Annotated in this window: 56 protein-coding genes and 2 pseudogenes (2 of these 58 only partly in view); 23 read left to right on the forward strand and 35 right to left on the reverse strand. The window is 50.7% G+C overall.

What is annotated here, in order from left to right; translation table 11 throughout:
* The 4 genes from PQG83_RS02300 to PQG83_RS02315 form a co-directional block, all read right to left on the reverse strand.
* Positions 1–354: the 5' portion of a phage holin family protein gene (locus tag PQG83_RS02300; protein ID WP_312746321.1), read on the reverse strand. 39 nt of this gene lie to the left of the window's left edge; only the first 354 of its 393 coding nucleotides appear in the window; the start codon lies at positions 352–354; the stop codon falls past the left edge of the window.
* Positions 355–395: 41 nt separating this feature from the next.
* Positions 396–911, reverse strand: a complete 516-nt coding sequence (locus tag PQG83_RS02305; RefSeq protein WP_312746323.1) for a hypothetical protein — start codon at positions 909–911, stop codon at positions 396–398.
* A gap of 386 nt (positions 912–1,297) precedes the next feature.
* Positions 1,298–2,446, reverse strand: a complete 1,149-nt coding sequence (locus PQG83_RS02310) for a baeRF7 domain-containing protein (RefSeq protein WP_312746326.1) — start codon at positions 2,444–2,446, stop codon at positions 1,298–1,300.
* A gap of 187 nt (positions 2,447–2,633) precedes the next feature.
* Positions 2,634–6,500, reverse strand: a complete 3,867-nt coding sequence (locus PQG83_RS02315; RefSeq protein WP_312746328.1) for an AsmA family protein — start codon at positions 6,498–6,500, stop codon at positions 2,634–2,636.
* A gap of 229 nt (positions 6,501–6,729) precedes the next feature.
* On the opposite strand from PQG83_RS02315, the gene PQG83_RS02320 reads away from it, so the two are divergent.
* A complete protein-coding gene (locus PQG83_RS02320) occupies positions 6,730–7,062 on the forward strand; it encodes a BON domain-containing protein (protein ID WP_312746331.1) in 333 nt (110 codons plus the stop codon).
* A 433-nt stretch (positions 7,063–7,495) separates the two neighbouring features.
* Here PQG83_RS02320 and PQG83_RS02325 read toward each other — a convergent pair whose 3' ends face one another.
* The 4 genes from PQG83_RS02325 to katE form a co-directional block, all read right to left on the reverse strand.
* Positions 7,496–8,365 carry a hypothetical protein gene (locus PQG83_RS02325; RefSeq protein ID WP_312746332.1) on the reverse strand — a complete coding sequence of 290 codons (870 nt, stop codon included), beginning with the start codon at positions 8,363–8,365 and terminating at the stop codon, positions 7,496–7,498.
* Between the two features lie 119 nt (positions 8,366–8,484).
* Positions 8,485–9,027 (reverse strand): hypothetical protein, encoded by a 543-nt coding sequence (locus tag PQG83_RS02330; RefSeq protein WP_312746335.1) that lies wholly within the window; start codon positions 9,025–9,027, stop codon positions 8,485–8,487.
* Positions 9,028–9,484: 457 nt separating this feature from the next.
* The gene (locus PQG83_RS02335; protein ID WP_312746338.1) at positions 9,485–11,245 is read right to left on the reverse strand and encodes an HAD hydrolase family protein; all 1,761 of its coding nucleotides are present in this window, start codon (positions 11,243–11,245) and stop codon (positions 9,485–9,487) included.
* A gap of 175 nt (positions 11,246–11,420) precedes the next feature.
* Positions 11,421–13,547 carry a catalase gene (katE, locus tag PQG83_RS02340; protein WP_312746341.1) on the reverse strand — a complete coding sequence of 709 codons (2,127 nt, stop codon included), beginning with the start codon at positions 13,545–13,547 and terminating at the stop codon, positions 11,421–11,423.
* 343 nt (positions 13,548–13,890) lie between these two features.
* Between katE and PQG83_RS02345 the strand changes: the two genes are divergently transcribed.
* Positions 13,891–14,433 (forward strand): peroxiredoxin, encoded by a 543-nt coding sequence (locus PQG83_RS02345; RefSeq protein ID WP_376753627.1) that lies wholly within the window; start codon positions 13,891–13,893, stop codon positions 14,431–14,433.
* A gap of 99 nt (positions 14,434–14,532) precedes the next feature.
* A pseudogene (locus PQG83_RS02350) lies at positions 14,533–14,910 on the forward strand (VOC family protein); the annotation flags it as partial.
* Between the two features lie 473 nt (positions 14,911–15,383).
* Here PQG83_RS02350 and PQG83_RS02355 read toward each other — a convergent pair.
* The 4 genes from PQG83_RS02355 to PQG83_RS02370 form a co-directional block, all read right to left on the reverse strand.
* Positions 15,384–17,039, reverse strand: coding sequence for an FG-GAP-like repeat-containing protein (locus PQG83_RS02355; RefSeq protein ID WP_312746351.1), 1,656 nt, complete (start codon positions 17,037–17,039; stop codon positions 15,384–15,386).
* 546 nt (positions 17,040–17,585) lie between these two features.
* Entirely contained in the window at positions 17,586–18,779 is a 1,194-nt protein-coding gene (locus PQG83_RS02360; protein WP_312746353.1) for a zinc-dependent alcohol dehydrogenase, read from the reverse strand.
* Between the two features lie 142 nt (positions 18,780–18,921).
* Positions 18,922–19,701, reverse strand: a complete 780-nt coding sequence (locus tag PQG83_RS02365) for an SRPBCC family protein (RefSeq protein ID WP_312746355.1) — start codon at positions 19,699–19,701, stop codon at positions 18,922–18,924.
* 176 nt (positions 19,702–19,877) lie between these two features.
* On the reverse strand, positions 19,878–21,467 hold the full coding sequence (locus tag PQG83_RS02370; RefSeq protein ID WP_312746358.1) for an alpha-amylase family glycosyl hydrolase: 1,590 nt from the start codon (positions 21,465–21,467) through the stop codon (positions 19,878–19,880).
* Between the two features lie 212 nt (positions 21,468–21,679).
* Between PQG83_RS02370 and PQG83_RS02375 the strand changes: the two genes are divergently transcribed.
* From PQG83_RS02375 to PQG83_RS02385, 3 genes are all read left to right on the forward strand, one after another.
* Complete coding sequence (locus PQG83_RS02375; protein WP_312746361.1) at positions 21,680–23,752, forward strand: amylo-alpha-1,6-glucosidase; 2,073 nt, start codon at positions 21,680–21,682, stop codon at positions 23,750–23,752.
* A gap of 298 nt (positions 23,753–24,050) precedes the next feature.
* Entirely contained in the window at positions 24,051–24,509 is a 459-nt protein-coding gene (locus tag PQG83_RS02380) for a DUF2231 domain-containing protein (protein ID WP_312746364.1), read from the forward strand.
* A 24-nt stretch (positions 24,510–24,533) separates the two neighbouring features.
* Positions 24,534–25,253, forward strand: a complete 720-nt coding sequence (locus tag PQG83_RS02385) for an SDR family NAD(P)-dependent oxidoreductase (protein ID WP_312746366.1) — start codon at positions 24,534–24,536, stop codon at positions 25,251–25,253.
* Positions 25,254–25,354: 101 nt separating this feature from the next.
* On the opposite strand, the gene PQG83_RS02390 is transcribed toward PQG83_RS02385, so the two are convergent.
* Complete coding sequence (locus PQG83_RS02390) at positions 25,355–26,278, reverse strand: SDR family oxidoreductase (protein WP_312746369.1); 924 nt, start codon at positions 26,276–26,278, stop codon at positions 25,355–25,357.
* A gap of 661 nt (positions 26,279–26,939) precedes the next feature.
* On the opposite strand from PQG83_RS02390, the gene PQG83_RS02395 reads away from it, so the two are divergent.
* Complete coding sequence (locus tag PQG83_RS02395) at positions 26,940–27,890, forward strand: NAD(P)/FAD-dependent oxidoreductase (RefSeq protein WP_312746371.1); 951 nt, start codon at positions 26,940–26,942, stop codon at positions 27,888–27,890.
* A 328-nt stretch (positions 27,891–28,218) separates the two neighbouring features.
* Positions 28,219–28,782: a hypothetical protein gene (locus tag PQG83_RS02400; RefSeq protein ID WP_312746373.1), complete on the forward strand. Its 564-nt coding sequence runs from the start codon at positions 28,219–28,221 to the stop codon at positions 28,780–28,782.
* Positions 28,783–28,975: 193 nt separating this feature from the next.
* Here PQG83_RS02400 and PQG83_RS02405 read toward each other — a convergent pair whose 3' ends face one another.
* Positions 28,976–29,302: a hypothetical protein gene (locus tag PQG83_RS02405; RefSeq protein WP_312746375.1), complete on the reverse strand. Its 327-nt coding sequence runs from the start codon at positions 29,300–29,302 to the stop codon at positions 28,976–28,978.
* Between the two features lie 399 nt (positions 29,303–29,701).
* On the opposite strand from PQG83_RS02405, the gene PQG83_RS02410 reads away from it, so the two are divergent.
* The 4 genes from PQG83_RS02410 to PQG83_RS02425 all read left to right on the forward strand — a co-directional run bounded on the left by PQG83_RS02410 (position 29,702) and on the right by PQG83_RS02425 (position 32,851).
* The gene (locus tag PQG83_RS02410) at positions 29,702–29,923 is read left to right on the forward strand and encodes a hypothetical protein (protein WP_312746378.1); all 222 of its coding nucleotides are present in this window, start codon (positions 29,702–29,704) and stop codon (positions 29,921–29,923) included.
* Positions 29,924–30,166: 243 nt separating this feature from the next.
* Positions 30,167–30,811 (forward strand): DUF2238 domain-containing protein, encoded by a 645-nt coding sequence (locus PQG83_RS02415; protein WP_312746381.1) that lies wholly within the window; start codon positions 30,167–30,169, stop codon positions 30,809–30,811.
* A complete protein-coding gene (locus PQG83_RS02420; protein ID WP_312746384.1) occupies positions 30,802–31,464 on the forward strand; it encodes a DUF2238 domain-containing protein in 663 nt (220 codons plus the stop codon). The genes PQG83_RS02415 and PQG83_RS02420 overlap by 10 nt, the downstream gene beginning before the upstream one ends.
* A gap of 151 nt (positions 31,465–31,615) precedes the next feature.
* The gene (locus tag PQG83_RS02425; RefSeq protein ID WP_312746387.1) at positions 31,616–32,851 is read left to right on the forward strand and encodes a hypothetical protein; all 1,236 of its coding nucleotides are present in this window, start codon (positions 31,616–31,618) and stop codon (positions 32,849–32,851) included.
* Between the two features lie 82 nt (positions 32,852–32,933).
* Here PQG83_RS02425 and PQG83_RS02430 read toward each other — a convergent pair whose 3' ends face one another.
* The 9 genes from PQG83_RS02430 to PQG83_RS02470 all read right to left on the reverse strand — a co-directional run bounded on the left by PQG83_RS02430 (position 32,934) and on the right by PQG83_RS02470 (position 39,013).
* Positions 32,934–33,137, reverse strand: a complete 204-nt coding sequence (locus tag PQG83_RS02430; RefSeq protein WP_312746390.1) for a hypothetical protein — start codon at positions 33,135–33,137, stop codon at positions 32,934–32,936.
* A 113-nt stretch (positions 33,138–33,250) separates the two neighbouring features.
* Positions 33,251–33,544 (reverse strand): hypothetical protein, encoded by a 294-nt coding sequence (locus PQG83_RS02435; RefSeq protein WP_312746393.1) that lies wholly within the window; start codon positions 33,542–33,544, stop codon positions 33,251–33,253.
* On the reverse strand, positions 33,525–33,671 hold the full coding sequence (locus PQG83_RS02440; RefSeq protein WP_312746396.1) for a hypothetical protein: 147 nt from the start codon (positions 33,669–33,671) through the stop codon (positions 33,525–33,527). Before PQG83_RS02440 ends, PQG83_RS02435 begins: the two co-directional genes overlap by 20 nt.
* A gap of 422 nt (positions 33,672–34,093) precedes the next feature.
* On the reverse strand, positions 34,094–35,845 hold the full coding sequence (locus PQG83_RS02445; protein WP_312746398.1) for a thiamine pyrophosphate-dependent enzyme: 1,752 nt from the start codon (positions 35,843–35,845) through the stop codon (positions 34,094–34,096).
* A 54-nt stretch (positions 35,846–35,899) separates the two neighbouring features.
* The gene (locus PQG83_RS02450; protein ID WP_312746401.1) at positions 35,900–36,280 is read right to left on the reverse strand and encodes a sensory rhodopsin transducer; all 381 of its coding nucleotides are present in this window, start codon (positions 36,278–36,280) and stop codon (positions 35,900–35,902) included.
* Positions 36,277–36,456 (reverse strand): hypothetical protein, encoded by a 180-nt coding sequence (locus PQG83_RS02455; protein WP_312746404.1) that lies wholly within the window; start codon positions 36,454–36,456, stop codon positions 36,277–36,279. The genes PQG83_RS02450 and PQG83_RS02455 overlap by 4 nt, the downstream gene beginning before the upstream one ends.
* 55 nt (positions 36,457–36,511) lie before the next feature.
* Positions 36,512–37,645 carry a Gfo/Idh/MocA family protein gene (locus tag PQG83_RS02460; RefSeq protein WP_312746407.1) on the reverse strand — a complete coding sequence of 378 codons (1,134 nt, stop codon included), beginning with the start codon at positions 37,643–37,645 and terminating at the stop codon, positions 36,512–36,514.
* A 240-nt stretch (positions 37,646–37,885) separates the two neighbouring features.
* Positions 37,886–38,686, reverse strand: coding sequence for a PRC-barrel domain-containing protein (locus PQG83_RS02465; RefSeq protein WP_312746409.1), 801 nt, complete (start codon positions 38,684–38,686; stop codon positions 37,886–37,888).
* A gap of 90 nt (positions 38,687–38,776) precedes the next feature.
* Positions 38,777–39,013 (reverse strand): hypothetical protein, encoded by a 237-nt coding sequence (locus PQG83_RS02470; protein ID WP_312746412.1) that lies wholly within the window; start codon positions 39,011–39,013, stop codon positions 38,777–38,779.
* 246 nt (positions 39,014–39,259) lie between these two features.
* Between PQG83_RS02470 and PQG83_RS02475 the strand changes: the two genes are divergently transcribed.
* Positions 39,260–39,634 carry a hypothetical protein gene (locus PQG83_RS02475; protein WP_312746414.1) on the forward strand — a complete coding sequence of 125 codons (375 nt, stop codon included), beginning with the start codon at positions 39,260–39,262 and terminating at the stop codon, positions 39,632–39,634.
* Between the two features lie 49 nt (positions 39,635–39,683).
* Here PQG83_RS02475 and PQG83_RS20850 read toward each other — a convergent pair whose 3' ends face one another.
* From PQG83_RS20850 to PQG83_RS02490, 4 genes are read right to left on the reverse strand one after another with little or no spacing between them, the layout of a single operon-like run.
* Positions 39,684–39,884, reverse strand: a complete 201-nt coding sequence (locus PQG83_RS20850) for a PfkB family carbohydrate kinase (RefSeq protein WP_376753548.1) — start codon at positions 39,882–39,884, stop codon at positions 39,684–39,686.
* Positions 39,811–40,482 carry a PfkB family carbohydrate kinase gene (locus tag PQG83_RS02480; RefSeq protein WP_312746416.1) on the reverse strand — a complete coding sequence of 224 codons (672 nt, stop codon included), beginning with the start codon at positions 40,480–40,482 and terminating at the stop codon, positions 39,811–39,813. The genes PQG83_RS20850 and PQG83_RS02480 overlap by 74 nt, the downstream gene beginning before the upstream one ends.
* Positions 40,483–41,337 (reverse strand): alpha/beta fold hydrolase, encoded by an 855-nt coding sequence (locus tag PQG83_RS02485; RefSeq protein WP_312746417.1) that lies wholly within the window; start codon positions 41,335–41,337, stop codon positions 40,483–40,485. It abuts the gene before it with no gap.
* Positions 41,334–42,230, reverse strand: coding sequence for a halocarboxylic acid dehydrogenase DehI family protein (locus PQG83_RS02490; protein WP_312746418.1), 897 nt, complete (start codon positions 42,228–42,230; stop codon positions 41,334–41,336). The genes PQG83_RS02485 and PQG83_RS02490 overlap by 4 nt, the downstream gene beginning before the upstream one ends.
* 249 nt (positions 42,231–42,479) lie before the next feature.
* Between PQG83_RS02490 and PQG83_RS02495 the strand changes: the two genes are divergently transcribed.
* The 5 genes from PQG83_RS02495 to PQG83_RS02515 all read left to right on the forward strand — a co-directional run bounded on the left by PQG83_RS02495 (position 42,480) and on the right by PQG83_RS02515 (position 45,760).
* On the forward strand, positions 42,480–42,968 hold the full coding sequence (locus tag PQG83_RS02495) for a hypothetical protein (RefSeq protein ID WP_312746421.1): 489 nt from the start codon (positions 42,480–42,482) through the stop codon (positions 42,966–42,968).
* Positions 42,969–43,010: 42 nt separating this feature from the next.
* Entirely contained in the window at positions 43,011–44,417 is a 1,407-nt protein-coding gene (locus PQG83_RS02500) for an MBL fold metallo-hydrolase (RefSeq protein ID WP_312746423.1), read from the forward strand.
* A gap of 190 nt (positions 44,418–44,607) precedes the next feature.
* Positions 44,608–44,745 carry a hypothetical protein gene (locus PQG83_RS02505; RefSeq protein WP_312746425.1) on the forward strand — a complete coding sequence of 46 codons (138 nt, stop codon included), beginning with the start codon at positions 44,608–44,610 and terminating at the stop codon, positions 44,743–44,745.
* A 42-nt stretch (positions 44,746–44,787) separates the two neighbouring features.
* The gene (locus tag PQG83_RS02510) at positions 44,788–45,318 is read left to right on the forward strand and encodes a YeeE/YedE thiosulfate transporter family protein (RefSeq protein WP_312746428.1); all 531 of its coding nucleotides are present in this window, start codon (positions 44,788–44,790) and stop codon (positions 45,316–45,318) included.
* Positions 45,311–45,760: a YeeE/YedE thiosulfate transporter family protein gene (locus PQG83_RS02515; RefSeq protein WP_312746431.1), complete on the forward strand. Its 450-nt coding sequence runs from the start codon at positions 45,311–45,313 to the stop codon at positions 45,758–45,760. Before PQG83_RS02510 ends, PQG83_RS02515 begins: the two co-directional genes overlap by 8 nt.
* Positions 45,761–46,427: 667 nt before the next feature.
* Here PQG83_RS02515 and PQG83_RS02520 read toward each other — a convergent pair.
* Positions 46,428–46,775, reverse strand: a complete 348-nt coding sequence (locus PQG83_RS02520) for a hypothetical protein (RefSeq protein WP_312746434.1) — start codon at positions 46,773–46,775, stop codon at positions 46,428–46,430.
* A gap of 90 nt (positions 46,776–46,865) precedes the next feature.
* Positions 46,866–48,305, reverse strand: a complete 1,440-nt coding sequence (locus PQG83_RS02525) for a hypothetical protein (RefSeq protein ID WP_312746436.1) — start codon at positions 48,303–48,305, stop codon at positions 46,866–46,868.
* A gap of 210 nt (positions 48,306–48,515) precedes the next feature.
* Here PQG83_RS02525 and PQG83_RS02530 point away from each other — a divergent pair, with 210 nt between their 5' ends.
* Entirely contained in the window at positions 48,516–48,875 is a 360-nt protein-coding gene (locus PQG83_RS02530; protein ID WP_312746438.1) for a PRC-barrel domain-containing protein, read from the forward strand.
* A 130-nt stretch (positions 48,876–49,005) separates the two neighbouring features.
* Here PQG83_RS02530 and hpnR read toward each other — a convergent pair.
* Positions 49,006–50,510: pseudogene (hpnR, locus tag PQG83_RS20855) on the reverse strand (hopanoid C-3 methylase HpnR).
* Between the two features lie 187 nt (positions 50,511–50,697).
* On the opposite strand from hpnR, the gene PQG83_RS02550 reads away from it, so the two are divergent.
* Entirely contained in the window at positions 50,698–51,048 is a 351-nt protein-coding gene (locus PQG83_RS02550) for a cupin domain-containing protein (protein WP_312746445.1), read from the forward strand.
* Positions 51,049–51,083: 35 nt separating this feature from the next.
* On the opposite strand, the gene PQG83_RS02555 is transcribed toward PQG83_RS02550, so the two are convergent.
* Positions 51,084–51,890, reverse strand: a complete 807-nt coding sequence (locus tag PQG83_RS02555) for a M48 family metallopeptidase (protein ID WP_312746448.1) — start codon at positions 51,888–51,890, stop codon at positions 51,084–51,086.
* Positions 51,891–52,246: 356 nt separating this feature from the next.
* Positions 52,247–52,531, reverse strand: coding sequence for a response regulator (locus PQG83_RS02560; protein ID WP_376753549.1), 285 nt, complete (start codon positions 52,529–52,531; stop codon positions 52,247–52,249).
* Positions 52,532–53,157: 626 nt separating this feature from the next.
* On the opposite strand from PQG83_RS02560, the gene PQG83_RS02565 reads away from it, so the two are divergent.
* From PQG83_RS02565 to PQG83_RS02575, 3 genes are all read left to right on the forward strand, one after another.
* Complete coding sequence (locus PQG83_RS02565) at positions 53,158–53,493, forward strand: hypothetical protein (protein ID WP_312746452.1); 336 nt, start codon at positions 53,158–53,160, stop codon at positions 53,491–53,493.
* A gap of 198 nt (positions 53,494–53,691) precedes the next feature.
* Entirely contained in the window at positions 53,692–54,372 is a 681-nt protein-coding gene (locus tag PQG83_RS02570) for a PRC-barrel domain-containing protein (RefSeq protein WP_312746453.1), read from the forward strand.
* A gap of 220 nt (positions 54,373–54,592) precedes the next feature.
* Positions 54,593–56,044: a glucose-6-phosphate dehydrogenase gene (locus PQG83_RS02575; protein WP_312746455.1), complete on the forward strand. Its 1,452-nt coding sequence runs from the start codon at positions 54,593–54,595 to the stop codon at positions 56,042–56,044.
* Here the strand turns inward: PQG83_RS02575 and PQG83_RS02580 are convergent.
* The 3 genes from PQG83_RS02580 to PQG83_RS02590 form a co-directional block, all read right to left on the reverse strand.
* Positions 56,041–56,508, reverse strand: a complete 468-nt coding sequence (locus PQG83_RS02580) for an MgtC/SapB family protein (RefSeq protein WP_312746456.1) — start codon at positions 56,506–56,508, stop codon at positions 56,041–56,043. The two genes, PQG83_RS02575 and PQG83_RS02580, sit on opposite strands and share 4 nt — an antisense overlap.
* Before the next feature lie 67 nt (positions 56,509–56,575).
* Positions 56,576–57,226: a mechanosensitive ion channel family protein gene (locus tag PQG83_RS02585; protein ID WP_312746458.1), complete on the reverse strand. Its 651-nt coding sequence runs from the start codon at positions 57,224–57,226 to the stop codon at positions 56,576–56,578.
* Between the two features lie 8 nt (positions 57,227–57,234).
* On the reverse strand, positions 57,235–57,347 hold the final stretch of the coding sequence (locus tag PQG83_RS02590; RefSeq protein WP_312746460.1) for a mechanosensitive ion channel family protein. Its footprint extends 118 nt past the window's final position; only the last 113 of its 231 coding nucleotides appear in the window; the start codon falls outside the window, past its right edge; the stop codon is at positions 57,235–57,237.

Genomic DNA, 57,347 nt, shown 5'->3' on the forward strand with positions numbered 1-57,347 from the left:
TATACTGTCAATGGTTTTTTGCGGGGCGGGGTTGATGTTTTTCAGGTCGCTGATGCCTTTCTGAATTAGGCCGTAACCAATCCCCACGACCACCAGACCGATGATCAGGGCTGATGCCCATCCGGGTATAACTAACGCCAGAGCAAGTGTGGCCGCTGCTAAAAGAACCAGCAATCCGGCATAGGCCAGCGCTCCGCCCACCGCTATAAAGCCCACATCCTTGCCTGCCTGTGTGGCTTTTTGGGACATTTCAAGCTTCAAAAGCTGGATTTCCTGTTGAATGAGTATTTTTGTCTCATTCATCAGGTCACGGAAGAGATCACTAAGTGGTCGTTCTTCCTGGTACAAACTCATAACTTCCTCCTTCTCTTCAATGTGAGTAATTGGATTTCCCGTTACATGGTTGGCGCGGCAGGTGTAGCTGTCGCCGTGGGTTCTTCCCTCCGGAACGATTCTTGCCGTCCATAGGAAGAAGATTCGTCTATCCTTCGATCTCTGGAACTTTTTAAAAATCTTCCAGCCACGAGGCCCATCATAAACGCCCCGCCTAAAAACGCTTCGGGATGACGCCGGGCAAACATTTCCGCTTCGTTCAGCAGTTCACCGACATCACGGGATTCGAAATATTGCGCCATCCGGTCCATTTGTTCCGCCGCCCGCTCGGCATAATGGGCGACGCCTTCATTCTGTTGCTCCCGCAGGGTGTGACTGGTTTGGCGCACGGCTTCCGCCAGCCCGCTGAGTTCCCCGACACCCTTTTGTTTCTGGCTTTCGAGTGTGCTCTTTACTTTGCCTTGTGCCTGGTTCGCCAGTTGAGTGGTCTGCTCACGTACCTGCTCTCCGACCTGACCGGCTTTTTCCTGCACCTGTTTGCCGATTTCTTTCGCTTTTTCCTTCATGTCATTTGCCATTCCTGTCTCCTTCCATTGATGAATGTCCTCAATAAGAAACCCCACGAGCGTCTTTCAGCAGGTGTACTACCTACTTGTAAGCCAAAGTGAGGGAGTCGTGAACTGTCAACAACCCTTAATTTTCGCGAAATATCGAGGGCACCCACTCCAGGGTATCAGAATGGATCATGCGTGCGGCTTTAAGGACTCTAAAAGGAGGATTTTCCAGGTCCCTGCCGTTTGCGCGAGAGCATGGCTGCAGGGCAAACCCTCCCAGATCACCCTCGTCGTATGTGTTTCAGGATACAGACTAACCGGCTAATACAGAAAACCCGGCTATTCTTTCCCGTGATAGACGCGGGCTCTGGGGGCGTGGCCCAAATGGAGAGTATGAAGCGGCGGATTCATTAATAACGAAAAATAGCGGACAACGAGGTACTGTCTGGCATCTCTTTCTGGGAGAGGGCATAAACCGTGCCTTTTTTAAGTAACGTCTGCACCACCGCAAAATCTAAGATTTCCACTGATTCGGCGGACTTTGTCGGTTTTGTTTCCACTCGGTTTTGCATGACGTCGATACGACCCCATTGTTGAATGTCCCGGGCGACGAATAGTGTATCGATTTTTCCCTCATGGGCTGCCAGAACCACGGTTTTCAGATCATGGGAAGCTTTGGACGTACCCAAAAACTCTTCACACTTGTTCTTGGCCTCTTCTATGCCGTGATCGGCATCTGCTTTCACGACCGGCCAGACTTGCCGGTGCAATTCATGAAGGCTTTTTTCATCAGCATTGCCTGTGACCCCTTCTTCCATAGTATGAGGGTAGGTATTGACGTCTTTGTAAATCGGAATCAAATATTCCACGCCCGTCAGATATAACGGTGCCTGCGCTTCGTGCAGGAACTCGTGAAGACCTTTTGCCACCTGATGAAAAAATTGGGAAATGCGGGATTTCGCTTCGTCATCCCCACCGCCCTGTCCATGAAACATGGCGGCCCGCTGGTCGCCTGCATTGGGGGCTTTGGTATGCCATTGCAAGGATTGCTCGCCGCCGGCCGTTTGATTGGCTTCCTCCATACTGAGGGGAATATCTGGTATGCGCAATTCCTGCAGGCCATCCTGTGAACCCTGAAAGAAACGGATATGGTTCTGACTGAGCGCGAGAAGATAAAACGTTCCTCCATACATGAACACGGGCAGGATGGGTTTCAGATAAAACCGGGATTCTACCATCGTGAGTTCGGGAAGACTGAGAGGCAGACGAAAGACCCGATGCCAATCCTTCGCGACGTACATGGCCAGCCCCTGATCCTGATACCGCCAGAATTGCTCATCCTCCAGGAGTTTCGAGAGAGGTTCCAGCCAGGTTCGAGCGTCTGCGCTCCTGATGCCCTGTTCCGTCAATTGCTGTTCCGTCTCTTTGAGAAGGTTTTTCAAGCGTATCGGGTCCTGTCGGATTTCCTGTCCTGCGGGATGGGTCGGCATGTATAAGGACACGCAGGGACTTTCCTTCTGTTCAAGGAGATCCTCTAGATCATTTCTTGTAATTGACATGTTGATCCTTTCGATGGCTCAGAAGTGGCGGCTGCACTATTTACTTTTCAACGTAACACGGAAAGATTGCTTAGAAACCTGTTAATTTCCCTGAAGTCTTTTCCCTTCATCACCTGACACTGAGGTGTATGTTTGGATTTCACTCTGTACTGGCACGTATGGCAACTGGTGAATAAAACGGAAGGAATCAATTTTTGTTTGCCAGTTGCTCCTTTCTGGCGTTCCGAAGCGCGTCCACCATACCCGTACAGCGGGCGCTATCATCAGCCATACCAAACTCAGGAGAGGGAAAAGTGGGTTCGACAGAAAATTCAGGATCCGAAAATGTGCCCGTGACGTGCAAGGGCCCGCGTGAACTCAGAATGGTAAAATCCTGGGGATAGGGTTCTACGGTCAGGTCCAATTTTTCTTGACGAAGATCAATCGACCCGTGACCTTTGAACTTGGTGTCTTTGGTATCCAGTAGGAAAGGGTGGATGGTCACGATACCACTGCGGGCCTGCAAGTCCGTATACCCACATTCTATCTTGACACGCGTATCTGTGCTCAGGAATATCGCCGCTGATTCAGTGAAGTCCAATCCGGCCAACTCCACGAGCAGGCCATTGATTTTCCCTCCCGTCATGGTTAAAAAAAGACCACCGTCCGCGGACCCGAACCAATCCGCCAACGACTGTCCCTGCATCCACAATTTCGCCCGCCCGCCGATGTCACCAAACGAATCATCAGCCACGTCGAAGCGTGCCAGCAATCGACTGAGGTTCACATGATCAACATCCGTATGCAGTTTCGCCCGGATGGGATCTTTGCGGGCATTCATCTCAAGTTGCATGGACACCGTTCCGGTGGCCACGCCGAAGTCCAATCTATCCATCTGTAGATGTCCGTCTTCTAGCGTCACATTCAGGGCAAAATCATTGAGAGGAAGGTCCGGTGCCAGCACGTCGGTCGCGGTATATTCCACTTCTGCATCCAATTTTCTAAGCTGGGTGAAATCCATGGGCTTAGTCGGCAACACCGTTTGACGATCTTCGGTTTTTTCGGCACGGGCTTCCTGTGCCTCCGAAGCGGTTTCTTCGGGATCCGGCGGTGCACCGATCAGACCGGCCAGATCATCGAAATCCAGTTTGCGTGAGTGCAGACGAGCCGAGACCATGGGACGTTCCCCGCCCGTCATCACATGCAGGATGCCGGTCACATCGCTGTCTCCCACGGCGCCGCTCAGGTTTTGAAGAGAGACCGTCTGTTGATCTTCCGGCCCTTGTTTCCGGTGTACCAGAGCTTCCAGCTGATAAGGGGGAAGATGCGGCAAGGGAATACCTAAGGCCTCACCTAAACGAGCCGGATCCGGTCCTTCTACCCACACTCGTCCCTTAAAGGCTGAGAGAGGCAACACATTTCCTATCGTGGCGTCCAGTCGGATGGTGGTGTCGTTTACGGAAACGATCGCTTCCACCGGCATCGACTGATAGTCACTCCAGACTTTCTGGATGGAACCCGTGGTCAGGCGCACATCAACAGGATGTTCACGATATTCCACGGTTCCATTTACCTGAATGCCGGAGGCGACGCTTTCCGCCCGGACCTGTAAATCCGACTTGGCCTGTAAGTCGGGATCATCATAGCGTATCCGCACTTCATCGATGCGCAAGCGATCAAGCAAGGCCTCGACCTCAAGCGGATTGTTCACGTTGGGCTCTGCAGAAGGAAGACTCAAGGCGAGGCGGCCGCTCACCGTTCCCAAGCTACCGGATTCTTTCCCCAGCGATTGCATGGCCTTATCCAGATCCACCCGTTCGATATCGGTCTGAAGACGGGAGGGCAGCGATGGATCGCGCAAGTCCAGCAGTGCCGATGTCGTTATCATGCCTTCACCAATTTCCACTGTCAGCGGGGAGATGCGAATCAGGCCATTCTCGATCTTTGTCACCATGGAAACATCCTCTAACGTGACGTTCGGGACCACCAGGTTCCCGACGGAAATCTCGAGGATGCCGCTCAGATGCGTCAGCCATTCAGGGGCCTGGATACCTCCTGTCTCCTGAGTTTCGGGTTGTCGTGTTGAAGATTCTTCTTTGCCGGAGGTGGGAACCAGCGAAACCAGATCCAATGTTTCAGAATGCACCGTTGCCGTAAAACGGGTCGTTTCACTCGTGTCAACGGTCGCCCTTGCGGAAAAATCGCTGTGGTCTACCACGCCCGACACGTTCTCCAGTTTCCAGGTCTGTGATCTCTTATGCAGCTTTCCCTTTATTGCGACCGGTCCCAACGTCGGCATTTCCATGTCAAACATGGACGCGATTTTGGACGGGGATTCGCTGTGAAGGGAAACAGACAAATCCATCCACATGAGCGGCCAGGCGGGCTCAACCATGGCAGAAAGCGAAGCCGTCGTGTCGAGTAGTTGTAGATCCGCAGAGAGAGGTGTGCGTGTGGCATGATCGGGAGAAGGCTCCAGTACAGTTTCAATGGTAGGACCCGACACTGTCAGGGTAAGCGGTTGGTCGCGTAAAATACCCTTGGCTTTGAGAACCAGGCCATCCGATGTGTTTTCATCCATGTGCGCCCGGATCTGGGTGTTCGTGGAAGGATTGGTATAGCGCATATCCAAATTTTCGATGTCCAGTGTGCTCAGCTCAACGGCATGGATCGGTTCATGGGGCTTGGATTCCACCGGGGAGCCTTTTTTTTGATCTGGTGGAGGTACCGTGTGTATGTTCATGGCAAGGTTCATTTCGAGATTGCCGGGAAGTCCTTGCGTCGCGTTCGTTCGAGCTGTTGATGCATTGGCGATCTTGGTCATGTTTGGAGCTTCTTTGTTTTCAGCTCGAAGGTGGACTCGACCTTTCGCCAGATTTTCTTCCACGGATACCTGCGTCTCGACGTTAAGCTGAATACCGGACACTTCCGCCGATAGGGGTTCTATGATGAGCCTCTGCTCTTCCAACCTCATGGCGATATCGGCATTGTGTACCGGCACCGTGCCTGTTTCAATCAGATCGGCTCGATAGGTAAGACTGGTTTGCCAGGCGGCCTGATGGATGCTATTCAAGATGTTGCCGACTTTCACTGCCAGTGGTTCCGGGTTTGGTTGTTGAGGTACATATTCCTGTAGTTGTGCCACATCCAGCCGCGTGGAAGAGAGGTGTCCTTCAATCCGGACAGGATTGGCCTCGGGAATAATTTTCAGTGTCCCTGTCACATCGCTATCCTTGACCATGGCTTTCAGGTCATTCACTGTCCATACGTGATCAGCCAGCATCAAATGTCCGGCCAATTGATATGTGGGAAATTCGGGGAGGGCGGTATCGATTATGTCATTCCATCGGAAGAGGTCTTTGCCTCCCACCCGGATTTGCAGGTCTGCCCTCTCAGGAGAGAGCAGTGCATCAATTTTTCCTTCAACCTGCAATCTCGTCTGAACGGCATTGATGAGTAACGCCAACTGAATAGGATTGTCGTGTGTACCTGTCGCCTGTGATGCAGGCTTTGCAGACAATTCAACCGTGACCGGTTCTCCGGCGAGGTGTCCACCCCCATTGGCCATCAGACCGATTGGAACCGTGCCGCCTTCTTTTCTCTCGGCATCGAACGACAGCGCAAGAAAGATATCCTTACGGGGATCAAGATACGTCATTCTTCCCCCTTTGACTGTCACGGATTTCACCCGAGGGAGATCAAGCGTCGCATTGTCCTGCTGCCGGTCGGTTTGCTGATTATCCGGAGAAGAATCCCCTTCATTCGTCTGAGCCCAATTGCCCTTGCCTTGACGAGACCACTCCAGATGAACGACTGGTGCGGTCGCTTGCAGGTCGGTGATGAGCAGATCACCTCTCAGAAGCTTCATGAGGTCGATCCCCGCCTCCAGAACATCCACGGACGCAAGATAAGGATCTGCCGCCCAGGACGGATTCGCGACCCATAACTTTTCGACTCGTAACCGGGCGATACGACCTACGTCTACCTCCAATGCGCCAATATTCACCTGTTGACCGAGAGATTCCGTCAGCTTGGATTCAGCAAAATGAAGAAACCATTGAGAGTTCAGCGCCATGATTCCTCCTGCAACAGTTATGGCAATTACGCAGGCCACAATGACAATCGAAATAAAAAGTCTGCCTCCCCACCTGGGCTGTCTCTCTTGGATCTTCATGACATATCACATGGTTTCATTTAGGTAATGTTGGGCAATGAAAAGAATGTGTTCTTAGGATTGCCATTCGTCACACAGAATCTGTTATGTTTTATATTCTTCATTGAAAATTATCTTTTAAAGGATTCATGTGAACCATTTCTCTTCCTATTCCTTTTCAGATGGGTGGCACCACATTCCCGCTTTGCTCATAATGGCCCTTGTATTCACGTCGTTCGGATGTGGCTCTCCGCTTGGCCATGATGCAGAGGTGTCGGATAGGAACGAATATATCGCCGGCAGGGTAAAAGTCGCTCTTATGCAGGAAGGGTTGGACGCCGCTCCCATTAACATCATAGTCAGAAATGGTGTGGTGACCTTGGGAGGATTCGTTGAAAAAGGTCCACAACGGCAGACGGCGGAAAAGGCCGCAAGCAATGTACCCGGAGTGGATTCCGTGATCAACGATATCCAAGTCAAATGACGTGTCTTTTCCCAAAACATCTTCCGCTGTTGACAATGTCTCATTCCCTCATGTGTTAAATTGAAAGCCACAGAGGTAGCTTGACGGTCGCGATGGGGAAAAGGAAGGGGAGGCTCCGCTAACGAGAGTGAATAGGTGAATCCCAGATCGGAGTGTGGTTTTCCATGATGTGGAAAGCCTCGTGGGATCATCCGGCTTTCTGAAACTTCGTCGTCAAGACCTCTTATCCCTTCGATTCCACTTTCTTTATCGACTCTGAGACGCCGCCCTCCCACGAGGGTATCGGCGTCCGTGGCTCAAGTTCGATCTGGAGGGAATACAGGTGGTTTTGCCCCATCGCGATAATTCCACTCAGAGAACATGGCTCTGGTGAGCGAGCCTCCAAATGCCCACTCCATGGCAAGGCTCACACTCACTTTCTATTTCTATGAGACTAATTCTCACTCGTAGGAACATAGGCAATATCGGCGATTTTATCATTCTGATCTACCAAGATGGTCACCGCCATGCCTTTGGAAAGTTCCGTCAACTCATTCTGTAAGTAATCCCAAACCGGTAATGTCAGGGATTCCTCATTTTTGGTTTGAATCGTCAAAGATTCCTTTTCCGGCTTTTCCTGGACGACTCCTTTAATATGACGATAAACATTGTATGCAGTGGAACGAGCCCAATCGTCCTCGGACATCACATCCTTGGTTAATGTGGCACTCGCAATTTTATTGGTTTCATCAATGAGAAACAGCCCCTCAGTGTCGAAAGGAATGGCTGCGACTTCACTCCTTGCAAGAGGACGGACGGCAAAGGATTGTTCTTTTCCCTCTTTCGTTTTGATGATGGCTTGTTCCTGTCCGACTTTCAGCGGTTGCGCAAGTCTGCCTTTGATGACTGTGTGGTGACTCTGGCCTTTTTCTTTCGAGAGGTGATAATCGACAACGTGATTCTTGGCGTTTACCACAATGGTGACCTTATCGCCCTGCTTCAGCGTGAATCCTTTTTCTTTCGCTCGTTCAAGGGAAAGATATCTGGGAGTAATTTCTCCGGTATCCCCGGAATTGACTTTAGCTTGATCCGCTGCCACTCCTTCCACAACGCCGGTGATAACCCGATGCCCGGGAAGCAATGTAAACTGGTGATGCTGATCACCATCCTTTTTTTCTTGTTGCGTTGTGGACTGGGGTGCAGATGTATCTGTAGAGGATTTTTCCCCTCCTGAGGCAGCCGTTATCCCCACAAAAAGAACCACACACGATCCAAGAAGCGAGGTGGTTTTCCAGCCTGGGGCGGATTTTATGAACAGTGACATAGGTTCTCCTTTCGAGTAGTACCGGTTGACAGGTACCGGTTGCCGGGCCACCCTTGAGATTGAGGGAAGCCCGACAACCAGCGACGGGTAAAAGCTTTCAAACCCAAGAACTGAAATTCTTAATGCCCCGGAGTCACAGGCATGCCCCGGTCAACAGCATCCAAAGCCGAACCACCTGAAATTGAACTCATGGCTCGATCACGTTCTTGCCGGAGATCGGACGTTTCCTTTTGAAGGGCATCTCGCTCTTTCAAGTATTGGTCTCGGTCCTGAATTAAACGGGCATTCTCTTGGTTTTCTGCTCCACTGCCATTCCGGGCACTACTTGTTTGTCCTTGAATGGATTTCATACCGGAGCCGGAATCGTCAGAGCCCTTGCCGGCCTGGAGTGCCAAATCGCGTTCTTGCTGAGCTTGGTCACGTTCCTGTTGAGCTTGATCACGACTCTGTTTTGCCTGATCCCGTTCACGTTGCAATTGGTCGCTCCATTGTGTGTCAGACCCTGACTCAAGTTGAGACTGCACCTCGGGGACGGAGTCTGAAGATCCGGATGTGGATCCCATGCCCTGGCCGGCTTGTCCCGCTACGGGCAGCAACAACATGCCTGCGGAAAATACCAGACCGAAAGTCTGGATAGTGAATTTTGATGCGAGTTTAATCATGATTTACCCTCCTACAATTAAGGTGAATGAGTTTTTCTTACTCTTTTCTTTAATGAAACCGAAAAGACGAAGAAAAACTCGTTTGCTGATTTGAACAAGAATGAATGACGCATTGCTGCTTGCCACCCACTGCTTTCTATCCTAACCAACCTTGATAAATATGGTGACGGACAAATTCCCAATGTCCTTTCCGGATATGTACGGGTGAAGAGGACCCAGACCTCCAGCCAAAAAATCCAGAGTCCCCTGTTGTAAGTGGAATCAAGATGAAGGATAAGGGGTTGAGGGTATAAAAGGACCCATGTCTATGTTTTGAATCAGAATCAGAATCGGAATACCCGTTTCCCGGTCAAGAGGAAAAAGAGACGAAGTTGTGGATATCCAACCTCGTCTCCTTCGTTTGGAATGCATATAGTCTTTTGACAGTTTCTCTTTTTATTTTTACTTAAATTGAAAGTTAAGTAGATATAGGGGCAGGAGGAGCGGATGGGGAAGGAGAAGAAGTAGGGTGAGGAAAAAGGACATACCGGGATTCAATGGCGGCTTTGATGCGAGCCAGACTTTGCCCATGTTCCAGCGATTCAGTGGATTCTATTTCCCGAATTTCGGCGCCCAGCGTTTTATCTTTAATACATTCGTGAGCCCAGGAAGAATAATCATGCCGCTTCAAATGATACATCCACGTTTCAGGATCCAGTCCTTCTGCCAGTTGAAGAAAAAGCATAAGATTTTGGGCGCGAAGGTTCAGCTTTCCTTCCGGACCTTGAAAGTAAAAACTGCGATCCGGTCCTAATTCTCCTTCCGCATACTTCCGACGATGACGCCTTCGTTCGCTCCTATTGGGATGTATCCGGAATCGAATCGGCAGAGCCCCTCCGTACCGTTTCCAGAATATCGCCTCCCCCGGTTGGACGTGATGATCCTCGAAGGAAGGCAGAGATTCCCCCACCGAATTGGTGAAAGCCTCCAATCGTTCGCCTGGAGATTTGCCGATCACCACGACACAATCAATAGCGGTAAGGGCGTCGGCAGCCATTTGATCGGGGTGTACGGTGATCATCAGCAGGGAATGTAGTGATGGGGTGAGCAAGGGGCAAGAGATATCCCATTCTGCCGGCATCAGATGATGAGTCTCATCCAGTACAATCCAGTGAGGGCGGCCCGTTCGTGCTCTGAAATCCTGAAGATCTTTAAAGATGTTGTTAAAAAAAGAAGGACGTTCTTGTATCGCCAGACCCACCAGATTGATGACCAGGTTCGTATCCGGGTTTTCCAGAATAGTGATGACCTCCTTTGAGTTGGGTGCGTGATTCACATCACCCAGGACCACAGACTGTTCTAACGATTCATAATCGCCTTCTGGATCGATAATACAACATTGATACTGTTTATCCGTGAGACGCTCAATGATGCCGGTTGAGAGCGTGGATTTTCCGCTTCCCGATGAGCCGGCCAGGAGAAGGTTCGGACCATAGGGACTGATTCGGACTTCCTGCTCCGTCTCTGTGGATCCCAGCACGACATAATGCCGGTGAAGGGACGGATCAATGGATTGTAAGTCGTCAGCCAGAAGATGCCGGATAAACTCCACGACCCCGTCTCCTTGCTCTCCTTCCATCACGATATCGGCGCGTTCCTTGATGGCCGGGAGGGCATTGCCGACGGCCGCGGAGCACTCCACCATTCCCAGAAAAGGGAGATCATTCTCGGCATCGCCAATTCCGGCGACATTGTGTGGTGATAGACCCATTTTGCGTAGCGCTTTCTCCAGTCCGGTCGCTTTACTGAATCCGGCGGGAAGCATCATGACGGCTTCTTTGTTAAAAATCAGTTGGATATCCAATCCGAGATCACGGACCACTTCCAATACGGCCGTTTCATGCGGGCGAACGGTGGAGACGATATTTCGTCCGACTGAAATGGGAATACCGCGGGAACGAAGCCGCATAATGAAATCTTCAGACGGCATATCCGCCAGGGTGATCGTTTCCTTGGAAGAAGGTTTGTACAATAAAAGCCCATTCTCCGCGACAATCCACTCAAATACATGAGGATGAGGAAATACTTTCAGTAGATCATCCAGTTCCCGGCCTGTGACCAGAAGGAGCTTTCGATTGGTGGTTAAGACTTTTTCCAGACCTCGAAGGGTCGATTCGTTGACACGCCCATGAAGGGCAAGAGTGCCGTCGTAATCGGTAGCCAGCGCTAAATATCTCATGTAATGTTCTTTGGTAAAAAAGGAACGACGTTTAGGTACACTCTGCGGTGCAGTTGAGAAGGCATATATTAATTTTTGCACCAACCCGATCGATACTCGTTCGGCATGATGTCCCGATTTCCCGGTCTCCTCACTGACCTGTTATTGTTACCGGTTCTGTGATCGAACCGCCCCGTTATGAAGCCGCGGTGCGGTCCCAGAATCGGAGATGACGGCACATTTCCAGGAATTTGGAGGTGCCTTTATTTCCGTCAAGAGCGATCATTCCCCCGTCCATATCTGTCAGCCCTGCCTTTGTAAAGAGGGGCGTCGCGGCTTCGACATATCCGATAAATTTCATATGCGCAAAGGCATCTGCCACAAAATCCCTCGCCGTCGGCTCTTTGGCTAAAGCCTGGCCTCCTTCCTCGGAAAGGAGGAGGGCTACTGCGTCATACAGAACAGAGGGGCCGCCATCGATTTTCTGGGCGGCTTCAATCCATGTCCCGTCGCTGGCTTCTACTCCGCCGACGCCGGGGGCCACAATCTCCATAATCGCCCCTTCCGATTTGACGGCGGCTTTGAGAGATTTAAATAATTTCATATCGACTCCGTCGGTGATGAGCACTCCAAGCTTTCGCCCTTTGAAGGTCTTGGGACTATTAAGAAGAATGCTGAGCGCCGGTGACCGTTGGAGATCCTCTTGGGTGGGTTTCGCCGCATCTGCGGGCGCGGGCATCTGCTGGATGCGCAATCCTTTGGCGACCGTTTTGGCCAGATCCTGGTGGATATTCAGTAAATGAGAAACCATACGAGTTCGTATCTCAAGACGTTCCACTTTGCTTAATTCAAAGACTAAGGCGTTCGCGATGTGTGTTTGTTCGACCTCGGTCTGACTGGTGTAGAATTGTCGAGCCTGGCTGTAATGATCGGCAAAGGTCTCGGAGCGAAGGCGGACTTTTGGGCCTTGGTCCTCTGCAGGATAAGACGTGAATCCTTTTTCCGGTGATTCACGGGGACCGCCAGTTTCGCCGGGCCAGGAATTGGGTTCATAGTTGGCTCGGCCTTGCGGATTCTGCATGGCCATATGCCCGTCCTGTTGAAAATGGCTGAACGGACACTTGGGGGCGTTTATGGGTATGTGAGTGAAATTCGGACTGCCAAGCCGTTTGAGCTGAGTATCGAGGTAGGAAAAGTTCCGCCCTTGTAATAGCGGGTCATTTGAAAAATCAATGCCCGGTACAATATTTTGCGTACAGAAGGCGACCTGTTCGGTCTCAGCAAAGAAATTGTTCACACAGCGATCAAGAACGAGCCGGCCCACGCGTCGAATTGGTAGAATTTCTTCTGGAATGAGTTTGGTGGCATCGAGCACATCAAAATCGAATTCTTCAGCAAATTCATCATCAAATAGCTGAAGGCCCAGTTCCCATTCCGGATAATCACCCTGCTGAATGGCACTCCATAAATCCCGGCGATGGAAGTCCGGGTCAGCTCCGTTAATTTTAACGGCTTCGTTCCACACCACGGACTGCATCCCCAATTTTGGTTTCCAGTGAAATTTTACGAACGTTGATTTTCCCTGACCATTGATAAGCCGGAATGTGTGCACGCCAAACCCTTCCATGAATCGAAAGGAGCGGGGAATGGCTCTGTCGGACATAATCCACATCACCATGTGCATACTTTCGGGGGTCAGAGAGATAAAGTCCCAAAAGTTATCATGCGCGGTTTGCGCCTGGGGGAAACCACGATCCGGTTCGGCTTTGGCCGCGTGAACGAGGTCTGGAAATTTCATAGCGTCTTGTATGAAAAACACCGGCATATTGTTGCCCACAAGATCCCAGTTCCCCTCTTTGGTATACAGCTTCACGGCGAATCCCCGGACGTCTCTTGCCAAATCGAAAGAACCCTTATTGCCGGCTACGGTGGAAAAGCGGACGAACGCAGGAGTTTTATCACGTGGTCGTTGAAAGAGGTCGGCTCTGGTTACATCTGCCAGAGATTCGTAGTTTTCAAAATACCCATGAGCTCCAAACCCGCGGGCATGCACGACCCGTTCCGGAATCCGTTCATGGTCAAAGTGGAAAATCTTTTCCCGAAAGTGAAAGTCTTCCAATGCGCTTGGACCCCGCGGTCCGACTTTAAGCGAGTTTTGGTCATCTGCGACAGGAATGCCCTGCTGAGTTGTTAATACCGGATTGGTTTTTCCGCTTGTCTGGTGCACTTCCCCTCCAGTGCCGATGTTGACAGTTTGGTCAGCATATTTTGCGGTTTTACCGGTGGAGGCAGGAGAAGATTTAGTGGGTTGTTTTTTGGCCATGCGAATCGCTCCTTAACATTGATGAGTTCGTGATGAATAGGTGAGTACACAGATCACGCGAAATTACTTATCATATAGAAACAATTGAAGAGGCCACACTGTAAAAAACCCTGGGATGAGATTTTAAAAAGATTGATGGGGTAACGAAAGAGTTCCATGCAAGGGTTCAAGGCAGTCACCACTTTTTGCATTCCGGGATAAGATTTGTTTAAGTGACTTGAGAGTCGGAGTTTCGGAATTCAGATACAGAGGACAAAACTTGCTCTGAACGACTTGTGCGAAACATTTCAACCCGTTTCCATGAAGGAGGTCGAAAAGCATGATGATGCAAATTGGACAGACGATGACGGATGGCACATACCAGGCCTTTCACAAGGAACAGATCCGTTCTCTCAAGTTGTCCCAATTCCAGGGCAAATGGCTGGTATTGGTATTTTATCCGGGTGACTTTACGTTTATCTGTCCAACAGAATTGCAAGAACTGGGGGAGTTGTATCCGGAATTTCAAAAGCTCGGGGCTGAAGTTCTTAGCGTCAGCACCGATTCGGTTTTTGTGCATAAGGCCTGGCGCGATACCTCGCCTGCCATAAAAAACATTCAGTTCCCCATGGTAGCCGATCCCACGGGACGGCTAAGCCGGGAGTTCGGAACCTATCTGGAGGATGAGGGAGTTTCGTTGCGTGGGAGTTTTCTGGTCGATCCGGACGGGGTCCTGAAAGTGGGAGAAATCCACGACAACAGCATCGGACGAAATGGCCGGGAACTCCTGAGAAAACTACAAGCGGCAGTTCACGTCAGGGAAGGAAAAGGAGAAGTCTGTCCGGCTAACTGGAAACCGGGAGATAAGACATTAACACCGGGCTTGGATCTTGTCGGAAAAATTTGAGCCCCACGCTCTGGTCAACATCTATCTCATTAGAAAGACAGGCCGAATTGGCGGTTGATGTAGAAGGTGGCCGTGTCATTATGAAAAAGGATCAAGTCCCTGCCCATGACATTGAATCACACCATCGTGGCTGCTAAGGACAAAAATGTTTCGGCAGTGTTTCTGACGCAAATACTTGGTTTACCGGCACCATTGCTCATGGGGCCGTTTGCGGTGGTCCGGGTAGGAGAGACTTCCTTGGATTATCTCGATGCCGATGGCGACATTCCCCCTCAGCATTATGCTTTTCTGGTAAGCGAGGTCGAATTCGACCAGATCTTTGAGCGAATCCAGGAACGACGGCTACCGTATTGGGCTGACCCCTATCGGGAGGAGCCGAATCACATCAACGCCTGGGATGATGGACGCGGGATGTATTTCAATGATCCGAACGGCCATTTACTGGAAATCATTACTCGTCCTTATGGTAGCGGTGGGACCACTGTTTCGAAACCTCATCCCTTGGTGGCATCTGCAGTGGATCCAGAAGTTCAAGAGAACCGCTCTCAATCTAAATAGGGTAGATATGGACGAAAGTGTAAAAAGGAGACGAGGACAAACGAAAAAAATTGACCAACGTTTACAGATTTCATGAAAGCATTTGATGATACCGTTTACCATTGGCCCTGTCGGTCACTTCGGGCTGGCGGTCCGTCATTCCACGATTAAAGCGAAATGGTTTAGGGGGGCCTGGGATTTCGTGAAGATAGCAATTCCAGGCGAGAGGTCTGTCGGCAACCCGGCGCGACAATCTCCCAGTTAAAGTTTATGCCCCAGTTTCAGATGAGATTCTTCTTCTGCAAGGCCTATAAAAGATTCTTATAAAGACGTGAGCCAGCCAGGTGACTCTCGTTTCTGAAAAAACGAGAGTCACCTCAAGCACAGGCCCTCTATTCGGCAGGTGCATCCAGTTAGGGTTGAATTTCCCACGTCGTCGAGGCCGTGCCGGGGAAACCTACAGAAGTCCTGGTCACCCCATTCATCAACCACACCGCCACCGCGCCGCTTGAGGTGTTGCGCCAGATAATATCCGCCTTGCCATCGGCATCCGTATCGCCTACTTGTCTAATCTGCCAGAACGAGCTCAACGCACCTAAGGAGCCGGTAGAGGAGGGCGCCGCGGTCCCATTCAGCAACCAGACCGCCGCACTTCCATTTGTGTGTCTAAAGACCAGATCGGCCTTACCATCCCCGTTCAGGTCCCCGACTCCCTGGATGGTCCACGCGGTCGACGCCGTGCCAGGGAAACCTACAGAAGTCCTGGTCACCCCGTTCATCAACCACACCGCCACCGCGCCGTTCGTGATGTTGCGCCAGATGATATCCGCCTTGCCGTCGGCATTGGTATCACCCACCCCCGAGATCTGATAGGCGGAGCCCACCACCCCTAAGGAGCCGGTAGAGGAGGGCGCCGCGGTCCCATTCAGCAACCAGACCGCCGCACTTCCATTTGTGTGTCTAAAGACCAGATCGGCCTTGCCGTCTCCATTTAGATCCCCGACTCCCTGGATGGTCCACGCGGTCGACGCCGTGCCGGGGATGCCCGCCGAAATCCGGGTTCCTCCGTTCATCAACCACACCGCCACCGCGCCCGACGTGGTATTGCGCCAGATAATGTCCGCGTTGCCATCGGCATCTGTATCGCCTACTCCCGCGACCTCCCAGTCGGAACCCACCCCGCCGAGAGAGACGGTGGACAAGGGAGCTGCTGCCCCATTCAGCAACCAGACTGCAGCATTACCATTGGTATTCCTAAAGACAAGGTCAGCTTTGCCATCTCCATTCAAATCCTGCCCAGCCGAACCCGCCGAACCCGATGACTCAATCAGCCGAACTGCGCTGCCATACTTTCCCTTATATTGCTCAGCCACACTTCCATCAAAACTGATGGTCAGCAGCACCGTCCCATCGCTACCGGGATCAATGCCACTAAACCGGGCCACATAGCCATTATCATTGTCCGCCGGCAACCTTGTGGAAGCACTTGTCGGTCCCGTGAACAGCACTCCCCCTGGATACGTTCCCGTATCAGGATTATCAGTCGCAATGGAACTCGAATTTGTAAATGCGTCCTGCCCTGAAAGGGTCACCAGGGAAGCTCGATCCCACCCGTTGTTGTTTCGATGAGCATAAAAGGTCAGATCATAATTTTTGTTTGGGTTTAGTCCGCTAAAAGTCAACACGAGGGAATTATTCACATCATCGATATAGGTAACCACGCCCTTCCCGTTGACTTTGCCTTCAAAGATTGTAAAGGCATCACCGACCGTCGGGTCTGCCCCTTGCAAATCATTGGCCCCGGCAACAAATTGGCCGCCGGTTACGGTCATGGTCACGCCCGTATCAAGGCCGGTAGCAAAATCTTTCAGTAGGCCGGTGGAGGGCAGGCCAGAGCCCCCGCTAGGGGAAGTCATCTTCGTGATATTCGTGTCCAGCTGGCCTGTCCCCCAAGCCAGGTCGTTATAGGCTGTAAAACCAGCTGCCGCAGCCATAGAGGTCGTCCCCATGGTCAGGACCGCTGCCGCTAGCGACCCCATTATCCACCCGAAAGTCCGAGACGTATACATGTTCATAAATTTCCCTTTCCTTTTCCGCATTGAGTTAAAACATTTTTTGCATAAAAGCTGTTCATTTCACGATATCTCCTTTAAACATCTACGGGGGAACATGGCTAATACAATCATGGAAAGGTCGATCATTGCCAACGGCATGACAGATGTCTTTTCTGAAGAGATTCACAGATTGAAGTGATAAAAAAGAACATACGATTCCATGGAATTTTTAAACGTTTTCTCTCCTATACCACTTCCTGATGTACTTCAACGGAAAATTGTAGGGGGGGTTATTTATGAGTGCGACGGGCTCCATTCTGTCGCCACCCTCACAGGGCCTTGGCTCATCGCTCATCACGTTTCAGCCTAGAGCCTCATCATTCACCGCCTGAGGGGGGCTGGCATAGAGCCAGGCCGCCAGCATATCTTGAGTCCACGTGAATGGGCAAGAGATAGGCCGGTGGAAAATTTCCACTATCCCTTATAATCTTTTCTAGGGAGACATTCAGATTTGAAATTGCCGAACATTCGTTTGTTATTCCGATTGTATTCCGACAAAATTCAAGGGCAAAGAACAACTTTCCTGCACTCATTTTGGTGAAACCGAAAATTTTTATAGGCATCAGGAGCTTCATCAAGATTATAGCGGTGGGAAATAATGAACGATGGGTGGATCTCTTGTTTTTCAATACGTTCAAACAGCGGCTGCATATAATTATGAACGTGAGTCTGGCCGCAACGTATGGTAATGCCTTTACCGAAGATGGCGCCAATCGGAAACTTATCGGCAAAACCGCCATACACGCCGGGTATGGAGATCGTGCCGTTTTTGCGAACGGCTCGTGCCGCCTGGCGAAGGACATGAATGCGATCGGTCGCGAGAAAACTTGCCACCTTAACCCGGTCGAAGAGGGCGTCTACCGTTGTGCCGTGAGATTCGAGTCCCACGGCGTCAATGCAGGCATCAGGGCCTCGGCCACCGGTCGCATTCATGAGGTAGTCATAGACTTCATCCTCATCAAAATTAATAGTTTCTATTCGATCATCCTCATGAACCTGTCCGGGGTGGCCCCGGCGCGCAAGGTCGAGACGTTGGGGGAAATGATCGATGGCAAATACCTTCTCTGCGCCCAGCATCAGGGCGCTTCGTATCGCAAATTGTCCCACAGGTCCACAGCCCCATACGGCCACGCTATCGCCCTCCTGAATATCGCAATTCTCGGCGGCTTGATATCCCGTCGGAAAGATATCTGAGAGAAACAACACTTCTTCATCTTTCAACCCAGGAGGAATTTTAAACGGTCCCATATCTGCAAAGGGAACCCGCACGTATTCGGCTTGGCCACCCGCATAGCCGCCCAGCATGTGGGAATATCCGAACAACCCGGCGGGTGAATGGCCATAGGCCGCTTCAGCCATCCACGCGTTGGGATTCGAATTGTCGCAGCAGGACCACAACTTCCTTGTGCAGAAAAAACAGTTTCCGCATGCGATATTGAACGGGACGACAACCCGATCCCCTTTTTTCAGGTTGTTGATGGCGGCACCGACTTCAACAACCTCCCCCATGAACTCATGACCGAGGATGTCGCCGGATTTCATGCTTGGAATATATCCATCATACAGGTGAAGGTCCGACCCGCAGATGGCAGTTAAGGTCACTCGAACGATGGCATCACGGGGGTTAATTATTTCCGGATCGGAAACGTTTTCGACCCGGACATCATGTTTCCCATTCCAACAGACGGCGCGCATAAAGAATCTTTCCAGCCCTTCGCGGGCTATCCTATCGCTGACAAAAAAGTCGGCACATTGGGCATATTTTTATGAACATGAGATAGGTCTGATGATAAATTCAGTGAACCCTCCGGCATGAGAAGTTCCCATGTTCATGAGATCAGGAGGGACGGTGTGTCGTTGCGACGGGATCTGTGATCCCGAGTTCATCACTGACATCGCGGAGATTGTTTAGCAGCCCGGAGCGATCCGTGCCCTGGCAGGCTTCCTGGTTTCGTGTAATTTCTCCGGTTTCCATCAATTGGCGAAAACGTCGAAGATCTTCGCTGACCTGCCGTGCAGGGTCATCGGGAAGGAGTTTTGCCATGGCTGCGCCAAAGACTCCTCCAGGCGGAGACCATCGACAATCCAAGGAAAGAATCGTTCCGCGATTTCCCGCCGCGCGTCGCAGGGACAAGACTCCCTCGTGTTCAAGGTTGGATTCCGATTCTATGGTTCGCCATGTCAGCATCTCGTTTTGCCGTTCTTCCAGAATCTCGGCTTCCCAATAGACTTCTTTATTGAAAGGCCCACGTGCATGCCAAACTGAACGTGTGTCATCGAGTATCTCCACGGCTACGATGTTGTGCATGAATCGGGGAAGATTATTCAAGTCACGCCAAAAGGCATAGATGTCCGCGGCCGGACGATTGATGCAAATGGATTTTCGAAAATGCACGATTCTATTCAAGGGATGTCGAATAGGAGTTCCATAGGATTCGTCTATTCCCAGGGCTTCATAGAGACGACTATGGTTCGAAAAGCCATGCATAAGGAGGCTTCCACCGACCAGGATGGGAAGAATCCGCCCCTTGCCCCTCTGCGTGAGACCGAAACCGATCAAACCGGTTCCCATGCCAACTGACAGGACTTGTTCAATGGCCCCGATATTATTTTTCATTTGCACACATGTGAGAAAAGGTAGAGTGGGTCATTTTCTGTGACTCAGTTTCTGAATCCCATGTGAATCAACTTCATGAGCCAGAACAGGATTAATATAACTATAACGGGTTCACGAAATCTTTTGACCTGTTAATATCCCTGGATGGTAAAAGTCATGGTCCACTTCTATGGTCGTTATGATTGAAGTTTCAGAATGAGGCCTTCGTCCCCACGAACCTCAAAAGGCGCATGGAACCTCTCCTGGTTTTTGTCTAAAAAAGTGGAAAGGCATATCTGGGGGGCCCACGTCTGATCCCATTTTAATGTCTGCGGTGTGCTGCTAAAGTTCAACAGGATCATATAATTTTCTTCGTTTCCCACTCTCTGATACGCCAAGAGAGGCCCCTGGACTGCGATAATCTCGAGCCGACCCGTGGTAAGGGTGGAGCGTTCGCGACGAAGTGCAAAAAGTCGGCGATATAATGTCAGGAGTGAAGTCGGATTATCACGTTGTGAGGCGACATTGGCGGTGTGAAAATCCTCGGCAATCGGCAACCACGGTTCATGGGTAGAAAACCCGGCATGGTGATCGGTATTCCATTGCATCGGCGTTCGTTCCGGGTCGCGGTTGCGACCCGTGCGGCGGCCCTGCGGATCGACGGCATGTTCACCGGGAATGGGGACTCCCTTCATGCCGATTTCCTCTCCATAATAATGCACCGGTGTTCCCAGTAACGTCAGCAGCAGCATGGCCGCCACACGCCTTTGTTCTCCCTGGAGTCGCATCGCCAATCTCAGGCAGTCATGCGTACTGATTATCCAGGAAGGCCATCCGCCCGTGGGCACCTGTGCGAGATACTCTCCGATGGAACGACATAGTTTGTCGGCAGTCCAGGACGTCCAGGCCAATTGCATGTGAAAGGGCAGATGCAGTTCGGGTTTTTCGCCTCCGTAATAGGTCACGACCTTTTCCACCGGCAGGTACAGCTCGCCCGCCACCATCCGGTCGCCGCCGAACTCATCTGCCACGGCCCGGATGGACGCGACCACCTCGTGAATCCCCGGCTGATCCCGCGTGTGGTGTGGGAGCAATTGACTATCCGGCCCCTGACCTTCCTGAAAATCCGGATTGGGAGGGTTATCCCGAAATTGTTCGTCTTTGATTAACAGGTCGAGGGCGTCGATGCGAAAACCATCCACTCCCTTGTTCAACCAGAACCGAAGCGTCTCGAACATTGCCGCGCGGACATCAGGGTTGCGCCAGTTCAGGTCCGGCTGTTTGCTGAGAAAGGTGTGGAGATAATATTGGTCAGTGTGGTCGTCCCACTCCCACACGCTTCCGCCGAAGACACTAATCCAATTGTTCGGTGGTGAACGATCGGATTTGGCATCACGCCAGATGTACCAGTCACGCTTGGCATGGTCTCGGTTTGATCGGGATTCGAGAAACCACGGATGTTCGTCGGAGGTATGATTGGGCACCCAATCCAGTATGACTTTCAGATCATGCTGATGCGCCTGGTCGACCAGTTTTTCAAAATCGCCGAGTGTCCCGAAGGCTGGTCCAATATTCACATAGTCGGAGATATCATATCCCAGATCGGCCATCGGGGAGGGGTAGACCGGGGATAACCAGAGGGCGCTCACACCCAGCCACTGAAGATAATCCAGCCGTTGGATCACTCCCTGAAGATCGCCGTATCCGTCGCCGTTGCTATCGGAAAAGGACGGCACGAGAAGCTGATAAATGATGGCGTCCTGCCACCAGTGGAGAGGGTCTGCCATATAATATTTCCTCGACAAGCATGTTGGGCCGGGGGGAAGAGCGGAGATTGAATAAACCGGTAGTCGGTCTTCCCCTGTCTTTACAAAGATGTCCGGGTGAACCTATCCCAACCTTCAGTTGAATCCATTATCTAAGTTGGAAAAATTCGCGCAGGATTTATACCTTGAGTCGTACCGAAAAATATGGTTTTACAACAGAATGGTAGGACATCATGTTTGACGGGAAACTTGCTATGCATCCCATTGTTCGACAGCTGACACGTGCTCAATTACATGAGGACGGACAGGATATCTTACTCTCCCGGGAATGGCTGGTGACCAATGGGTTGGGCGGCTATGCCTCCGGCACCGTCGCCGGCGTGGCCACGCGGCGATATCATGGCGGGTTGATTGCGGCGTTGCCTGCGCCGCTTGGAAGACAAATGACTTTGTCGCATCTGTCGGAACGTGTACGTCTTGGGGATAAAAGCGTCATTAAATTGAGCGGGGAGACGCAAACGCCTGGGGACAGCCATGTGTACGGCATTAATTATCTCACCGAATTCCGATTGGAGATGGGATTGCCGGTCTGGCGCTATGAATTGTCCGGTGCGACGATCGAAAAGCAAGTGCTCATGCCTCATCAGCAAAACACCGTCTACATCATCTATCGACTGCTTCAAGGAGATCCCGTCAGGTTGAAACTCATGCCGTCGGTCCACAACCGGTCACACGACTCGTCGGTGAGTACACCGCTCCCCGGAACCTTTAGGTTGTCGGAATTCGAATCACGGTTTGAACTGTCGGTCCTGCCGGATCTTCCGACCATCCGGATGTCTCTGGATGGTGCGCGCCAGGCATTTACCGTTAATCGTCAGACGTTACCGGAGGTGATGTATCCGGTGGAAGAGAGTCGTGGGTATGAGGAAATCGGGACATTATGGAGCCCCGGATATTTCAGAGCGGATCTTTCACAGGATCGCTCTGTATGCCTGGTAGCATCGACCGAATCCTGGGACATCGTTGCCGCCTTGCCGGCCGAGGAGGCTCTAAGGTTGGAATATGAGCGGCGGGCTCGGGCATTGGCCGCAGCACACCCGTCGGCGCGGGACGGACTCGGTGCGGAGCTGGTGTTGGCCGCGGATCAATTTATTATTAAACCTGTCGGTCGCACTGAAGATACCGCCCGGGTCAGAGCCGGCGGCGATGAAATGCGAACGATCATCGCCGGTTATCATTGGTTTACGGATTGGGGTCGCGACACCATGATCAGTCTGGAAGGTCTGACACTCACAACCGGCCGTCAGGCAGACACCGGCTATACCTTACGGCTGTTTGCCCATTATCTCCGGGACGGACTGTTGCCGAACCTCTTTCCCGAAGGTGGGAAAGAAGGTCTCTATCATACCGCTGACGGCACATTGTGGTTCTTCCATGCGATCGAGCGATATGTACAGGCCACGGGAGACCTGGTGACGCTTGACATTCTCCTGCCTCATCTTCTGAATATCGTGGAGCATCATGTACGGGGAACGCGTTTCGGCATCGGCGTCGATCCGCAGGATGGTCTGCTGCGACAGGGAGAAGATGGATATCAACTCACATGGATGGATGCCAAAGTTGACGATTGGGTGGTGACGCCGCGCCGGGGGAAAGCCGTTGAAATCAATGCCCTTTGGTATAACGCCCTCTGTCTGCTCGCTGACTGGCTTCGACAACGGAACAACCCGGATGACGCCGGGAAATGGGAACGGTTTGCGGAACAGGCGCGGATCTCCTTCAACCGGCGGTTCTGGTATAAAGGCGGAGGGTATCTCTTCGATGTGGTTGACGGTGAGCAGGGCGATGACAGCGCCTGCCGGCCCAATCAATTACTGGCGATTTCCCTGACCCATCCGATTCTCGATTCGTCATATTGGTCCTCCGTGGTCGAGGTGGTGGAGAAGCGTCTGGTGACGCCTGTCGGTCTCCGGTCGCTTTCCCCGGATCATGCCGACTATAACGCCAAATATGATGGAAATCTGCGCGCGCGCGATGCCGCCTATCACCAGGGGACGGTGTGGGCCTGGCTGATCGGTCCTTTCATCGATGCCTGGATGAAAGTGCATCCTGATAATCCGGCAGGGGCGCGCCGGTTCCTCTCCGGATTTGAACGACACTTGAATGAAGGCTGCATCGGCAGCATCAGCGAAATTTTTGATGCTGAAGCGCCCTTTACCCCCCGCGGTTGTATTGCGCAAGCCTGGAGCGTGGCGGAAGTGTTGCGCTGTTGGGTCAAAACCACTCCCGTGGTTCGTGACGCATAGGATGAAAGGCGTGCGGAGGGGAAAGAAATGAAGAGTAAGATTGCCTCCCACTTTCCTGTATCTCTTTTCTCTCCTTAATCATCTCATATTTCACGGCACACCCCGGACGGAGGCGAGTTGGAAAATCCTGTCGCCAGGTCTCTGGCCAAGGGTTATGTACAGTTGTGGTTCACCAGGAATTCACAAATGATCTTTCATGAACGGTAGTCGGGGAAGCCTTTCCGAAGCAGGGTCGCAGGCTTACCGGCATTGTCTCTTACTTCATAGAGATAAAACAGGAGAAGAAAGGAAGAATTCTATGATGACTCCCGCCAGTATTAAAGGACATCCGTTACACGTCATGTTAATTCCGTTGCCACTCGGTTTATGGATTTTTTCATGGGTGGCCGATGTGATCTATATCAGCGGGTGGGGGGAAGACGTATGGCGCGAGGTTGCTTTGTACACGCTCGGAGGAGGTGTGGTCGGTGCCTTACTGGCTGCCATACCAGGCTATCTGGATTTCCGCTCGCTGACCGATCCCCATCCTAAGAAGATCGGCACCTGGCATATGACACTCAATTTGACGATTTTCCTCTTGTTTATGGTGAACTTTTGGATGCGTGCCGCAGACTTATCGTGGAACGGAGGATTCGTGCTTTCCACATTAGGAGTACTGTTGTTGGGAATATCCGGATGGTTGGGTGGAGAACTGGTCTATAAACATGGGGTGGGAGTCGACACCGGCCATGTCCTGCGCACAACGAAACAACGCTGATTGGTGTTCCGTATGAGAAACGAGATGAAGCCTCGCACTGTGGCCATTTCCGGTGTCGGTCCAGGTTTGGGCGCGGCCCTGGTGCGGAAGTTTGTGGAGGAAGGGTGTAAGGTCGGCATGTTTGCCCGCACAGGATCATACCTCCAGCAATTGTCGGATGACATGAAGAACCACGGCGGGCATGCCGTCGCCATTCCAATGGACCTCACGGACCCGCGACAGATCACAGAAGGATTTCACTCCCTGCGGAATCAGTTCGGACCGGTTGATGTGTTGATCAATCATGCAGGCCATGCCGCATGGAATCCTGTGCATGAACTGACACCGGAGCAGTTTACTCAGGCATGGCAAGTTGGACCCTTAGCGGGATTTCTGTGCACCAAGGAAGTGCTCCCGGACATGATGAAAGCTGGAAAGGGATGTATTCTTTTTACAGGAGCCACCTCCTCTGTGCGTGGACGGGGCGGAGCCGCTGCGTTCAGCAGTGCCAAATTCGGCGTCAGGGGCTTGGCGGAATCGCTGGCCAGGGAATTATGGCCGAAGGGAATCCATGTGGCTCACGTGGTCATTGACGGCGTAATCGGAGAATCCGACCAGCATCACCAGACCACGGGCAAGGAGGGAGAACCGCTGCTCAATCCTTCGAGGATGGCAGAGGCCTACTGGCACCTGACGACGCAGGACAAACAGGCATGGACGCTGGAACTGGACCTGCGTCCATTTAACGAAGATTTTTTTATCTAGATACGTGGAATATCTCTGCATATTCTTTCCCTAATATGTCTTTATTAGGATCAGAACGCCACTCGACAGAATAGTTCTTCCAATTCATGATGCCCACGTGATCAACGTGTGGTGAATGCCAGGCCGGTCGGCGCGAGAATCTCGCCCGTATAATACCGCGCATCCGACGAGGCCAAAAACACATAGCTTGGAGCAATTTCCGCCGGTTGAGCCGGCCGTTTCCAAAAGGTATTCGAGCCGAAGTCTTTCACGGCCTCTTCCTTGCGGGTGGAAGGAATTAAGGGCGTCCATACGGGACCAGGTGCCACACAATTCACTCTAATCCCTCGTTCCGCCACCACCTGAGCCAATGAATGCGTGAAATTATGAATGGCCGCTTTCGTCGCAGCATAATCCAGGAGGTGTGAATTTCCCTTAAGCGCCACCACCGACCCTGTATTCAAAATCACATCGCCTTCCTGCATATGCGGTAAGGCGGCTTGTGCCATCCAGATGGAAGCATAAACATTCGTGTAAAAGGTTTGATCCAGTTGCTCAGGGGTGATGTCTAGAAAATCCGAGGTTTCACTATGAAAGGCCGCATTATTCACAAGAATATTCAACCGGCCAAACTCCCGCACCGTTTGCTCGACCACATGCCGGCAATGATCCCGTTCGCGCAAATCTCCGGAAAACGCCAGTCCTCGTTGGCCGGCCTGTGTCACCCATCGGTAAGTTTCTTCCGCATCGTCCTGCTCATTGTAATAGGTAATGGCGACATCCGCTCCTTCCCGTGCGAAGGCTATCGCAATGGCCCGTCCAATCCCGCTGTCTCCGCCTGTGATGAGGGCAGTGCGGCCCGTCAGTTTGCCCGAGCCCCGATAGGATTCCTCCCCATGATCCGCCTTTGGACGCATATCCGCCTCTTGTCCCGGCCATGGTTGTTGCTGGGAAGGCACCCCGTCTTGCGTCCGCTCATCCACAAAAGGATTCGGATCGTCCTGTAAGCCTGACCGGGAAGCTTTCTCTGTTGTGGATTTGTCCATGGTCGTTCTCCTTCACCAGAAATATTCAGGAAAGGTTGATTAATGTTCTTTCTCCATTTCATTCGTGATTGACAGCATACCCGGTCCCCGGATTTACGGATAACTGGAGAAAACCCTTGGCACGAAAACTTCATTTTCCTCGATCGTTCTACCTCCTGAAACCTCATGAACAAAAGTCAATTATTCTCTCCTTTTTTATACTTTTGCCGGATGGAATTCCCTTGCTATAGATCGGGGAGGCTGTGACGCGCGAGGGGTAATTAAGAGGAAAAGAGGAAAGATGGACCATGGCCATGACGAAGTTGTCCGGTAGTATAAAATTCCCCACTTCCCAAACGGAAAAAAGAAGGAGAAATCGTTGTGGCCGCACAAACCGAGAAGGGCACATGCCACACCACTCACCGACATGATTCGAGAAAAATATCAAACTCATTCCAGATCGGTTTAATTGATTTACAAGGATGAATGTGTACCCAAGAAGGAGCAAATCGTCGAGACAGTGCCATTCCCATCATGCGGGGACACCGTATGTTCTTCTGGTAGGAAAGGGAAGGCGGGAGGTCGTCGAACCAGTGTATCCTCCGGCACCAGACGGTAAATTGAATGAAGAAATGAGAAATATCTTCCCCTGTACCACGTTTGCGGGATACGTGTAGAGCACATGACGGACATTCGAGAGGTCATCATCATTGGCGGAGGTTTGGCGGGTCTCTCTGCGGCCATTTATCTCGGCCGAGGGAAACGGGACACCCTCGTCATTCATTCCGGCCGGTCAATGGCTAAATGGGAACCGGAAGTCCAGAACTATCCTGGATTTCCTCATGGGATAGCCGGGGCGACGCTTCTCGACCTTTGCATGGCCCAGGCTTCCCGATTCGAGGTGGGCATCGTGAAGGACGACGTTCAGTCACTGACGAAACAGGATGGGATCTTTACTCTTCGAGGGCATCAGCAAAGCTATCAGGCCAAACGAACATTACTCGCCACAGGGCTCACCCATCTGCCCCCGGAAATACCCGGCGTACGGGAGTGCGTGGGAACCAGTCTATTTTTTTGTAAGGACTGCGATGCCTATCGGCTGAACGGAAAACGGGTGATCATTATCGGGCAAAACAATGAAGCCGCGGATTATGCGCTCGGCATGCTACTGTTCACACCGCACGTCATGCTGACCACGAATGGCAAAGGCGTCCAGTGGAATGATGATCGTGCGGGATGGCTGAGGGAGTATGACATTCATGTGCGCCTGGAGAGTATTGGTGGCCTTGAGCATGAAGAGGGGCGTGTGCATTCCATGGTCTTTGTCCGTGGTGAATCGGAACAGGTGGAGGCTATCTTTACGACACGTGGAGATGTCTGCCACAACGCATTGGCTGAGGAAGTCGGAGCTCGAATAGATTCCGAAGGCCAAATCATCGTGGATACCAGTATGAGGACCTCCGTGCCAGGCCTCTACGCAGCGGGCTGCGTCACGCCTGTCAATTGTCAAATGATTGTTGCGGCCGGCCAGGGAGCCACGGCGGCCCAAGCCATCAATCGCGATTTGTTCGATGAGAGCCTTCGACAACACACCCTGCCCCGCATGGCAAACCAGACTCCACCTTCCATTTGAATTTGCCTGTCGTGGCGTTGAAATACTAATAACAACCGGAGAAACAACAACATCACAGACCTCCTGCGTCTACCAGGGTTCCCGCTAGTTCCCTCCTCTGCTGCTCTTGAGTATTTTCAATCCAGCAGAACGAAATTTTAGAAGGCTCATTTCTTGGACATTCTGTCACTGGTTGCAATTAAAAACGAATAAAAGAAAGGAGGGGAAAGCAAACATAAGATGCTGAGGAAGGAAGAGGCTCCTCTAACACCTGCGGACCGTGAGTGAATAGTTCATCAATGTCATGTTTAAGTCACTTTAAAACTAATTAAAAAATTGAGGTCAGAACATGAATACAAAGCGAATCTCAGTTGCTGTATTTGCCTCCCTTTGTCTGTTTGCCTCATCCGCCATGAGTGCCGGTACAGGAACAATGGGTGCAGGTTCTGGAAGCACGGGTACCGGCCTGGGAGAAGGAGCAGTAGGGACAGGAAACACGGGCGCCGGAATGGGGATCACAGGATCCGGAGCGGGGAGTCGGGGTACCGATTCCGACAGTTTCAGTTCCGGGGCAGGCAGTTTGGGTTCCGAGACGGGCAGCATGGGCACAGGAACCGGAAGGACGGGTACTGGTATAGGAAGCACAGGCACCGGTACTGGAAGCATAGGCTCCGATTCTGACAGTTTAGGTTCCGGGACGGGCAGCATGGGTACAGGAACCGGAAGGACGGGTAATGGTATAGGAAGCACAGGCACCGGAACAGGAAGTGTAGGTTCCGGTTCTGACAGTCTAGGATCCGGGACTGGAAGGATGGGCACGGGAACCGGCGGCATGGGCACAGGAACCGGTGGAGTGCAAGGCTCAGGAACGGGAAGCCTGGGCACTGGGAGAACAGGTGGTTCTCTACCTTAGGAAGTGCTTTGCTCCACCCTTCTTTAGAAGACAGTCGTGAGAGACAAAAGCCGACTCCTGGAGTTGGTTTTTGTCTCTCTTCGTGTGAAATGAATGTCATCGTGCGGGTTGTACTTTGTGTTGAGAGGCCAACATTACAAGCCCCATAAGGTTGTCGTTCTTGTCATCTTGAAGGAATGATGTCTTCTGGCCTTTAATGGTTTGGTTTCACAGGAATTGAATTCACTTTAGTAGTTAGTTTTTCCTCTTCCTGGTCCTCACGTACTTTCCGCCCTTTTGAAAAATATCCGCTGGTGTTCTCACCATTTACCTGCTCACGAATGACGCATAGCGTGTAATCCATCAGCACCACAGCCAGCGGAATTTCCAGCCAGACCGGAAGCGAAAGCCACTTGAGAACGCCCACCTTTCTTTGGGTGATATAACGGGATAATCGCGAAACGAGAGGACGTTCAGTAACACGAAGCGCCAGTGCCGTAAAAAGCAGAAGGTACCGAAAATCAATGGTCCGCTGAACCATCCAGGCAGACGTCTCAGTAGTTAATCCATTTTCGCATGGCTTGATTCAGGAAAGTTTTCCTAGGTGCGGGACTGCGCCTGCTTCATCTTAGCCGATCCTCTCTTTTCCTGTGCCGTTTTCGGCGGACTCTTGCCTGGAGTATTTTCTTGTATTGATACCTTGGCAAGTTTCACATGTATCTCTTCCGCACAAGCCTATTCGGCAAGTTCATCAGGGATTCATCACGGTTAACGCTCTAATTTCCCAACTGGACATTTAGGCAAGATGCCTGACTTATTCATCCATATCCTACCAATATTCACCTGTGTTGTAGTTGAGAGAGGTGAAATTCACTCTGTCGTCATGACCAGTTGCAGTTCAATTTCACCCGCAAGACGTATATCTTGAAAGGAGATGAAGATGGCGACCCAATGGGGCCTATGTAAAAGATGTCAATGGTGGCAAATTGAACCATCTGCAAAAATCGAAGATGCCACAATGGGACTTTGTATCGATGAAAACCTGCAATCGTATCGATTGTTGGTCTCCGGCAATAGTGGATGCAATCGATTTATGAAAGGCAGTCCGGCTCAAGCGGAAGGTTCCTCTTCTCAGCCCCCGACCGCTTCGCCCACACGATAGCGGGAAGAGAGCCTTATGAGGGCATAGCGTGGGAAATTGATAAGCGCGTCTCATCCCAGTGCAGGAAAGGACTGCTCAGCAAATACATACGACCGCCTTGGACGAGGCAGGTCTTTATGTATGCGTGAAGGTCTCTAACACGGGAGAGCATGCTCTCCTGTGTCCTATCATTCATAACTCCGTGGGAGAGAATGGAATTGCTGTTTGATCAATCGATGAAAATTGCGTTCAGGGAGTACAAATTTGAAAAAATTGGTGATGGTGGGTTTATTGCTGTGGTATATCGGATTCTTTTTGGTAATGGGGTGGTCCCCTCTTGATCCGGAAAGCTGGGCATTTTCCAATATCCTTCCTCTTCTTTTCGTCGGTGTCTTGACCCTTTCCTACCGACAATTGCCCTTTTCCATCGCCTCCTATGTGCTTATGGCGTTGTTTCTCACCCTGCATACCATTGGATCACATTATACTTATGCGCAGGTGCCTTTCGGCGTCTGGTTGGAAGAGCTATTCGAATTACCCCGTAACCATTTCGATCGAATCGTCCATTTTTGTTTTGGTTTGTTCTTTGGCTATCCCTTATTGGAACTCTTCGAAAGGGTTCCCGGGATGTCTGCATGGATCCGCGCTGGAATGGTCGTGGTGACACTTGTGGGATTGGGCGGGCTGTGGGAAATTCTTGAATCGTGGGTAACCCGCATTGTTCATCCGGAATTAGGTCTAGCCTATCTGGGTGCACAGGGAGATATTTGGGATGCCCAAAAGGATATGGCAGCTACGTTATACGGCGCGCTCCTCTGGTTGGCAATTATGGTGTGCTCCTGGAAATGGAAAGGGGTTTTGTTCATCCGGATTACAGGAAAGGACGGTAGATCTTCCACATGCGTCTGACCACTGCAGTTAACGCCCCTAACCGGAAAAATTTTCGGGAGCATCATCTTGGACACGTGCTTCTGGCTTGGTACGCGGTGTTTTGGATATTTCTCGCCATAGAACCGATCGACCGGCATGATTGGTTTCTCGAAAATATTTTAGCGATAGGACTGGTCATTGTCCTTGTCGCGACGTATCGATGGTATCCCTTATCGGATCTTTCCTATATTTTCCTCACAGTGTTTATGACCCTTCATGCCATCGGAGCCCATTATACCTATTCAAAAGTTCCTCTTGGATTTTGGATGCAGGATTGGTGGGGATTTGAGCGCAATCATTTTGACCGGATCGCACATTTTTCATTCGGGCTGCTCCTGGCCTACCCTTTAAGGGAATTATTCCTTCGCCGGGTCAATGTGCGTGGATTCTGGGCTTATTATCTTCCCATTAGCGGAATATTGGCCCTCAGTGGATGTTTCGAAATTATCGAATCGTGGGTGGCTCTCCTTGTTCGTCCGGAATTGGGAGAGGCGTACCTTGGTACTCAGGGTGACGAATGGGATGCACAAAAAGATATGACTGTGGCGGTCCTCGGAGCATTTATCACCATCATGCTGACCTATGCACTTTCCAAGGTCGTCTCCCAAAAATCTCTTCAGGTTCCTCCCTAGCATTTGCTGATTTCCTATGAACAACCTGTCCACCTTGGGCTCCATTCCGATTCACGCTCAGAGGAATAGATTCAGCCGACCACGGTGGCGTGAGCGTGTCGTACGTTCAATCCCTGTTCATATTGGGCTGTTGGGTTTGGTGTTAAGTCTGATGGTGATTTCCCCTCGGTTCGCTTCGGGGGAAGAAACCGACACGCCGCTTGCCGGAGAACCCCATCAAGCGGAAATTTTTGGACAGGAAATTCATGTCCCTCCACGGGATCGCCGACATGTGACGGCGATAAATATCGGTATGAATTGGATTCCGGACGGACCCAAACGGTTAGAACTTCTTCCATTCGGCGCGTTGTTTGTCTGGCGCAATTGGGATGATGAAAACCAGCGATTTCGGGGGACCTTCTCAGGTGTATTCAATGACATCAACTATCAGCGTGGTCTGTCATCAACCAGCCCATGGTTTGCCGCCATGACCTTTGAAAATGTGATCATTCCATTCGGCCGATACGAATATGTAGAAGGACAGGCTATCAAGGACGTAGACCTGCAATGGAATTATTTCTTTGCGGGAATCGGTATCGGGTATCGCAGGCCATTATCCCCGGGAGGGCAGGATAATGCAGCCGAATTTTCTTTAACGTATGAACCCGGTTACCGTTGGTTCGATCGCAGTTCAAAGACGTCCAATAATTTCATTGTGCCCCAAAATACATACGAAGGCCGAGTCCATGCCCGGCTTCGGATAGATAAATTTGAACGAAATCTTATGGAATTGCTTCATCACGGATTCGCTTTTGGAGGTGATGCCCTCTATGGACATCGTGCCCGTTGGCGTCAGTGGGGAGATCCGGAATTCGAGACCCCGGATAACCATGATGACCACACATTTATGCTTGCCAGCTTCTATGCCGCCTTGGCGGGGAAAATCCCTTTGGTCCCGTCAGAGCGGCACAGATTGATTGTCACGATGTATGGAGGAATCGGCAAGAACCTTGACCGGTTTTCCACCTTCCGGTTGCCTGGGCGTCCCACGGGGTATGAATGGGAGGCGCTCTCCCGTCCTCTCATTCCGGGAGTGGCCTTCAATGAATTGTTTCCGCGGAAGTACGCGATTGCCAATTTCACCTACCGGTATGAGGCGCTCTTTTTCTTGTATCCGTATATTCGGGGAACCTGGTCGGCGATCGAACGAGCCCGTTTCAACGATAATGGTTCTCTTCGCTATCAGGTAGATATGCTGCCGGCCGTGGGAGGTGGAATTGTCAGCGGGGCTCCATGGGGTTCACAGATAGAAATTAATTATAGTTATAACTTTGGCATATACCGTGATCGCCATGGGCCGAAACTGGGAGGGAATAGTGTCGTAGTGTTCTGGTCAAAGCTTCTTTAACACGAAGCGAAATTCTCCCGCATCCGATTTTTTCATGAATCAGGATGAGGATCTTTCCCTTCTCTTTTTTCCTTCGATACGGTTAGTTCCGTTCTTGCGTAGGGACCTGTGGATCGATATGCATTTCTGTTTGAACCACTCCATAGAAGATCGTTGCGAGGGACAGAATCAACAAAAAATAAAAGGCCACACGCGCCGGTCCCACAACAGGGGTTGTAAAAGCTCCAAATCCAATTAACGCACAAATTCCGGCAATGATGAGTAATATGAAACCGATGGTGAGCATTGGTACCTCCTTTTTCAGTAGGCAAAGAGCCGACATTTTTCGAAAATAATTATTTCCGCCACGGGTTTCTCTGCCCGGCCTTTCGGAAGACCCAGACGCCTATTCAGCACCTTCTATTTCTCTTTGAAGAACCTCAGCCGTATGGAGAGCGTTCCGTCGGTGGTTTGCACGATTTGTTCGCGACAACTGAATCCATCGGCAACGACTAATTCTTTTTTTGCCGCCGCCTCCCAAATTTTCGGAGGAAGAATTTGTTCTCTATCTCCGGCCCGGGTTCCTATCCGCAACACCACCAGCGTTGTAGAATCCCACGTATACGTTCCATCCGATTCTGACATGTCAGTGGGAATTTTATAGGCCGAGACCTCATAGCGATCAATCCTGGTTTCAGCCTGCGGCAGAGACATCACCATTCCACCAACGCGTCAACGTATCCGGCAGATGCACCGAGTCCGGTGGAGGGACAACATGAATCATACAATCCAATCTTCCACCTTGGATATCCTCACTGACTTTTTTCAACACCGTTACCATTCACATGCTCCTTTTCACCGGCCTCATCGTATCCACAAGTCACACGGTCTTGTCTTTTCCTTTCAACGAATTGGTACGCAAGAGAAATGGCCGGCCCCATTGCACACGAAGAGAGAATGGTGTTGGTGTCTTCGATGTTTTCATTCATCCACTCCATCTCTGTAATTATCGTAAGAGGAGACATACAGCCGATACATCGCAAATCGGATTCCTTGAGAATGAACCCTTCATGGAATTTTTCAACACCATTAAAATTCCTTTACCCATCCCTCATAAACACTGACCTTTTTTCAATAACCGTACAAGGGGACATAACCCTTGGCGCGGAGAAGAAAGGAGAGAGGAACAAAATCTTGGACCTATTATTTCTGAAGCGTCGCTAGCGTCCCCTTCTCGAGGCTACGGATTTCTCCACCATTCCATTACACGAGTTCCCGTACCCGATCTGACAAGGCCGTCATAGCAATTTTCACCCGGTTCGGTTCGCCTCTTGCCAACGATTCTGCAAATTTGGCGGCTTGGCTCATCGTAATGTTGGCCGGCATCGGAGGCTCAAACGGATCCACGATGGCCTGTACCAATACCGGTCCCGGCGTTTGGAAGGCCTGGTCGATGATGGAACCACAATCCGCAGGATCGTCGACGGTCAGTCCGGTTCCTCCGCATGCCTGAGCCACGAGGGCAAAGTCGATGGGATGCAATTCGCATCCGTATTCGGGATTTCCCAGAAACACCATCTGTTCCCATTTAATCTGGCCGAGCGTATTGTTTTTGATGACGAACACTTTCACGGGCAATTGATATTTGACACAGGTGGCGAATTCAGCCATAAGCATCGAAAATCCCCCATCTCCCACAAAGGCGATACATTGACGATCCGGATAGGCGATTTGGGCCGCAATGGCATAGGGTAACCCGCAGGCCATGGAGGCCAGAGTGCCGGATACCGTGTGTTTCTGCCCTCGTTTGGCCGGAATTTGTCTAGCCCACCAGGTCGTGATCGTTCCCGAATCACAGGAAACGATGGCGTGGTCGGAAAGGCGTTTGCCGAGTTCCCAGGCCACCACCTGGGGTTTCATGGGTTTGTCTTTTCGGGTTCCCCGTTCTTCCATCAATGTCCGCCATTTGGCCATTGCCGTTTGTGCCCGTTCCAAAAATTTCCGGTGTTTATTCCGTTGCAACATCGGCGATAGCTCTTGGAGGGTTCTTCTGCAGTCGCCAACTAAACCGACTTCCACCGGGTACCGCAGTCCGATTCGCGCCGGATCAAGATCGATTTGAACGGCCCGGGCCTGTCCGGGTTTGGGATAAAATTCCATATAGGGAAACGACGTGCCGATGAGAAGGAGGGTATCGCAATCCTCCAAAGCCTCTTGAGAGGGCGCGGTCCCCAACAATCCAATGCCTCCTGTTGTATAGGGACTATCGTCAGGCACTGACGCTTTTCCCAATAACGGTTTAATAATGGGCGCTCCCAGCATTTCTGCAATGTGTTCCAGTTCATCGGTTGCTTTCAAGGCTCCAGCCCCGGCCATAATGGCAATACGTTTTCCCTCATTCAGCACGTTGGCGGCCTGTTGCAAATCTGCTGCATTGGGTAATCGCGCGCCACGGGAAAAGATTTCTACCGAATGGTGGGGAATATTGCGTTTGGAATAGCCTTTATCTGCTTTTGTTTCTTGCAGATCGACGGGAAAATTAATGTGAGCAACTCCGCGATAGCTCAACGCGGTCCGACAGGCTAAGTCGACCACATTCTCGACATGTGTCGCACTCATGATTCGGGTGTTATAGACCACGACATCTTCAAAGACTCTGGTAAGATTCACATCCTGTTGGGCATGGGTATCGATCAAATCGTGAAAATGATGACCGGTAATGGCCAGTACCGGTTGTTTCTCCATTTTGGCATCATACAAACCATTCAGAAGATGAAGCCCTCCAGGCCCTGAGGTGGCCAGGCACACGCCAAGCTTCCCCGTGTATTTTGCATACCCGCAGGCCATCCAGGCTGCGGACTCTTCGTGGCGAACCTGGATGAATCGTATTGTATCCTTTCGTTGACGCAGGGCTTCCATAATCCCATTAATGCCATCTCCGGGAAGACCGAATATGACTTCCACGCCCCAATTTTGAAGCTTCTCTATCAACACGTCCGCGGCGGTTTTTGGCATGTTCTGAGTTCCTCTCTTGTTTACTCAAGGTGGAAAACCCTGGTATGTGCGTCTTTATGAATGGTCCGTATAGGCGATGGTAGACATGAGAGCATTCTCGGCCTGTCGGGAATCCAGCCTGGTGTGTTGCACCACAATCGGCACATCGGACTCGAACAAGCTTGCGAAATCTGTATCCCTGGGTATGGGTTCAGGGTCCCTCAAATCATTAAAACGAACATGACTCGTTCGACGAGGGGGGACGGTGATATGGTAAGGCCCCGCCGGGTCACGGTCCGCATAAAAAATGGTGACAACCACGTGCGCCGGATCATTGGAGACGTTCAACAGGCATGCAGTTTCATGACTCGTCATCTGCGGCTCAGGTCCATGGCTTCCCGCAGGAATATACCCTTCCGGAATGGCCCATCGTTTGGCCCCCATTGGTGGATTCATGAACTCATTCCCTCTTCTGGTGAAGTTCCTTGAGCTTTTCCAATCTGACCTTGCCGATGGCGACGCTCCCATTCCCTATCCAATGCGGCTTCAAGAAGGTAGGGAGGCAAAGACTGATCGATCTCCCCGGAAGAGGGTAACCCCTGTGAATCAATGTTGTTCGCTTGTTCATTCATACAGAGATTCCTTTCCTTTTACCTGTAACAGATGAATGAGAATCATTCATGTCCATCATGATCCTGAGGGACTCTGAGCGTGGATAAGTCGGGGCTTTCTAACCGGCGGACGGCGAAGTTTTTGCCGAAGGGTTGGACGGCGTTTCCGCTCGACTCCTTTGACCGGGACCGGTTGGCCCTTCTGGGCTGAACGGTACAGAGCTTCAATAATGCGGACATCATGGAGGCCCTCATCGCCTGCCGGTTCCGGAACCGTATCCTTCAAAATGCTATCCGAAAATTTTAAAAGTTGTGGAGCAAATTGATCACGTTTAGAGAATGTGTGCTTTTTCTCTTTCCCGTTCACCGTAAGGTATTGAGTAATGGGCTCGACATATTCGTAGGCCGAGGTCACCCGCAGTTGTCCCTTTGTACCCACAATCCGAAACTCGGAAACGTCGGCGGCCCCGAAACTACAGATAAAAGTAGCCAACCGGTCATCAGGGAATCGGAGCGTAACGGCGCTCATTTCTTCGACTTCTTCAAATTGGTCCGTCCCTTTTCCTGCCGTACTGGCAAACACCTCAAGGGGTTCCGCATGAAAAAGATTTCTGGCGGCATTCAAACAATAAATGCCGATATCCCACAGCGTGCCTCCACCGGTCTCTTCCCGTAACCGGATATTCTGTTTATCTTTGACCGGGAGACTAAATGCCGATTGGAAATACCGGGGCGTGCCAATTTTCCCTGATTGAACCATGTGTATGGCCCGAAGATTGGCTTCTTCAAAATGCAGCCGATAGGCCACCATCAATTTGACACCATGATGGTCCGCTGTGCGAATCATGATTTCACATTCCTTGACTGATAAGGCCATGGGCTTTTCACACAACACGTGAACGCCCGTTTTGGCAGCTCTGACGGTATATTCGCAATGCAAATGATTGGGAAGCGCGATATACACGGCATCAATTTCTTCCTTTTCCAGACATTCTTCATACTGGTCATACGAATAGAGACCGCTGATGCCGTATTTTGCTCCCAATTGCTTTAATTTTTTGGGATCATCGGAAATTAATGCTGCTAATTGGGAGTTTTTTTTCGCATGTGCAAATGCCGGAAGTACGGCGACCTGAGCGATATAGCCGAGCCCCACCACCGCGTAGCGTATTTTCTTAGAGCCAGATGTTCTATTGGGCGAACGTGCCATCCTGGGATCTCCTTGGAATCGTGTCAAAAGAGTAAGACCGAATAATTATTTACAGCTTGTATCAGCGTTTGAATCGAAAATGAACTGGAAAGAACCCTGGTTCCAAAAAATATCAGTCAGGCTTTAACACTCAGATCTTGAAGAGTTTCTAAAAAGAGGAGGAGGACAGGGAAGGGCGAAACGAAATCAAACGGGAAAAAGCCCGGAAGGCTTTTTCCCGTTAATAGACATGGAGAAATATTATTTATTTCCGGACGATGTCTTGCTATGGATTCCACTCCCTGTGTCCCATTTGGGAGTGCCGTCATCCTTCCGCACTGCCAGGACTTTTCCATTTCCCTTCAGGGTAACTTGAGAGGCGATGACCAGACTTTCCCCCTCCCGCATGATCCGTGATCCGGTCACTTCGACCTTATCGCCTTCCTTGATCTCGATCCCCTGCTCCTTGAGATAGTTATCAGGCGCGACACGAACCCGTTCGGTCCCGGATGGCGTTTTGACGTCCAACACTATCAAACTATCGGTCGTAGTCACTCCGGGCTCCAACATATCGTGATCCACATTTTCCACAGTCCCCTCTACCGTTTCGACGGTTGCAGGATTGAAATCCTTAATCTGGGCCGTAGCCGCTTGCTGGTGGCCCATGAAGGCGTGGTCTTTAGGCGTTCGTTTTTCGCCAATGGGAGCTTCGGCTACCTGAACCAACATCTTCTCATCCTGTTTGGTCAGTTTCACCTCTGACCAAGGGATCGAATAATTTTCAGACCCGATCCCAAGAGTGCCACCGAATGTGCCACCATACGAGAGAACTATGTAGGATATTTGCCCTGTGGTTTGATCAATCAGTAAATCTTTGACCGTCCCGAGTTCTTTGCCGGCCTTGTCAATGACCGTATTCCCGATAAGGGTATTGGCATTGAGAAGAAGTTCCTTGGATGGTTGGCCTGACTCGCTAAGGGCTAAGGACATGCCTCCTCCTATGAGTGCAAAGGCTAATGCCATTCCGAGTGTGCCGCTGTTTTTGCGCCTTGTGTTCATCATGATACCTTTCCTTTTGTGAAAGTGGTTAACCGATGGTGCTTGGGATTTGTCCTCTTTGCTTGGGATTTGTCCTCTTCATCTCTTTTATGATTAAGGTACCGATTTTCGATGGGATACCACCTGTTTTTGAAAGTGTTCAGTAATGGGAAACGATATATAGGAAATTTGTCCGGGGTTCTGATCTCTCAACAATTCATGAACCGTTACCATTTCCTTCACCGGACTTGTCGTGTCAAAAGCAGTAAGAAGCATCACGAACCCCCCTCCCGCTAGGCTCAAGGTTAAAGCCAGTCCGATAAATTCTTTGATGGTGATGAGTGAGTTCATGGAAGTGTTCCTTGGGGTTAAATAGAATTTTTCTTAGTTTCATTGAAGTCTTGTTCAGATTGTAGAGAAACTGAAAAAAAATGGGCCTGAGTAAAACCCTTGCATGTAAGGGCCTGTCCCCTTAAGGATTTGCCCCGATTATAAATTTAATGCGATTTTCCAGGGTTCTTGTCAGATGCTTTTGATCTGTATGCGGGGGATAATGATGAAAAAGAGACAAGAAAAATAAAAAAAAGAGGTGAAAAAATGAAACGACCAAAAGTGGATATGTGGTCAGTGGTGCTGGGAATCTTTGTGATTCTTCTGATGAATGCCTCTCATCTCCCCATGGGGGTGTCGGGATCAGGTGTCCCGAAACCGGCAATTTCATCTGAAACAATCGAGCAGGATCCAACGGGCTTGAATAAGGAACCTCGGAAGACACAGCCGGTTATTCCTCCGAATGATTCGGAGATGGTGGTGGAGCCGGATATTCCGCCTAATCCGGAGGCGGTGGTGACTCCCCCGGTGGTGGATCCGGAGATGGCGGTGGATCCAACAACCCGACAGCCTATGACCGAAGAAAAACTGGAACGATTGACTCCGGAAGAACTGGAAAAAAGCCCTTCCGATGAGAAATAACAGCAGAATCTAATAGCAGAGCGCTGAAAAAATTTCGATTCAATCGTTGTTAAATTTTTTCTATGACAACCCTCCGCAAGAGAGACTCGATGTGGCGTCGGGTGGGGTATGAAGATTGGGAGCCGTACCCGGTCACAGCGTGGGTGGACGCGGCAACCGCAAATGCTGGGGCTTGCTCAGGGGGTTGATGTTCCAGAATCGCCACACTGAATGCTCCCGCAAATGCATCGCCCGCTCCGGTGGTATCCACCGCCTCGACCTCGGGAGCGGAGATGACATACTGAACGTCCCTTGTGACTATCGCGCATCCCCCTGTTCCCAGTTTTACGCAGACTCCTTTTTCCGTGTTTCATGAGTCTCTTAGCCGCTTCCAAGGCCTGGTCATGAGTATCTATTGGAATGTTTGTCAATCGCTGAGCCTCGGATTGATTGGGGGTCAAATAGCAGTCGGCTTCCAATAATTCCTCATCCAATCTCTCCGCCGGTGAAGGATCTAGAACAATGGGCATACCACATTCCTCGGATTGTCGAACCACCTGCTTCACAATTGACAACGGGACTTCCAAATCCACAGACAATACGGATCCGGGTGGTGCCGATTGAATGGCGTATCTGACTAATTCTTCATCCTCTTTGGACCAGATGCCATTGGCATTCGGAGCCAACATCATCCCTTTTCGTCCGTTGGGTGGAACAATGATGACTGACACACCGGTGGCTTGGTTTTTTATGCTTCGGATGGTGGATACATCGACACCCATTGCCCGCAATGGATGAAGGGCGATTTCCTGAAGTGAATTGGAGCCTACATGGCCTATGCCTCGATTCCCAGATGGCCCAATGAGCAACTAGACCATTAAAGGCCGGGATGGCACGGTACGGTCGAAAAAGTCCAGCAGATGCTTTGTCACGATGTCCGGTTGATCCCACATCAGGAAGTGTCTTGCGTCTTTCACGCGAATCAGTCTCGATTCGTGGATATCATTCACCAGCCGTTCCCCGTAATGGATCGGCTGAAATCGATCCTTCACACCCCAGAGGACAAGTGTGGGAATTCTAATACCGGACAGGAGATGAGTAATCTCCGTCGTCAGATTGGTATTCAGTGCAGCAGCATTTCGTATGAGGGATAGTTTCCCCGTCTCAGTGGTGTAGGGTGCCAACAACCCCTCCAATATGTTCCGGTTCAGGGATGACGCAAATCCGCGTTTTAAGGCTTGTCGAAGCAATCGCACGGCCAGTGAGGCCGATAGTTTCCGATGCGCTTCAGGGTGTCCGAACTGGAGCATCAATTCAATTGGCCAGGAGTCATAACAGACGGTGTTCATGACGATCAGCGCTTCGACTCGTGCGGGGAATAGGGTGGCCATCCTCAACGCCACCCCGCCACCGATATCATGTCCGATGATTGTGGCCCGAGGAATCCCTAATTGTGTCATCCAGGCGGTGATCATGTGTGCCTGGCAGGCAATGGATCGGTCAAAACAATCCGCCTTATCACTAAAACCAAATCCGAGTAAATCGGGAATCAGGACGCGACGGGTTCGCGCCAACTCAGAATAGATACCGTGCCACAGGTAACCCCAGACCGGAATCCCATGAATCAGAATGACCGGGGGACCATCTCCCGCCTCCACATAACTGACAAACCGGTCATTGACCCGGCTGACATTTTGGAGCCGTTGAAATTCGCGCCAGGTCATGTCGATGGTTCCAGGACCGGTGAGGAGAATTCGATGGGAAAGGGAGATCCCTCTAAGTCCTGACGAGATCGCCAATCCAGGGATATCAGCACGATATTGATAATCAGGGGTGGCAAAAGTTGGGTAAAATGAGCGGTCGTCTCAAGGAAGTGTGTGCGTTTCCTACCCAGAATCCTCAACTGATCCTCAGACACAGTCAGTCGAGGAAGCACATGGCTCGCCATCTGTTGAGCCGCTTCCCGCAGTGTTAGCGCGGTTTCCAGGTAAAGAGGGTGGGTGATCACCGGTTTCAACCGATGCCATACTGAACATAAATATTCCGGCCACAATGCCAGCGTGCGATAATCGCTGTTAATGCCGGGTAAACCCAATGTTCGTTGGATATCCCGGAAGGTTCTCCGGAGAGTGGCATCGTCGGGGGTTTCGTCGATCATTTCCATGGGATACATGCGAAGGGGAATGCCTCGTGGAACAAGCTCATGATCCGGTCGTTGGGACTGGAACCCGGGCATGGTTGGGTGTTGGCAGGCGTACTCCACCACGGACGAAATGACCAGGAGCTTGGGATTGATGTAATGATAGAGGTCGAGAGCCGCTTGTATCTGAAAACTCTGACTCTCCCCCAATCCGACGGACGCGGCGGCATCTAACCGAGGAAGTTTCTCCGCAAGGCGGGCAGCTAGCGCCCGGATCTGATTGGATGATTCTTCAAAGAGACGGGTTTCAGCGACCGGTCGAATTGACTCCCATAAGACAGGGAAAAAATTCGGATAGGTGGCCCATGTGCGAAAGTTGAGATTCACTCCCGACACACGAAAGACCTGTTTTATCTCATGAAAAATGCTGTCCAGCTCTTTTTCAGCCTCTTCTTCTGGTATGGGATGGTTTTTCATAATACACGAAAACTCGCATCTGAAGGTATTGTCTGATCTCGTTCCCGGATCATCCCACTCTCCTCCCGAGAATCAAAGTGTGGCCCACGCGCCTGGAATTGACTACTAGCAGAAACCCTGAAATTCCACCGCATGCCAGGGTTTCTGTTAGTTGTTGAACCTTTTGACCTTCCTTATCTTCTAAATTACACTGAGCGACCGTCTACGGCGTGGAAGTGCGTCGTCCACAGAAATGAAGGGAGGCCATGTATGATTATTTCACCAACGACCACACGAGTTGAGGAACATACCGACGATGACATAAATGAGGAAATTTACAACCGCACCCAAAATAATGTCCTGTTGTATGCCTCCGCCGGACCTTCGGCTATCGATCGACGGTTAAGGGAGCTCGAGGTGGAATGGGATATTGAAAGAGTGCTTGAAGCCAATGCAGCCTCATTTTCCCTCATGGGCCTGGCCTTGGGCGCTTTTATTGATCGCCGGTGGTTTATGTTTCCTGCCGCCGTCGCCGGTTTTCTCCTGCAACATGCCATACAAGGTTGGTGCCCGCCGGTTCCCCTGTTTCGGCGAATGGGAATACGGACCACACATGAGATTCAACAGGAACGTCATGCGTTAAAGGCATTGCGGGGAGATTATCGGGACGTGGCCGAAATAGCGGGCCAGGTCAATGGGGCGGACGTGCCGCAAGTGACTCAAGCATTTGAGGCAGCCGGAAATACCTCATCCTCCTGAAGAAGTTAAGAGCATTCTCGAAACATTCATCAGGTATAACTTATGATCATAAAACAGTTTCATGTGGAAAGTTTGGGGCACGCCTCGTATCTTCTCGGTTCGGAAGAAACCGGAGAGTCCCTGGTGTTGGATATCCAGCGGGACGTTGAGCCCTATCTCAAAGAATCCCGCGCTCAGGGGATGACTATTGCGTATGCTCTGGAGACCCATCAACACAATGACTATGTGACGGGAATCCGTGAATTAGCCGAAAGAATTCCTCTTCAATGTTTAGCGGGCCAACATGCCTCACTCGGATATGACGCGCGTCCCATGGCCGATGGGGAACGGTTAACCATGGGCGAAATAGATTTTCACATTCTGCATACGCCGGGACATACACCCGAACACATCAGTGTCCTGGTGACAGACCGCTCCCGGGGGAAAGAACCCGTTCTGCTCCTTTCCGGGGGAGCCTTGCTGGTTGGTGATGTGGCCAGACCCGATCTCCTGGGTGGAACGGAAGAAGCGGCTCATCACGCGGAGGTCATGTGCAAAATGCTCCAGGAAAAAATTCTTCCGCTTCCGGACTACGTGGAAGTCTATCCGACGCATGTGAGCGGCTCTCTGTGTGGGGGGAATATCGGGAGCCGGTTGTCCACGACGATCGGATACGAACGGCGGATGAATCCTCTTCTGGCCAACATGGACACCAAAGACCATTTCGTCAAACAATGTCTGGATTTAAAACATCTTCCCGGTGTGCCGCCCTATTGGCCCAGAATGCGAAAAATGAATACGGAAGGCCCACCTCTTCTTGGAACATTGCCCGAACCGCCTGCACTCACGCCGGATCAGTTTGGCCGACTACAGGAAAAAGGGGGAATAGTCGTTGATTGCCGTCAAGCCGAAGGGTTTACGACTCATATTCCCGGTGCGCTGAACGTCGGACTGGGATCGTCGTTTCCGACATGGGCCGGTACGGTCATCCCGGCGGATTCACGTGTCTTACTTGTTTTGGATGATCCGGCAGACCTTTGGGAAGTGTGCTGGCAGCTTCTCCGAATCGGATATCCCATCCCGGCAGGTTGGCTGGCTGGAGGAATGTTTGCATGGCGTACGGCCGCCAAACCTCTTCAGATTCTTGAACAATGGACAGTCTTCGATCTGGAACAGCAGCTACAGGATAACAAAAAGCTGGTCGTGCTGGATGTGCGCCAGCCGGGGGAGTGGGCCGCCGGACATATTGACAGGGCGCAATTCGTGACGGGAAGTGCACTGCCTCAACGATTTCAGGAAATCCCGCGTGACCGACAGGTCGCGGTCATTTGTGGAAGCGGATACCGTTCTTCTGTTTCCGCTGCATTTCTGCAATATCACGGATATAAAAAGGTTGTGAATGTTCTGGGGGGTATGAGTGCGTGGAAATCAGCAGGATTTTCCACCGTGAAGGATGATGAACATGCATGAGGAATTGGAGGTGATGGAGCAGAAACTGAATAGTTACAGAAAGACCATTCATTTATGGAAAGCCGGGTTCTATGGACAAGAGGATGAAAATTTTCCTCTCGGAGAACCTTGACTGGCTTGGTCGTTCAATCATTTACATGAGCCTCAAAAAGGCCTGCTCGAGAGTGTCTATCTAAGCCTGGATATTTCTGTGGAACAGCAACGGAAGGAGCGGAGGGATTTGATTTCTCAGGCGAAGGCTCAATGCGGAGTCAATGCCATTGCCGGTGAATTTAACGGGGAATCGAAGCCATTGGAAGGCGTGAAGGCCAAAGGGGGATGCGAATAAATTGGGTTTACCAGGAACCTGAGACTGAAGGCTGGCTATTGGATGAATGTCCTGAGCCAAAAATATTGGTCCCCCTATGTCGTGGGTGCGGCCATCGGGGTACTGAGCTGGTTTGCCTTTGCCTCGGCCGATCATCCCATTGGCATTACGACGCCGTTCGAACACACAGCGGCCCTTATTTTTCAAACTGCCGATCCCACCCTGACTCAGGCATATATGCAGAAAACAGAGAAACAGCCCGTCATCGGGTGGGAATGGATGCTGGTGCTTGGTGTCTTTAGCGGTGCCAGTCTCAGTGCATGGCTGTCGGGAGACCGTACGCGGGAAATTGTCCCAGAGCTTTGGCAGTGGCGCTTCGGTTCCAGCGTGCCTCTCCGTCTCGCAGGGGCCTTTCTCGGAGCGGCGTTAATGATGATAGGGGCCAGAATCGCCCAAGGGTGCACGAGTGGACATGGCATCAGCGGAACCCTCCAGCTGGCGCTCTCCAGTTGGGTTTTTGTCGTCGTGATCTTTTCCGTGGCGGCCCTCACCGCCTTTGTCATGTTTGGGAAGAGAGGACGCGAACATGTTTGATCCGCCTGACCGTCTTTTGTTGGGGTTGGTGACCGGAATCCTATTTGGTTTTCTCCTTCAGAAGGGGCGTGTGGCCAAATATCCGATAATACTTGGACAACTGCTGTTGAAAGACTGGACGGTGTTAAAAATTATGCTGACGGCAATTGCCGTGGGCGCAATAGGCGTTTATGGTTTGGTGGCTGTAGAATTGGCCAGTCTCCATATAAAACCCACGCTATGGGAAGGCGTGCTCGTGGGAGGGGTCTTGTTTGGTATCGGTATCGCCATTTTTGGATATTGCCCTGGTACTGGCGTGGCGGCATGTGGAGAAGGACGTAAAGACGCGATGGTAGGGGTGGTTGGAATGTTGGCGGGCGCCTGGGCTTATGTGTGGATGTATCCGCTATTGGTACCGCTTATTGGCGATGACGGAGATTCGGGGGAAAATCACCCTTCCTGAGGTGACAGGAATCCCCGCAGAGGGATGGATCGTGCTGGTTTGGGTGATTGCCGTTGGGGTTAATGTAGGTTTGCCGCATTCCCGTCCCGTTATGCAGGACCAATCTGAAAAGACCGCGTTGCACTAACTCGAAAGCGGGAATTCCAAGAGATAATCTCATGACAGTCAAAGCCGGCTACCAGCGGCTTCAGTGTTGGGAGAGTGTTCGAAGAGTACATTGTGAGGGAGTGAGGTGAAGGTTGAAAAGCGTTCTTGAGCCAGCAAATACGCCCTTTCCGCTAATTTAAACAGAAAATTTTCTTATTTTCGCTTCTGAAACATCTTTCCTACCATCGCCACTCCCGACATCTTACGGGGATCCTGTCTCTTGCTGAATAGGAATGGATACCGCTGATAAATTGCAGAGGTGATGAACTACATGAACATCCGGCAAGGGTAGGCGCTCTAAAGGGCTGGATGTCTAGGGAATGTGAGAGAAGAATTGAGGTGTTAAGAAAAACATTTACAAAAACAGAGATTTGATTCCCATGGGAGATGAAAAACTCTTTCAAAAATGGGCATCGGCCGATCGTCCGATCTCCCCTTCGTCCGATCGGCTCCTACCCCTCACTAGATGGCATTCCCTGTCCCCTAGTGATTTTTAGGGGGATGATACTTCATATCACTTTCACATACCTTGCCGACGTTTCTCCATTTCTTCTGCCTTTTTATCCTCACCCGTATATCCTGGCGAGGTTTCGCCTGGGGGCAGGGAGCTGGGACTACCAAAACTGGACCCTTCTTCCCCGACTCCGCCAGGGCGAGCGGCCTTTTGTTCTTCCGATTCAAAAGGTTCTGTATTTTGGCTAGAGGGACTCTTGGATTCTATTGAAGACCCCATGTGTTGTTTATTTTGCATAGCCGGATCATTTGACTGGTCACCCTGTCGGTTCATGTTCGATTGTTCAGCAAACACTCCGACGCTTGAAAGGACAAGGAAAGCGGAAAACCCCACCATGGTCATAATTTTTTTCATGTCATTTCTCCTTTGATGTGAATGAGTACGGTTGAAGATAATATAGGAACCTCACCCCTGGGCCATTAAGACCCAGGGGTTGGGAATCCGTTAAGGTCGATATCCATCAGGACGGTAATCATAATCTTTCCCGCCGGAACGCCGTGATTGATATTGATCGGCTCCTTGCCTCTGAGGATCATAGTGCCTTCTTGAGGTAGTGGTGTTATACCGGTCTGACGATCGATCCATCTGATCCTGATAATTTCTTTCACGACTTTGGGAATACATGGACCGCTGATTTCCGCGATTCCGGTTATCACCATCATCGTAATCCCTCATGTTTGACCGGGACTGCCCCCGATAATTGCCACGATCCCGGTTACCTCGGTCATAGGAATTTTTCTGATCAGCTCCCTCATATTGAAAGGCGCGATCATGTGGGGGGAATTCTGTTGGGCTGAAACTGTCTCGTCTTGTCTGAAAGTCCTCCGCATTTTGATCCTGGTAGTGACGCGATCGGTCAGACCCGGAACGGCTCATGCGAGACCGATCACGATCGTAACGATCATAGCCTTCCCGATTCCCTTCGAATGTGGGCGTATCCTCATAATAACGATCGCGGTCGGAGTAGAATCGATCCAATCTTTCATTCCATTTCGTTAAATTCTGTCGTTGCTCTTCAGAGAGGTCCCAATTTTTTTGGACGTGTGACCCGGCATTTTCCCCCTCTTCCAGAATGGGAAGGTTGCCTAATTGATTTTGGGTGACGTTCAGCTTAAAGGACTTATTACCCGATCCTTCCAACGCCTGCCAAGGAACGGAAATCAATTGTCCATCTTCTTTTTTTCTCACGATGGCATAGGTCAGGTCTCCGTTATTGTTCGTCATCACTCGATAGACACTTCCAATTGCCTGGCCATCGGACGATTTCACGGAATAATTGGCATCCTTATCCGAGATATCCAGGCCGCCTAATTGGCCGGCTGGAAGGACAAAATACTCATCGCCCATTCTTCCGGAACTAAAATAATTATCGTCATTCTGGCCCATCGAGCGGATAAACGTAGCCTTTCCTTCTTCATCGATTTTTGCCTTGACAAATTCTCCTTTTTCAAAATTACACTCGCCAAAAGAAAAACCGGCCTTGGATGCACTCTCCTGTGTGCCGGATGAAGTTTGACTTGAACTCTCCCCGCTTGAACTACCGAACAGGCTACTCGAACTCTGTCCTGTGCTTGACGAACCCTGACTCGAGGAGCCTTGACTCATCTTAGAACTCTTGGCACTCATCCCTTGGGGACACATCCGGTTGGTTTCGTCATTAATCCGGAATGTGATGCGTTCTCCATTACTCGCGCGAAGGGTGATTTGATCGCCGTTCTTTTTGGAGATTTCTCCCTGGATGATTTGCTCCATAGAGTTGGAGCGTTCCGATTCCATGCGATCCGACCGGTCGCGTGACATACCGGATTCGGCCAATAACGGTAATGTCAATAATGGAATCCCGGCAAGGATAACTGATCTGGCCATTTTGTTCCGCGTGAACATAATGTGGCACCTCCTTTACATAGTGAAAAATTTGAGTAAATACTTTCCACAGGATAAATGATTTTTGCACCGGTACAACTGGAGAAAACCCTGGTTTGGGATTTCTTTTTCCAAGGGTTTATCCCAGTTTGGTCGGATGGGAAGGACATGGTATATCGAATCAGAATTGTTTCTTTTATTATCCTTGCCTGTTCCAAAGAAGGAGGTTTTATGACTACCAAAATTCGTCAGGTTCTTTCATCAAGTTCTATTGTCGGAACGAACGTCCAAAATTCCGCGAGAGAAGACCTGGGAGAAATTAAAGATCTCATGATCGATCTCTCAGGAGGACGCATTGCCTATGCGGTGCTGTCATTTGGGGGATTTTTAGGAATGGGAGATAAACTGTTTGCGATTCCCTGGGAGGCATTTCAGGTCGTTCAAGAAGAGGAAATCTTAGTCTTAAACGTGGCAAAGGAGAAATTAGAACAAGCTCCCGGTTTTGACAAAGATAACTGGCCGGATATGGCTGATGTGACCTGGGGAAAAAGCATTCATGCCTATTATGGTTATGACCCCTATTGGGATTAACCTCGTGAAATCCCTGAAACCAGGTTCACAGTGATGGAAGGCTGCTCAGCAGGAACTCGCCATCCCGGCGGGTTCTTGCTGCGGACTCCACTCCTCTTTCAAACGCCTCTCTTTCCCACTGAAAAAATCTCTACTGACTGATCCCATTCCTGGTCGACTCCACAAATTCTTCCGTTGAGTGATCTAACGCCCGGCCAGCCCGGCCTTTTCCTTTGTGGATAAATAAGAGGTGAGGTTCCGCTGACGAATGGCTGGATGAAGGGATAGACAGCTCATAGGGAACAGGGCGTTGATGGTCAGACAATTGCAAATTTGAATTATAGACACTATTAAATTTCCATAACATTTTGACAAAATTTGTCTGCCCGCGGAGGAGGAGGCCGGCTGCAATCCCCATAGTGCCTTTTAGCGCACTCCAGCCAAAATGTTTGTGGATGAGAATTCGTTGGGTGTTGACCAGCTCTTGATAAAATTCCGGCAATGGCAAGAGGGTGGGGAGCACCGAATGTTGGATGTCGTATAACCGGTAATCCCGCGTCGTCACTCTCCGCGATTCCTTGTGCCACGTTTCAGTGCCGGGGTAGGGCGTGTTGACACTAATGTTGACAACCTCCGGGACCTCCAAACACCATTGACGCACGGTTTCAAATCGTTCCTTATCCCAGCTGGGATCGGCAATGATGTTAATGGCCACGATGATGCCCAGAGAGAGGGGGCAAATTCCAGTGCCTCAAAATTTTGGCCGAGTGAGAGGCGTTTTCGATGTTGGATCAAACCTTTCTGATCTATGGCCTCCAGCCCGATAAACATATATTTCATTCCCAGCGTTTTCCACAGGCGGAAGACTTCTTTATTTCTCAACAGGACATCACCAGGGGTTTCGAGATAATAGGACTTTTTAATACCCCGGCGTGCTATGGCCTCACCAATGGCCATGCCATGCTCTGCCTGGATGAAGGCCACATCATCTACCAAAAACACTCCGGGTTCACGAATGATCTTCGACGACCACCTCAGGACTGACAGGGCGATAACTTCGTCCATAAAATGTCCAGGCACTACAAAATGAACAATCCCAGGGACACCCGCGAGTTACTTCAATGGATGCGCAAGGATCCAGTACCCCAAGAAAATATTTGCTCCGGTGACGAAGTAAATGCCTGGCCGGCCTCACCTCATCCAGAGACTTGACGAATTCAGGAGGCGGTCCCTCAGCTTCTGGTGTGACCACACCGGGAAGCCGGTGTACATTTGAGCGGTCATGTTGGATTGCGTTGAGAAGAGGCCCGATGACCCGTTCGCCTTCCCCTTTGACAATGGCATCGATGGCGCCCTCTGCATGCTCCAGAACCTCCCTGGCGACAAAAGAAAGGCTGTGTCCTCCGGCCACGATAAAAATATTTGTAAACGAGGCCTTGGTCATTTTTGCGAGATCGATGATCTCGGGAACATTCGATAAATAATTACAGGAGAGCGCGACCACATCGGGGCACCATTTCTTCAATATTCTGAAATATCCCGGTGTATTTCCACCTGCAAATCTATAAGTCGCACGTCATGACCAGCCTGTCTGGCTGCTCCCGCGACCAGTTCCAAGCCCAAGGGCTCCAAACGCAAAAAAATTTTGGTATACATCAACGGACCGGGATGAACGGCGAGAATTTTTAAAACGAACCTCCTTTTACATGTACTAAAAGACCGCGCTTTCGATTCTTCTGTAGATGGCGAAAGGTCACCCAGGGTTTTTCAGAGTATATGCCATTGGTGCAATCAGGTATGGTGTATTCAGACAACCACCTACAGACAGGAGGCGCAGGTATTCATGGTCGATACGAGTATTAAAAAAGTCCAATCAGATCATTCTCCTAAGGGTTCCATGGGACAGACTTACTTAGCCACGGGCGTGGGAATAGCCATGCGATTATGGGAACAATTGCCTATTGGACAGACACAGGAATCTTCATCCAGGGAATATGAAACCATCGGATATGTCATCCACGGTCGAGCTGAGCTGCAGTTGGAAGGTCAAACCATTTTGCTGAATGCGGGAGATTGTTGGGTGGTTCCCAAAGGCGCAAGTCACAGCTATACCATTCTTGAAACATTCACCGCGGTTGAAGCGACCCACCCCCCAGCGCATGTCCATGGTCGCGATGAAGTCCCCCCCTCTTGATGTGCCGGCTGTTTCTGCCACAGTGAAATGATTCATTATGGATTGACAGCCGGAAGCTCATGTTCTGGCGCATGTTCCACCTTCCGGAAGATTTGTAAGGCCTCAGGCATTTCTTCTTGAAGACGTGTAATTCTCGTCTCATGGCTTGGATGGGTGGAAAGAAATTCGGAGGGGGCTCCCTCGCTTCCTTGTTGCATGCGTTGCCACACCCGAACCGCTTCCTGAGGATCATAGCCAGCCCGGGCTGCCAGAATCAGCCCAATAGAGTCGGCTTCGGATTCATGCGTGCGACTGTAGGGGAGGAGGATGCCGACTTTTGTTCCCAAGCCTAAGGCAGCCATCGTGGCCTGCCCCACAACAGGGCCCGCACCACTTACCCCAAGCCCCACGGCGGCAGCGGATAGTCCGGCTTGAGCAAGCACCTCCTGACTCATACGCTCCGAACCGTGGCGGGCAAGGGCATGGACGACCTCGTGTCCCAGAATGGCCGCCAGTCCGGCATCGGTTTTGGCAACGGGGAAGATTCCGGTATACACGGCAATCTTCCCGCCCGGCAAAGCAAACGCATTTTTGGTCTGGTCATCTTTGATCACAGTGACTTCCCACTTAAAGGCTTTGGCGTCTTCCGCAAATTTGGATTCTTTTGCCGCTTGGATGATTCTTTCCGCCACACGATTTACGGCTTCTTGTTCCTCAGGGGATTGAGATTGTTGGACTTTAGGATCGGAAAGAATTTGCTGAAAAGCCTGTTCGCCCATTTCTGTGGCCTGAGATTGCGGTACCACAACAAGTTGGGACCGATCGGTATACGGAACGGTTTCGCACCCTATCGCCATGCTCATGAATATAATCAAAGAACAAAAATGTTTACCAAGGTGAAGACGCGGAAAAACGATTTGTTTGTGCATAAATGTACTCTCACGTTAATGGCTAAGAAATCAAATCAAATGAACCAGTGAAAATCATGAGGGAACCGGATGGTGGAATGCAAAAGACAAGTGACTCTTTGAAGGTGGACAAAATGTCTATCGGGCCAATAATAAATACTTTCTGAGATGCCGGGTTCGCAAAAAAAGCCAGGGTGGGATTGATTGAGGAGAAAAGAAAAAACCAACAAGGACGAAAATATTCCAGTTCATGTAAAGCGAGGCGGTGTCGATGAGGTATAGCCAGGGTAAGCCGGACTGTAGATGCCGCTTCAGCGCCTGATTAAAACAAGGACTGTTTGCAGAGTTTCCAAGGAATAGGGCTCTACCTGAGTGGTGGTCGCTCCGAGGGAGAACGCATGGTCAATCACAGTCCGAGCAGAATGCGTCGTTGTGAAAATGATGAAAATAGTTGAGATATCGTAGGTCGTTCCTAAGGTGTGGATGAATCGAAAGCCATTCATTTCCGGCATACGATAATCACAAATCACAAGATCAAACCGTGAGGAGCGTAATACGCTAAGACCTTCGCGACCACCAGCCACCCCCTGCCACACATATCCTCACGAGTATAATCTGGTTGTTAGAATTTCCCATGGTCCGGATGGTCCTCCACGATTAAAATTCTCATCTTACGTACCCTTTGAGATATGTGGGTGGACCAAAGGTTTCAGTCATAGGCCCGGGAAAATGTGACGATGACCTGCATGAGTCAATGCTGTTGATTTCATTATCTTCTCAGTCAGTCCAGGGGGGTAACTATCCCGGCTGACGCCTTCCTTCTTCGGTTCTAGCCTCACTGCTTCACGAAAGAGGTTTACTGTCTCTTTCATCATTATCCTATTTCATGTGAAATGGTTGACGGTTGTACACGACATGTTTTTCTCCTTATCCCATTGGACAGATGGAACTGCCACTCGTGGGGCTGTTGCAGTCCGTTGGTAAACAGTGAAAAAACCCGGACAAGAAGATTCTGAGGTGACAACCTGAGTTGTCGCCTGGGACAAACCTTATACATTTGGTTTTTTCTAATTGCCGATTTGTCCATTGGTCCGTTTGCGCGTTCATGCTAATGATATAGGGGAAGACGGCAATTGAGAATCTGGCATGAAGGATTCAGCTTTAATGTTGGACACTCAACAGTTTTTCAATTGAAAATTACATTCACTATTTCAGGAGGTGTATGATGACAAGATTTTTAACAGTGTTGACGGCAACCGCGTTCATGCTGGGCATGACATCCATGGGAATGGCCGGCCAGGGAATGAAGGCCGGTTCCGCTGAGGAGAATGTCCCTGAGAACATTCAACGTAGCACCCCGTCCGCTGAGCCTTCACTCGACAGCGGAAGTGGTCCGGGGAGCCGAGCGGATCAATTAACGGAAATGGAGGATGTGGATCCTAAGAATCCCAATATGTCGAATAAGGAAGGAAAGGCTGCACAGGCCGCCAAAGATTTGAAGAACAAGGATCAGCAATCTCCAATATCCAGTCAGAGTTCATCACAAAAAAGTCACTGATGTCCTGAGTAGCTTGGTAGCGTGTCGCATGTCATGAATTGGCCGTCAATCCGGTAAACCCCATTGACGGCCAATTGCTCAGTTCACAACATTCTTGATGTCTCATTCGTGAATCAGGTTCGATGTCCGCATAGTTGGTGTCAATGGTCGTCCGGACTGGGTTGACGGTTACGGACTTACATAAGAAGAGGAAACGACATGTTACGAGATCTTAATAAAATTAAAAACTGCGTGCTCCAGGGTACGGATGGAATTATCGGTACCGTGGCAGACTTCTATGCCAATGATCAGACATGGAAAATCCATTATCTGGCTGCTGACACCGGAAACTGGTTGCAAGGCCGGCATGTGTTGATTTCTACCCAGAGTTTTATGCACCCCCATGAAGATGTTGGGTCGTTCCGGGCCTTAGTCAGTAAAGCGCAAGTTGAGGGCGCGCCGGAGTTTGAAATAGAAAAACCATTCTCCCGGGAGAAGGAACGGGAAATCTGCAATTATTATCAATGGAATACCTATTTTCCAATTGACGAGAGGGAACTTGCGGTGTTCCCCGGCACATTAACCAGCGCGAACGGGCTCAAGGATTTTTCCCTCCAGGCGACGGATGGTGAAATCGGGAAGATTATTAATTTCCTCATTGACGATGCCAATTGGACCGTGCGCTATTTGGTCGTGGATACCTCCAAATGGCTCGCCGGCAGAAAAGTGTTGATCAGTCCCATGTGGAATAAATCCATTAACTGGGCAGAGAGAATGATGGTCGTGGACCTCAATCAGGACCAGATTGAAAAATCTCCGGAATATGATCCAGCCGCCCCAATCGAACGGGTGTACGAAATAAATCTGTATAAACATTACGGTAAACCACAATACTGGTAGAACTAAGAGTAACCTGCATGCCAAAATTTTGGTGTGATGTTAGGGGAGGGAGGACATCCTGGTAAAAAGGGCCAGCCATGGTAATTCTTTCGGAGAAACAGGCCTATCATCAGGTTCACGTATTTTCCTCCCGACGCTCTCTTACATGCTCTTACGTGTAATGTGACAACGAGGTTTGTCGCTCCGATTGTTTTCTCGAAGTGAGGTTCACAAAGACCGTATGTATGAGCATCTGGTCATTTTTGGAGCGACAGGCGACGTCTCGAAACGGTATGTTTTTCCTGCCTTGGCTCAAGTGTTCGCCAACCGGGGTCTTCCCACAGAGTATAAAATCACCGGCGTTGGACGGCGAGATTGGCATACGCCTCAGTTTCAAGAACATGTGTCCGAATTTCTCGCCAACCATCACACGCCACCCCCTTCACGATCCCGGGAAGGATTTCTGGAATCGTTGGAGTATGTACGGGTAGAAGATCTTGGTGACACTCGACAAATTCAGTCGATCTTTAATAAACAGGCAGGATCGACGCTGTTATATTTAGGGCTACCTCCCCAGATGTTTCCTCCCGTTTTGGAGTCCCTCCGACAGGTTAACTTACCACCAGGGACCCGTCTCATTATCGAAAAACCGTTCGGGTTAAGCTATGCCCAATCCCAGAATTTGAACCGGATTGTCCATCAAAAATTTCCTGAAGAGAGTATATTTCGTATTGACCACTTTTTAGGAATGCCGATCGTGTGCACCATTTTTGGTCTCCGATTCGCCAATCCGGTCTTTACGCCTATCTGGAACCGGCATTCCATTAACAAGATTGAGGTGATATGGGATGAGACCTTGACCGTGGAAGGGCGTGCGGACTTCTACGATCGTGCCGGAGCCCTGAAGGATATGATTCAAAATCACCTCCTTCAGTTGTTGGCCGTCCTGGCTCATGAGCCCTTGGAGACCATGTGGTCTCCTGATTTTCGAGACAAAAGAGTGGAATTGTTTCAATCAGTGAGAAAACCGTCAAGGGCTGAGATTCGAGCGCAGACCGTACGAGCTCGTTACCGGTCAGGGGAGATCGGTGGTGTGCGGGTTCCCGGCTATGCAAAAAGCAAGGGGGTGGTTCCCGGACGAAACACTGAAACGTTTGCTCAGGTGATCCTCTGGGTCGACAATGAACGCTGGCAAGGCGTGCCTTTTGTGTTACGTTCCGGGAAAGCGTTAAGTCGGGATCGAAAAGAAATTCGAGTGCATTTCAAACCTGGGCAGAAAAATACGGAATCGCTCCTTTCAGAAGAAGGCGGTAACATCCTGCGATTGAATCTCGCGAGTGAAGAAGTCAATCTTGGGATATTTACTATCCAGGAAGCCGGTGGGGTCACACCTGCACCGATGAGGGTGGACGATCCCATTTCTCCTGAACGTCTTTCTCCCTATGAACGGTTGTTTCTCGAGGCCATGTCCGGCCAATCACGACTGTTTGTGCGGGATGATGAGGTCGAAGAGATGTGGCAAATTATTCAACCCATTGCCGATGCCTGGGCAGAAAACGTGGTTCCCTTACAGGTGTACCCGGCCGGGTCCAACGGTCCATCCTTGGAGGATACCGAAGGAGTGACAGAGTCCGCCCAATTCCCGACAACAGCGGACACTCCTGGAGGCGAGCCATTCCCATCCTATCATTAGGATTCCATGTGATCGGGTTTTGATGGGGTGGTCGTGACACGTTTTTTCACCAACGGCATGAACCGAAACGTCAAAAAATTCAACGCGCTTAACACCATGGCAATTTCGTAGCGATCCCAGGCCACGGCCATTCCGATGGCTCCGGTATTCCAAATACTTGCCGCGGTTGCGGTTCCGGCCACATTCCCTTTGTCTTTGAGAATGGCGCCACCGCCAATAAAACCGATTCCGGTTAAGATGCCATAGATGACACGTCCTTCGGCATCGGTGGACGTCAACACATGGATTCCGGTCAACATATAGGCGCATGACCCAAGCGCAACCAGGGGGAATGTGCGCAGCCCTGCACCGCGCGATTCTTGTTCGCGATCCCATCCGAGAGGAACGGCTAATAGAAACGCAATGACCAGATGATAAAAATGGGACCATATTTGATACCACTCCAATTCAGACACCACATCCATCGTGAGTCTTCCCCCTTATATGCTCTGTTGAACAGGTAGGATGGTGAAAAAGACATGAATGAGACAGTCACGTGTCATCAGAATCACTCCGATTCGTTTGCTGTCTGGTCATCAGGGTTTGCAACGGTTCCTTAAAGGTCAACGTGCGATAGGGGAACGGAATTTCAATTCCGGCCTGATCTAACGCCCGTTTGACGGCCGCGACGACTTTGTCCTTTGATTTCCGGATGTCTAAGGGCAGGGAACCCGTCCACCAGGTCACTTCAAAATCAATGCTACTGCTCCCAAACCCCTGAGCAAAGATTTGAACGGCCTTATCCCGGTTAACTGATTCAAGGCCGTCGAGTGCCTCTTGTATGACCTGTCGCGCGCGGTCGACATCCTCTCCATAGGCGATACCGCAGATAATGGTGACGCGTCGCAAGTCCCGATCCGTTCGCACTGTGACCGGATTTTTAAACAGCATGCTATTTGGCAGGACAACCCGTTGGCCGTCCGTCTGACGGATGTGGGTATCTCGAATGGTAATCTCCTCTACAAATCCCTCCAGCTCCTCGCATTCAATAACATCTCCCAATTGGAACGGTTCGCGAAGCAGGATTAAGATGCCGGCAAGGAAAATTTCGAATATATCTTTGAAGGCAAATCCGATGGCGATAGATCCCAACCCCAATCCCGTGAGAATTTTTCCCGGAGTCAAGCTGGGGAAAATAATCATGGCTGCGATCACACTCCGACGATCCAAATGCCGATATAGACAAGTTTTCTCAGCAGTTCCGAAAGGGATTCCCGAATGCCTAACCGGGAAAAAATCCGGCTTAAAACCCTCTCCAGAATTC

The organism is Candidatus Nitrospira neomarina, from assembly GCF_032051675.1.
Taxonomy (GTDB): Bacteria; Nitrospirota; Nitrospiria; order Nitrospirales; family UBA8639; genus Nitrospira_E; species Nitrospira_E neomarina.

Bases quoted from the DNA above. Each gene is read 5' to 3' on its own strand.
- PQG83_RS02430 (WP_312746390.1), bottom strand. From the start codon at position 33,137: ATGCTCACCATCGGTTTCATATTACTCATCATTGCCGGAATTTGTGCG.
- PQG83_RS02380 (WP_312746364.1), top strand. From the start codon at position 24,051: ATGATGACTCCCGCCAGTATTAAAGGACATCCGTTACACGTCATGTTA.
- PQG83_RS02500 (WP_312746423.1), top strand. From the start codon at position 43,011: ATGATCATAAAACAGTTTCATGTGGAAAGTTTGGGGCACGCCTCGTAT.
- PQG83_RS02400 (WP_312746373.1), top strand. From the start codon at position 28,219: ATGAATACAAAGCGAATCTCAGTTGCTGTATTTGCCTCCCTTTGTCTG.
- PQG83_RS02585 (WP_312746458.1), bottom strand. From the start codon at position 57,226: ATGATTATTTTCCCCAGCTTGACTCCGGGAAAAATTCTCACGGGATTG.
- PQG83_RS02435 (WP_312746393.1), bottom strand. From the start codon at position 33,544: ATGTCTCTGCCGCAGGCTGAAACCAGGATTGATCGCTATGAGGTCTCG.
- PQG83_RS02315 (WP_312746328.1), bottom strand. From the start codon at position 6,500: ATGGCGCTGAACTCTCAATGGTTTCTTCATTTTGCTGAATCCAAGCTG.
- PQG83_RS02445 (WP_312746398.1), bottom strand. From the start codon at position 35,845: ATGCCAAAAACCGCCGCGGACGTGTTGATAGAGAAGCTTCAAAATTGG.
- PQG83_RS02465 (WP_312746409.1), bottom strand. From the start codon at position 38,686: ATGATGAACACAAGGCGCAAAAACAGCGGCACACTCGGAATGGCATTA.
- PQG83_RS02510 (WP_312746428.1), top strand. From the start codon at position 44,788: ATGAATGTCCTGAGCCAAAAATATTGGTCCCCCTATGTCGTGGGTGCG.
- PQG83_RS02310 (WP_312746326.1), bottom strand. From the start codon at position 2,446: ATGTCAATTACAAGAAATGATCTAGAGGATCTCCTTGAACAGAAGGAA.
- PQG83_RS02335 (WP_312746338.1), bottom strand. From the start codon at position 11,245: ATGAGATATTTAGCGCTGGCTACCGATTACGACGGCACTCTTGCCCTT.
- PQG83_RS02365 (WP_312746355.1), bottom strand. From the start codon at position 19,701: ATGAAAAATAATATCGGGGCCATTGAACAAGTCCTGTCAGTTGGCATG.
- PQG83_RS02575 (WP_312746455.1), top strand. From the start codon at position 54,593: ATGTATGAGCATCTGGTCATTTTTGGAGCGACAGGCGACGTCTCGAAA.
- PQG83_RS02490 (WP_312746418.1), bottom strand. From the start codon at position 42,230: ATGAAAAACCATCCCATACCAGAAGAAGAGGCTGAAAAAGAGCTGGAC.
- PQG83_RS02385 (WP_312746366.1), top strand. From the start codon at position 24,534: ATGAAGCCTCGCACTGTGGCCATTTCCGGTGTCGGTCCAGGTTTGGGC.
- PQG83_RS02550 (WP_312746445.1), top strand. From the start codon at position 50,698: ATGGTCGATACGAGTATTAAAAAAGTCCAATCAGATCATTCTCCTAAG.
- PQG83_RS02405 (WP_312746375.1), bottom strand. From the start codon at position 29,302: ATGGTTCAGCGGACCATTGATTTTCGGTACCTTCTGCTTTTTACGGCA.
- PQG83_RS02450 (WP_312746401.1), bottom strand. From the start codon at position 36,280: ATGAATCCACCAATGGGGGCCAAACGATGGGCCATTCCGGAAGGGTAT.
- PQG83_RS02475 (WP_312746414.1), top strand. From the start codon at position 39,260: ATGAAACGACCAAAAGTGGATATGTGGTCAGTGGTGCTGGGAATCTTT.
- PQG83_RS02565 (WP_312746452.1), top strand. From the start codon at position 53,158: ATGATGACAAGATTTTTAACAGTGTTGACGGCAACCGCGTTCATGCTG.
- PQG83_RS02360 (WP_312746353.1), bottom strand. From the start codon at position 18,779: ATGCGCGCCGTCTGTTGGAATGGGAAACATGATGTCCGGGTCGAAAAC.
- PQG83_RS02580 (WP_312746456.1), bottom strand. From the start codon at position 56,508: ATGGATGTGGTGTCTGAATTGGAGTGGTATCAAATATGGTCCCATTTT.
- PQG83_RS02375 (WP_312746361.1), top strand. From the start codon at position 21,680: ATGTTTGACGGGAAACTTGCTATGCATCCCATTGTTCGACAGCTGACA.
- PQG83_RS02370 (WP_312746358.1), bottom strand. From the start codon at position 21,467: ATGGCAGACCCTCTCCACTGGTGGCAGGACGCCATCATTTATCAGCTT.
- PQG83_RS02425 (WP_312746387.1), top strand. From the start codon at position 31,616: ATGGTGATTTCCCCTCGGTTCGCTTCGGGGGAAGAAACCGACACGCCG.
- PQG83_RS02570 (WP_312746453.1), top strand. From the start codon at position 53,692: ATGTTACGAGATCTTAATAAAATTAAAAACTGCGTGCTCCAGGGTACG.
- PQG83_RS02410 (WP_312746378.1), top strand. From the start codon at position 29,702: ATGGCGACCCAATGGGGCCTATGTAAAAGATGTCAATGGTGGCAAATT.
- PQG83_RS02520 (WP_312746434.1), bottom strand. From the start codon at position 46,775: ATGAAAAAAATTATGACCATGGTGGGGTTTTCCGCTTTCCTTGTCCTT.
- PQG83_RS02455 (WP_312746404.1), bottom strand. From the start codon at position 36,456: ATGAATGAACAAGCGAACAACATTGATTCACAGGGGTTACCCTCTTCC.
- PQG83_RS02460 (WP_312746407.1), bottom strand. From the start codon at position 37,645: ATGGCACGTTCGCCCAATAGAACATCTGGCTCTAAGAAAATACGCTAC.
- PQG83_RS02485 (WP_312746417.1), bottom strand. From the start codon at position 41,337: ATGACCTGGCGCGAATTTCAACGGCTCCAAAATGTCAGCCGGGTCAAT.
- PQG83_RS02470 (WP_312746412.1), bottom strand. From the start codon at position 39,013: ATGAACTCACTCATCACCATCAAAGAATTTATCGGACTGGCTTTAACC.
- PQG83_RS02420 (WP_312746384.1), top strand. From the start codon at position 30,802: ATGCGTCTGACCACTGCAGTTAACGCCCCTAACCGGAAAAATTTTCGG.
- PQG83_RS02515 (WP_312746431.1), top strand. From the start codon at position 45,311: ATGTTTGATCCGCCTGACCGTCTTTTGTTGGGGTTGGTGACCGGAATC.
- PQG83_RS02330 (WP_312746335.1), bottom strand. From the start codon at position 9,027: ATGATTAAACTCGCATCAAAATTCACTATCCAGACTTTCGGTCTGGTA.
- PQG83_RS02390 (WP_312746369.1), bottom strand. From the start codon at position 26,278: ATGGACAAATCCACAACAGAGAAAGCTTCCCGGTCAGGCTTACAGGAC.
- PQG83_RS02355 (WP_312746351.1), bottom strand. From the start codon at position 17,039: ATGTATACGTCTCGGACTTTCGGGTGGATAATGGGGTCGCTAGCGGCA.
- PQG83_RS02440 (WP_312746396.1), bottom strand. From the start codon at position 33,671: ATGGTAACGGTGTTGAAAAAAGTCAGTGAGGATATCCAAGGTGGAAGA.
- PQG83_RS02395 (WP_312746371.1), top strand. From the start codon at position 26,940: ATGACGGACATTCGAGAGGTCATCATCATTGGCGGAGGTTTGGCGGGT.
- PQG83_RS02525 (WP_312746436.1), bottom strand. From the start codon at position 48,305: ATGTTCACGCGGAACAAAATGGCCAGATCAGTTATCCTTGCCGGGATT.
- PQG83_RS02305 (WP_312746323.1), bottom strand. From the start codon at position 911: ATGGCAAATGACATGAAGGAAAAAGCGAAAGAAATCGGCAAACAGGTG.
- katE (WP_312746341.1), bottom strand. From the start codon at position 13,547: ATGGCCAAAAAACAACCCACTAAATCTTCTCCTGCCTCCACCGGTAAA.
- PQG83_RS02530 (WP_312746438.1), top strand. From the start codon at position 48,516: ATGACTACCAAAATTCGTCAGGTTCTTTCATCAAGTTCTATTGTCGGA.
- PQG83_RS02555 (WP_312746448.1), bottom strand. From the start codon at position 51,890: ATGAGCATGGCGATAGGGTGCGAAACCGTTCCGTATACCGATCGGTCC.
- PQG83_RS02325 (WP_312746332.1), bottom strand. From the start codon at position 8,365: ATGTCACTGTTCATAAAATCCGCCCCAGGCTGGAAAACCACCTCGCTT.
- PQG83_RS02495 (WP_312746421.1), top strand. From the start codon at position 42,480: ATGATTATTTCACCAACGACCACACGAGTTGAGGAACATACCGACGAT.
- PQG83_RS02345 (WP_376753627.1), top strand. From the start codon at position 13,891: ATGACGGATGGCACATACCAGGCCTTTCACAAGGAACAGATCCGTTCT.